Source organism: Sandarakinorhabdus cyanobacteriorum (assembly GCF_002251755.1).
Classification (GTDB): domain Bacteria; phylum Pseudomonadota; class Alphaproteobacteria; order Sphingomonadales; family Sphingomonadaceae; genus Sandarakinorhabdus; species Sandarakinorhabdus cyanobacteriorum.
Window position 1 is genome coordinate 1 of the sequence record NZ_NOXT01000103.1, and the last position, 55,071, is coordinate 55,071.

At 66.7% G+C, this 55,071-nt stretch carries 49 protein-coding genes, 1 tRNA gene and 1 pseudogene; 16 read left to right on the forward strand and 35 right to left on the reverse strand.

The features are described 5' to 3' along the window. Nucleotides 1-30: 30 nt before the first annotated feature. The 10 genes from CHU93_RS07225 to lgt form a co-directional block, all read right to left on the reverse strand. Complete coding sequence (locus tag CHU93_RS07225) at nt 31-360, reverse strand: hypothetical protein (RefSeq protein WP_094473430.1); 330 nt, start codon at nt 358-360, stop codon at nt 31-33. 82 nt (nt 361-442) lie between these two features. After that, nucleotides 443-1,957, reverse strand: coding sequence for a class I adenylate-forming enzyme family protein (locus CHU93_RS07230; protein WP_094473468.1), 1,515 nt, complete (start codon nt 1,955-1,957; stop codon nt 443-445). A gap of 45 nt (nt 1,958-2,002) precedes the next feature. Further along, complete coding sequence (locus tag CHU93_RS07235) at nt 2,003-2,311, reverse strand: hypothetical protein (protein WP_094473431.1); 309 nt, start codon at nt 2,309-2,311, stop codon at nt 2,003-2,005. A 198-nt stretch (nt 2,312-2,509) separates the two neighbouring features. Further along, entirely contained in the window at nt 2,510-3,322 is an 813-nt protein-coding gene (locus CHU93_RS18125) for a cold-shock protein (protein WP_094473432.1), read from the reverse strand. 140 nt (nt 3,323-3,462) lie between these two features. Beyond that, nucleotides 3,463-4,221, reverse strand: a complete 759-nt coding sequence (locus CHU93_RS07245; protein WP_243375372.1) for a TIGR02186 family protein — start codon at nt 4,219-4,221, stop codon at nt 3,463-3,465. Next, nucleotides 4,221-5,138, reverse strand: coding sequence for a sulfite exporter TauE/SafE family protein (locus tag CHU93_RS07250; RefSeq protein WP_094473434.1), 918 nt, complete (start codon nt 5,136-5,138; stop codon nt 4,221-4,223). Before CHU93_RS07250 ends, CHU93_RS07245 begins: the two co-directional genes overlap by 1 nt. Nucleotides 5,139-5,255: 117 nt before the next feature. Continuing rightward, nucleotides 5,256-6,023, reverse strand: a complete 768-nt coding sequence (pgeF, locus tag CHU93_RS07255) for a peptidoglycan editing factor PgeF (protein WP_094473435.1) — start codon at nt 6,021-6,023, stop codon at nt 5,256-5,258. Further along, nucleotides 6,005-6,523 (reverse strand): GNAT family N-acetyltransferase, encoded by a 519-nt coding sequence (locus CHU93_RS07260; protein ID WP_094473436.1) that lies wholly within the window; start codon nt 6,521-6,523, stop codon nt 6,005-6,007. Before CHU93_RS07260 ends, pgeF begins: the two co-directional genes overlap by 19 nt. Continuing rightward, nucleotides 6,520-7,533, reverse strand: a complete 1,014-nt coding sequence (locus tag CHU93_RS07265) for a class I SAM-dependent methyltransferase (protein ID WP_094473437.1) — start codon at nt 7,531-7,533, stop codon at nt 6,520-6,522. Before CHU93_RS07265 ends, CHU93_RS07260 begins: the two co-directional genes overlap by 4 nt. After that, a complete protein-coding gene (gene lgt / locus CHU93_RS07270; RefSeq protein WP_094473438.1) occupies nt 7,530-8,384 on the reverse strand; it encodes a prolipoprotein diacylglyceryl transferase in 855 nt (284 codons plus the stop codon). The genes CHU93_RS07265 and lgt overlap by 4 nt, the downstream gene beginning before the upstream one ends. 86 nt (nt 8,385-8,470) lie before the next feature. Here lgt and CHU93_RS07275 point away from each other — a divergent pair, with 86 nt between their 5' ends. From CHU93_RS07275 to CHU93_RS07290, 4 genes are all read left to right on the forward strand, one after another. Continuing rightward, entirely contained in the window at nt 8,471-9,658 is a 1,188-nt protein-coding gene (locus CHU93_RS07275) for an acyl-CoA dehydrogenase family protein (RefSeq protein ID WP_086115474.1), read from the forward strand. A 66-nt stretch (nt 9,659-9,724) separates the two neighbouring features. After that, nucleotides 9,725-10,861: an acyl-CoA dehydrogenase family protein gene (locus CHU93_RS07280; protein WP_094473439.1), complete on the forward strand. Its 1,137-nt coding sequence runs from the start codon at nt 9,725-9,727 to the stop codon at nt 10,859-10,861. Nucleotides 10,862-10,999: 138 nt separating this feature from the next. After that, complete coding sequence (locus CHU93_RS07285) at nt 11,000-12,730, forward strand: class I adenylate-forming enzyme family protein (protein WP_094473440.1); 1,731 nt, start codon at nt 11,000-11,002, stop codon at nt 12,728-12,730. Between the two features lie 116 nt (nt 12,731-12,846). Further along, the gene (locus tag CHU93_RS07290) at nt 12,847-13,392 is read left to right on the forward strand and encodes an HD domain-containing protein (RefSeq protein WP_094473441.1); all 546 of its coding nucleotides are present in this window, start codon (nt 12,847-12,849) and stop codon (nt 13,390-13,392) included. 252 nt (nt 13,393-13,644) lie between these two features. Here the strand turns inward: CHU93_RS07290 and CHU93_RS07295 are convergent, their stop codons facing one another. Together CHU93_RS07295 and CHU93_RS07300 are read right to left on the reverse strand one after the other, a co-directional pair. Beyond that, the gene (locus CHU93_RS07295) at nt 13,645-14,010 is read right to left on the reverse strand and encodes an endonuclease domain-containing protein (RefSeq protein WP_094473442.1); all 366 of its coding nucleotides are present in this window, start codon (nt 14,008-14,010) and stop codon (nt 13,645-13,647) included. A 246-nt stretch (nt 14,011-14,256) separates the two neighbouring features. After that, nucleotides 14,257-15,021, reverse strand: coding sequence for a hypothetical protein (locus CHU93_RS07300; protein WP_133064348.1), 765 nt, complete (start codon nt 15,019-15,021; stop codon nt 14,257-14,259). A gap of 123 nt (nt 15,022-15,144) precedes the next feature. On the opposite strand from CHU93_RS07300, the gene CHU93_RS07305 reads away from it, so the two are divergent. Then, nucleotides 15,145-15,435 carry a putative quinol monooxygenase gene (locus CHU93_RS07305; RefSeq protein ID WP_094473469.1) on the forward strand — a complete coding sequence of 97 codons (291 nt, stop codon included), beginning with the start codon at nt 15,145-15,147 and terminating at the stop codon, nt 15,433-15,435. A 370-nt stretch (nt 15,436-15,805) separates the two neighbouring features. Here CHU93_RS07305 and metK read toward each other — a convergent pair whose 3' ends face one another. Both metK and lnt read right to left on the reverse strand, forming a co-directional pair. Next, nucleotides 15,806-17,056, reverse strand: coding sequence for a methionine adenosyltransferase (metK, locus tag CHU93_RS07310; RefSeq protein WP_094473444.1), 1,251 nt, complete (start codon nt 17,054-17,056; stop codon nt 15,806-15,808). A 74-nt stretch (nt 17,057-17,130) separates the two neighbouring features. Beyond that, nucleotides 17,131-18,858, reverse strand: a complete 1,728-nt coding sequence (gene lnt / locus CHU93_RS07315) for an apolipoprotein N-acyltransferase (protein WP_165768645.1) — start codon at nt 18,856-18,858, stop codon at nt 17,131-17,133. Nucleotides 18,859-18,956: 98 nt separating this feature from the next. On the opposite strand from lnt, the gene CHU93_RS07320 reads away from it, so the two are divergent. The 4 genes from CHU93_RS07320 to CHU93_RS07335 are packed head-to-tail and all read left to right on the forward strand — an operon-like array spanning nt 18,957 to nt 23,694. Beyond that, nucleotides 18,957-19,721, forward strand: a complete 765-nt coding sequence (locus CHU93_RS07320; protein ID WP_243375375.1) for an ATP-binding cassette domain-containing protein — start codon at nt 18,957-18,959, stop codon at nt 19,719-19,721. Beyond that, nucleotides 19,718-21,244, forward strand: coding sequence for an ABC transporter permease/substrate-binding protein (locus tag CHU93_RS07325; RefSeq protein WP_094473446.1), 1,527 nt, complete (start codon nt 19,718-19,720; stop codon nt 21,242-21,244). Before CHU93_RS07320 ends, CHU93_RS07325 begins: the two co-directional genes overlap by 4 nt. Before the next feature lie 5 nt (nt 21,245-21,249). Beyond that, nucleotides 21,250-22,050 (forward strand): transporter, encoded by an 801-nt coding sequence (locus tag CHU93_RS07330; protein ID WP_207759247.1) that lies wholly within the window; start codon nt 21,250-21,252, stop codon nt 22,048-22,050. Nucleotides 22,051-22,065: 15 nt separating this feature from the next. Further along, nucleotides 22,066-23,694, forward strand: coding sequence for a DUF885 family protein (locus tag CHU93_RS07335; RefSeq protein WP_165768646.1), 1,629 nt, complete (start codon nt 22,066-22,068; stop codon nt 23,692-23,694). Here the strand turns inward: CHU93_RS07335 and CHU93_RS07340 are convergent. From CHU93_RS07340 to CHU93_RS07355, 4 genes are all read right to left on the reverse strand, one after another. Continuing rightward, nucleotides 23,672-25,009, reverse strand: a complete 1,338-nt coding sequence (locus CHU93_RS07340) for a M24 family metallopeptidase (protein WP_094473449.1) — start codon at nt 25,007-25,009, stop codon at nt 23,672-23,674. The two genes, CHU93_RS07335 and CHU93_RS07340, sit on opposite strands and share 23 nt — an antisense overlap. A gap of 27 nt (nt 25,010-25,036) precedes the next feature. Continuing rightward, a complete protein-coding gene (locus tag CHU93_RS07345; protein WP_094473450.1) occupies nt 25,037-25,480 on the reverse strand; it encodes a hypothetical protein in 444 nt (147 codons plus the stop codon). Then, nucleotides 25,480-25,935, reverse strand: a complete 456-nt coding sequence (locus CHU93_RS07350) for an Lrp/AsnC family transcriptional regulator (protein WP_086115461.1) — start codon at nt 25,933-25,935, stop codon at nt 25,480-25,482. The genes CHU93_RS07345 and CHU93_RS07350 overlap by 1 nt, the downstream gene beginning before the upstream one ends. A gap of 92 nt (nt 25,936-26,027) precedes the next feature. Then, nucleotides 26,028-26,102, reverse strand: a tRNA-Thr gene (locus tag CHU93_RS07355). A gap of 104 nt (nt 26,103-26,206) precedes the next feature. Between CHU93_RS07355 and CHU93_RS17520 the strand changes: the two genes are divergently transcribed. Next, the gene (locus CHU93_RS17520; protein WP_165768647.1) at nt 26,207-26,350 is read left to right on the forward strand and encodes a hypothetical protein; all 144 of its coding nucleotides are present in this window, start codon (nt 26,207-26,209) and stop codon (nt 26,348-26,350) included. On the opposite strand, the gene CHU93_RS07360 is transcribed toward CHU93_RS17520, so the two are convergent. Both CHU93_RS07360 and CHU93_RS07365 read right to left on the reverse strand, forming a co-directional pair. Continuing rightward, a complete protein-coding gene (locus CHU93_RS07360; protein ID WP_243375379.1) occupies nt 26,347-26,901 on the reverse strand; it encodes a glutathione peroxidase in 555 nt (184 codons plus the stop codon). The two genes, CHU93_RS17520 and CHU93_RS07360, sit on opposite strands and share 4 nt — an antisense overlap. Nucleotides 26,902-26,973: 72 nt before the next feature. Then, complete coding sequence (locus CHU93_RS07365) at nt 26,974-28,770, reverse strand: aminopeptidase P family protein (RefSeq protein WP_094473451.1); 1,797 nt, start codon at nt 28,768-28,770, stop codon at nt 26,974-26,976. Between the two features lie 130 nt (nt 28,771-28,900). Here CHU93_RS07365 and CHU93_RS07370 point away from each other — a divergent pair, with 130 nt between their 5' ends. Together CHU93_RS07370 and CHU93_RS07375 are read left to right on the forward strand one after the other, a co-directional pair. Further along, entirely contained in the window at nt 28,901-30,946 is a 2,046-nt protein-coding gene (locus CHU93_RS07370) for a S9 family peptidase (protein WP_094473452.1), read from the forward strand. Continuing rightward, the gene (locus tag CHU93_RS07375) at nt 30,946-31,365 is read left to right on the forward strand and encodes an acyl-CoA thioesterase (protein ID WP_094473453.1); all 420 of its coding nucleotides are present in this window, start codon (nt 30,946-30,948) and stop codon (nt 31,363-31,365) included. The genes CHU93_RS07370 and CHU93_RS07375 overlap by 1 nt, the downstream gene beginning before the upstream one ends. Here the strand turns inward: CHU93_RS07375 and CHU93_RS07380 are convergent. Further along, on the reverse strand, nt 31,343-31,540 hold the full coding sequence (locus CHU93_RS07380; RefSeq protein ID WP_086115458.1) for a hypothetical protein: 198 nt from the start codon (nt 31,538-31,540) through the stop codon (nt 31,343-31,345). The genes CHU93_RS07375 and CHU93_RS07380 overlap by 23 nt on opposite strands. A 103-nt stretch (nt 31,541-31,643) precedes the next feature. On the opposite strand from CHU93_RS07380, the gene CHU93_RS07385 reads away from it, so the two are divergent. Then, nucleotides 31,644-32,444, forward strand: a complete 801-nt coding sequence (locus tag CHU93_RS07385; protein WP_086115457.1) for a class I SAM-dependent methyltransferase — start codon at nt 31,644-31,646, stop codon at nt 32,442-32,444. Between the two features lie 153 nt (nt 32,445-32,597). Here the strand turns inward: CHU93_RS07385 and CHU93_RS07390 are convergent, their stop codons facing one another. The 6 genes from CHU93_RS07390 to serS form a co-directional block, all read right to left on the reverse strand. Beyond that, nucleotides 32,598-33,437 (reverse strand): C40 family peptidase, encoded by an 840-nt coding sequence (locus CHU93_RS07390; protein WP_094473454.1) that lies wholly within the window; start codon nt 33,435-33,437, stop codon nt 32,598-32,600. Further along, entirely contained in the window at nt 33,434-34,810 is a 1,377-nt protein-coding gene (locus CHU93_RS07395) for a leucyl aminopeptidase family protein (protein WP_423825896.1), read from the reverse strand. The genes CHU93_RS07390 and CHU93_RS07395 overlap by 4 nt, the downstream gene beginning before the upstream one ends. Next, nucleotides 34,807-36,135 (reverse strand): 30S ribosomal protein S12 methylthiotransferase RimO, encoded by a 1,329-nt coding sequence (gene rimO / locus CHU93_RS07400; protein WP_094473456.1) that lies wholly within the window; start codon nt 36,133-36,135, stop codon nt 34,807-34,809. The genes CHU93_RS07395 and rimO overlap by 4 nt, the downstream gene beginning before the upstream one ends. 217 nt (nt 36,136-36,352) lie before the next feature. Next, nucleotides 36,353-37,324, reverse strand: a complete 972-nt coding sequence (locus tag CHU93_RS07405; RefSeq protein ID WP_094473457.1) for a M23 family metallopeptidase — start codon at nt 37,322-37,324, stop codon at nt 36,353-36,355. Continuing rightward, on the reverse strand, nt 37,324-38,100 hold the full coding sequence (gene surE, locus CHU93_RS07410) for a 5'/3'-nucleotidase SurE (RefSeq protein WP_094473458.1): 777 nt from the start codon (nt 38,098-38,100) through the stop codon (nt 37,324-37,326). Before surE ends, CHU93_RS07405 begins: the two co-directional genes overlap by 1 nt. 144 nt (nt 38,101-38,244) lie before the next feature. Further along, nucleotides 38,245-39,525 (reverse strand): serine--tRNA ligase, encoded by a 1,281-nt coding sequence (gene serS / locus CHU93_RS07415; RefSeq protein WP_094473459.1) that lies wholly within the window; start codon nt 39,523-39,525, stop codon nt 38,245-38,247. Nucleotides 39,526-39,547: 22 nt separating this feature from the next. Here serS and CHU93_RS07420 point away from each other — a divergent pair, with 22 nt between their 5' ends. Further along, the gene (locus tag CHU93_RS07420; protein WP_165768648.1) at nt 39,548-40,270 is read left to right on the forward strand and encodes a zinc-ribbon domain-containing protein; all 723 of its coding nucleotides are present in this window, start codon (nt 39,548-39,550) and stop codon (nt 40,268-40,270) included. On the opposite strand, the gene CHU93_RS07425 is transcribed toward CHU93_RS07420, so the two are convergent. The 3 genes from CHU93_RS07425 to CHU93_RS07435 all read right to left on the reverse strand — a co-directional run bounded on the left by CHU93_RS07425 (nt 40,267) and on the right by CHU93_RS07435 (nt 43,149). Continuing rightward, complete coding sequence (locus CHU93_RS07425; RefSeq protein WP_094473461.1) at nt 40,267-41,133, reverse strand: MBL fold metallo-hydrolase; 867 nt, start codon at nt 41,131-41,133, stop codon at nt 40,267-40,269. The genes CHU93_RS07420 and CHU93_RS07425 overlap by 4 nt on opposite strands. A gap of 102 nt (nt 41,134-41,235) precedes the next feature. Continuing rightward, nucleotides 41,236-42,567: an MFS transporter gene (locus CHU93_RS07430; RefSeq protein ID WP_094473462.1), complete on the reverse strand. Its 1,332-nt coding sequence runs from the start codon at nt 42,565-42,567 to the stop codon at nt 41,236-41,238. A 39-nt stretch (nt 42,568-42,606) separates the two neighbouring features. Next, nucleotides 42,607-43,149: a TetR/AcrR family transcriptional regulator gene (locus tag CHU93_RS07435; protein ID WP_094473463.1), complete on the reverse strand. Its 543-nt coding sequence runs from the start codon at nt 43,147-43,149 to the stop codon at nt 42,607-42,609. A gap of 41 nt (nt 43,150-43,190) precedes the next feature. Between CHU93_RS07435 and CHU93_RS07440 the strand changes: the two genes are divergently transcribed. Further along, nucleotides 43,191-44,216, forward strand: coding sequence for an SDR family oxidoreductase (locus CHU93_RS07440; protein WP_094473464.1), 1,026 nt, complete (start codon nt 43,191-43,193; stop codon nt 44,214-44,216). 126 nt (nt 44,217-44,342) lie between these two features. On the opposite strand, the gene CHU93_RS07445 is transcribed toward CHU93_RS07440, so the two are convergent. The 5 genes and pseudogenes from CHU93_RS07445 to CHU93_RS07465 form a co-directional block, all read right to left on the reverse strand. Beyond that, nucleotides 44,343-46,151, reverse strand: a complete 1,809-nt coding sequence (locus CHU93_RS07445) for a DUF885 domain-containing protein (protein ID WP_094473465.1) — start codon at nt 46,149-46,151, stop codon at nt 44,343-44,345. 58 nt (nt 46,152-46,209) lie between these two features. Then, nucleotides 46,210-48,852 carry a M1 family metallopeptidase gene (locus CHU93_RS07450; RefSeq protein WP_133064349.1) on the reverse strand — a complete coding sequence of 881 codons (2,643 nt, stop codon included), beginning with the start codon at nt 48,850-48,852 and terminating at the stop codon, nt 46,210-46,212. Between the two features lie 38 nt (nt 48,853-48,890). Further along, a complete protein-coding gene (locus tag CHU93_RS07455; protein ID WP_094473471.1) occupies nt 48,891-50,366 on the reverse strand; it encodes a S10 family peptidase in 1,476 nt (491 codons plus the stop codon). 255 nt (nt 50,367-50,621) lie between these two features. Continuing rightward, nucleotides 50,622-50,837 (reverse strand): annotated as a pseudogene (locus CHU93_RS18260) (VOC family protein); the annotation flags it as partial. After that, a complete protein-coding gene (locus CHU93_RS07465; RefSeq protein WP_094473467.1) occupies nt 50,834-53,053 on the reverse strand; it encodes a ribonuclease R family protein in 2,220 nt (739 codons plus the stop codon). The gene CHU93_RS07465 and the pseudogene CHU93_RS18260, both read right to left, overlap by 4 nt. A 91-nt stretch (nt 53,054-53,144) precedes the next feature. On the opposite strand from CHU93_RS07465, the gene CHU93_RS07470 reads away from it, so the two are divergent. Continuing rightward, nucleotides 53,145-54,959, forward strand: coding sequence for an ABCB family ABC transporter ATP-binding protein/permease (locus CHU93_RS07470; protein ID WP_094473472.1), 1,815 nt, complete (start codon nt 53,145-53,147; stop codon nt 54,957-54,959). Nucleotides 54,960-55,071 lie beyond the last annotated feature (112 nt).

Sequence of the window (55,071 nt, forward strand, 5' to 3'; positions counted from 1 at the left end):
CCTGACAGGAAGGCTCATGAATAAGGCGGGCTAAACCCGCCGGCCGAACACCCCGCCAATCGCGCCCGTCACCACGCTGCTGCCGGTGCCCAGCGCCAGCAGGCTGGCCGGCACATCGCCCAGCGCCACCGACACCGCGATGCCGATGGCGGCGCAGATGCCGCCTGCCGCCGCGCCCTGCCCGGCGCCGGCGCCTAGGCCCAGGCTTGCCCCCCGCGTCGCCAGCCAGCCGGCCAGCGCCGAAAGCCCCATGCCGCCGATGGCGAAATTCTCGGCCACGGCCGGCACGCTGTGCCCGGCGACCACCATGGCGATCTGCGCGGCGCTGCCGATGATGGTGGCGGTTGCCAGTTGTTTCATGTGACCCCCCTGTTCGGGAGGGCCCCTCCACCGCCGTGCCGGCGGTCCCCCTCCCCAAACAAGTTTGGGGAGGAATGCGGCCTCAGGCAACCGTGCCGCGGAAACTGTCGCGCAATTCACGTTTCAGCACCTTGCCGATGTGGCTGCGCGGCAGCTCGTCGACCAGCACCAGCGCCGCCAGCCGCTGCGTCTTGCCCAGCTTCGCAGTGGCCGCCGTGCGCAAAGCCTCGGCGTCACCCCCCAAGGGACCTTCGCGCGCCACCACAAAGGCCACCGGCGTTTCGCCCCACGCCTCGCTGGCCACGCCCACCACGGCGGCTTCCACCACGCCCGGCAGGGTCAGCAGCACGGCCTCAATATCAGAGGGGTAGATGTTGAAGCCGCCCGAAATGATCATGTCCTTGGCGCGGTCCATCAGGGTGAGGAAGCCGTCTTCGTCCAGCCGGCCGATGTCGCCCGTGCGCAGCCATTCCTTGCCGGTTGGGTCGATCCAATAGGCTTTGGCGGTGAGATCCGGCCGGTTCCTGTAGCCATTCATGGTCGCCGGCGATCGGCCGACAATCTCGCCCGGCGTGCCCGGCGGCACGTCGTTGCCATCCTCATCGATGATGCGCACCTCGTGCCCCGGCTGCGGCTGGCCCACAGTGTGCAGCTTGTCGGGATGCTCGTGCGCCACCAGCATGAAGCCCACGCCGCCTTCGGTCATGCCGAAAAACTCGATCAGGCCGCCCGGCATGCGGCGCAGCACCTCGGCCTTCAACTCGGCGGCAAAGGGGGCGGAGGTGCAGAATTTCATCTGCAGCGATGAAAGATCGGTGGCATCGAACCCCGGATCGGCCAGCAGGCGGCGATACTGCACCGGCACCAGCATGGCATGGGTGACCCGATGGCGCTCGGCCAGCCGCAGCCATTTGGCGGTGTCAAACTTCGGCATCAGCACCACCGTGCCGCCCCAGGCCAGGGTGGGAATGAAGCTGACCAACGTGGTGTTGGAATAAAGCGGCGTCGAACACAGCGTCACGCAATCGGGGCCATAGCCGATGCGGCGGCCGCCGGTGATGTGCAGCGAGCGCATGGCGCAGCTTTGCACAATGCCCTTGGGCGTGCCGGTGGTGCCGCTGGAATAGATGATGTTGAAGCCGGCCTGGGGATCAAGCGGTGCCAGCTTCGGGGCCTGCGCGGTGGGATCGATGAAGCCGTCCAGCCGGTCCAGATCGACCAGCGTCTTGCCATCCAGCACGGCGCCGAATTCGGCCCGGTTGGGCGCATCCACAAACACGAAGCGCGCGCCGGAATCGGCGACCATCGCGGCAATCTGGTCGGGGGTGGAGGACGGGGCCAGCGGCGCCATCGTCGCCCGCAGCCGCAGCACGGCAGCCCACAACACGGCATAATCCACCGAGGACAGCGCGATGCTGGCCACCGAATCGCCGGGCTTCACGCCATGATCGGCCAGCGTGCCGGCCAGTTTCTCGGCACGGGCCACAAATTGCCGCCAGCTCAGCTTGTCCTCCCCGCAGATGACAGCGGGGTGATCGGGCCGGGCATCGGCGTTGGCCGCCAGCGCGGCGCGAAAATCAAAGGTCGCGTCGGTCATGGCCGGCAGGGTGCGCACACCCGGCCGGCCTGTCCACTGGTGAAATCAGGCAGCTTCGGCCAGCGGCGCGGTTTCCGCGGCCGGAGCCGGCGGCACGCCTGCGCCCAGCTGGGTCAGCGCGCGCACATGGGCGGCATATTGGGCCGAAAGGCGGGCCAGGTGCAGCGGGTCATGGCCATTGCGGGCGATGGCGATGGCCAGCGCTTCAGTGCCGGCGGTCAACTGCGCGATCTGGCGCTGCTTGCGGCCATCCAGCTGGCGCGGCACCAGAATGCCGGCCCAGGCGAGCACGCCCATCAGGGTGATCCAGGAAAACACGATCATCAGGATCGTGACGACATTGTTGGCAAGCATGTGGGGGCTCCGGGGCAGCGCCGGCAACAGGCGGGCGCGCGTGGCGGCGGGATGACAGGTTGGTAAGATTGGCAACAGCGGCGTCAGCGCCGCAGGCGCACATGCCGCAGTGCAGCATGCGCCAAAGCGCTGGACAGCAACGAAAAAGGGCGGCAGCCCTGCGGCCGCCGCCCTTCAATTCGTCAACCGGTCAGCCGATCAGATCGCCTGCAGGTTCACCGCAGCCTGCTTGCCGCGACGATCTTCTTCCAGCTCGAACGACACACGCTGGCCTTCGTTCAGGTTGGAGAAGCCGGCGCGTTCCACGGCCGAGATGTGGACAAAGGCATCCGGCGCGCCATCGTCGCGCTGGATGAAGCCAAAGCCCTTCTGGCCGTTGAAGAACTTCACCGTGCCATCCACGCGGGTGCCATCGGTCACCGGGGCGCGGTCACGGCCGGACGGGCGACGCTCAAAGCCGCCTTCGCGCGGGCCACGATCTTCGCGCGGGGCGCGTTCGGCGACCGGCAGCGGCTCGCCTTCGATCTTCAGCTCGGTCGCGGAAATGCGGCCGTTGCGTTCGACCAGGGTGAATTCCAGCGGCTGGCCATCGGCCAGGCCGGTCAGGCCGGCAGCTTCCACCGCCGAAATATGCACGAACACATCTTCGCCGCCGTCTTCACGCACAACGAAGCCGAAACCCTTCTGGGCGTTGAAGAACTTCACGGTGCCACGGCCGGTGCCCACGGTGATGCCGGGGGACATTTCACGGCGCGGGCCGCCGAAGCCGCCACCACCGCCAAAGCGACCACCGCCGCCACCGCCGCCGAACCGGTCACCGCCGCCGCCGAAGCCACCACGGCCGCCGCCGCCACCGCCGAAACGGTCGCCGCCGCCAAAGCCGCCGCCACCAAAGCGGTCACCACCGCCAAAGCTACGACCGCCACCAAAATCGTCGAAGCTGTCAAAGCCGCGCTCGCGCTTGTCATTCCCACCGCGCCCCGGACCACGTCCGCGTCGATCAAAGCTCATATCGTTCCAAATCTTCCTGTGTTTTCGTTCCTGGAGCTTGTTCGGGGATGCAGTTGAGGATGTTCAAGGCAGCCGGCCGACGATGCGCCGATGTTCACCATAGTCGAAAACGTCGCACCTTGCGAGTCGATTGTTGATAACTACCAGCGACGCTGCGTGACGGCCGCTGCCAGCACTCCGGCCAGCACCGCCGCGACGACGGCGGCAAGGCCATAGGCCAGGCTGTGTTCGCGCGCCATCAGATAGACCCAGCGTTCAAACCCGGATTTGCCAATGCTGAACGGCGCCGACGTGCTGGCCACCACCCGCCCCCGGTCAACCAGATGAATTTCGGCGGTATATTCGCCCACCGGCACCGCCGCCGGCAGCGCGATGCGGGCGGAATAGAGCACGCCGCGGGTGATCTGCACCCCGCCTGGCCGCTCGGCAAACAGGCCGGCGCGGCTGCGCGCCGCGATCAGGCCGGCTTCAAAGGCGCGGGTGGTGGCATCATCGGCGTTGCTGGCCGGGGACAATTGCAGGTTGCGCGTGCCGATCTCGTAAATCGCCGTCATGCGTTCATCTGCCAGCCGATCGACCGGGCGGGTGGCGGCCACCGCATAAAATCCCGGAACCGATTCGAAGCGTACCGCCTGGCCATTCACCCAGATTCCGGCCAGCCGTTCCCGCCGCCTGACCGTCACCGGCGCGGCCGGCCCGCGCACCACCACGGCGATATCGGGCGTGCGGCCAGGGGCGGCGCCGCCGGGATATTGGATGGCGCCAAACACCAGCAGCTCGGCGCCACGAAAGCTGGTGTTGATGTCGATGCGTGCCGTGCTCAACTGGGTGATCAGCCGCACCGGCGCGGCCCCGGCCAGCGCCAGCCACAGCAGCACGGGCAGGATCAACCGCGCCATCACGCGCCTTCAAACAGGGCAAAGGGTTCGGCCGGCGTCCAGGTCAGGCCGATGAACAGGCGCAGCGCCACGCCCAGCACGATCAGGGCCAGCGCCAGCCGCAGCCGGTCGGGCGACAATTTCTGCGCCGCCCGCACGCCCAGCTGCGCGCCCACCACCCCGCCCAGCAGCAGCAGCAGCGCCAGCACGATATCCACGGTTTTCGATGCGGTGGCGTGCAGCAGCGTGGTCGCCGCCGTGACAAAGATGATCTGGAACAGCGATGTGCCCACCACCGCCTGCGCGCGCATGCCCAGGATATAGACCATCGCCGGCACCATGATGAAGCCGCCACCAATGCCCATGATCTGGGTGAGCATGCCCACCAGCGCCCCCAGCAGCATCGGTGCCAGCGGCGAGATATAGAGGCCGGAACGGGCAAAGCGCATCTTGCCGGGCAGCGCCGCCACCCAGGGCAGATGCCGCGCCCGCCGCGCCGGCGCCGCCTGCCCGGCCCGCGCCGCCCGCAGCGCCCCCACCGCATCCTTCAGCATCAGGCCGCCGATGACCGACAGGAAAATCACATAGATGAGCGCGATGACGATATCGACCTGCCCCACCGTCTGCAGCGCCGAAAAGATGATCTGGCCAACGCCGGCGCCGATCACGCCGCCTGCCACCAGCACCAGCCCCATGCGGATATCCACCTGCCCGCGCTGCAGATAGGCAAGCGCGCCCGACACCGATGATCCGGTGATCTGCGTGGCCGACGATGCCACCGCCACCGCCGGCGGGATGCCATAGAAAATGAGCAGCGGCGTGGTGAGAAAGCCGCCACCCACACCGAACATGCCCGACAGAAACCCGACCCCACCGCCCAGCAGGATGATGAGCAGGCTGTTCACCGACATTTCGGCAATGGGCAGATAGATGTCCATGCAGGCGGCAGGTTACGGGCTGGGCGGGGAAAAGGGAATCCCGCACGTGACAGCGGTCATGGCCGGTGGTCATGGGCGCCAGCAAAATCAGAGCCTCGGACCTTTGGAGGCGTGCGCCTACAGCGCAATCACCGACAATTGCCGCCCATAATCCGGCTCCGCCCGGTGCGTGGTGCGGCGGAAGCTGAACCAGCGGTCTTCGTCCGCGTAGGTGTCCACCCCCATCGCCACCACCGTCTTCACCCCCGCCGCGGCCAGCCGCGCGGCGATGAAGCCTTCCAGATCGAACTGGGCATGGCCCGGCTTGCCGGCGGCAAAAAACGCCTCATTCTCCGGCGCGGCGGCGCAAAACCGCTCCACAAAGGCCAGGTCCACCTCATAACTCGCCCGCGCGATCGTCGGCCCGATGGCCGCCACGATGCGGCCCCGGCATGCCCCCAGCGCCTCCATCGCCGCCACCGTCGCCGGGCCAATATCGGCCAGCGCCCCCTTCCAGCCCGAATGCGCCGCGCCGATCACCCCGGCCGCGACATCGGCGAGCAGGATCGGCGCGCAATCGGCGGTGAGGATGCCCAGCGCCAGGCCCGGCGTCGCCGTCACCATGGCATCGGCGGGCGGGCGGGCATCATCGGGAAAGGCCGCCGTGACCGGCACCACCGTCGCCGAATGGACCTGGTGCAGCGTCACGAGGCGACCACCGGGGGCCACCGCGTCCATGGCGCGGCGGCGGTTTTCCAACACGGCGGCCCGGTCATCGCTGCTGCCCAGGCCAACATTCAGGCTGGCAAACAGCCCGGCCGACACGCCGCCCCGTCGCGTCACAAAGCCATGGCGCGTGCCAGCCAGCGCCGGAACGGTCAGAAACTCTACAGCGTCACCCGGCACAAGATATCCTCGTCAGCTTGGGTCCCGACCATGAAGTGATAGGGCGCCACCTCCACAAAGCCGTGCCGGGCATAAAAGCGCCGGGCGCGCGGGTTTTCGGTGAACACACTGAGCCACATCTCCGGCGCGCTACGGATGCGCGCCTGATCCTTGGCCCACTCGGTCAACACATCGGCAATCTTCAGGCCGTGCCAGGGCTTGTAGAGATAGAGCTGGCGCAGCTCCATGGCGCCCGGTGCCGGTTCGGGGGCCGGCAGCTTCAGGCGGCTCACCTTGCAAAAACCGATGGCGACATCGCCGATCATCGCCAGCCGCACCTTAATGTCGGGATCGGCCAGCTCGGCGCCATAGGCCGCCGCCGTATAGCCGGCGATGAAATTGTTGAGATCCTCCAGCTTGTAGAGCGTGCCAAAGGTTTCGACGAAGGTCGCCGCCGCCAGCCCGGCCAGCATGGCGGCATCGGCGGGCGTGCCATCACGATAGGCAACGGCAAGGCTCATGGCCGTTCCATGGCAAATCCGGCTGGCACTGGCCAGCCCGGCGCGGTCAGCCCCAGCGCCTGAAAGATCGCGCCCATCTGTTGCGGCGCCGTCAGCCGCAACAGCGCGGCGGTGATCGCGGCAGCATCGGCCGGGCCCTTGCCCTGTTTCAGCGCATCGGCCCGCGCCCCGATGCCCAGCGCGCCCAGAAACGCCCCCTGCGCCACCGGGCCATGGGCGGCCAGCCCGCGCGCACCCGCCACAGCGGCCAGCGCGGAAAAATCGACATGTGCGGTCAGATCATGCTCACCGGGGTTCAGCCATGGGCTGACATACTGGCCGCGGTGCACCGCCTGCAGCGTGTCCGGCCCGTTCAGGCCAGCGTGCGCATAACCATAATCGATGAACAGGGCGGCACCGCCCTGCCGCGCCAGCCGCCCGGCCAGGTGCCCGGCGATGGCCAGCGCATCGTCACACCATTCCGCATCCGCACCGTCAGCCGGCAGCCAGCACGGCCCGAACAGGCCATCGGCGAAATCGACATGCAGCTCGCAGCCCTGCCGGCGCTGGCGAATGGGCAGCGCATCGAAAAATTCGTTGGCGATGATGATCAGCGGCCGGTCATCGGGCAGCTGGTCCACCCGTTCGTGCCAGTGCGCATCCCGCCCGGCGAGCCGGCTGCGCTGCACGGCGCGCAGGGCCAGGCTGGTTTCCACCAGATGCAGCTGCAGCGCCGCCGCACAGCCCGGCAACCGGTCCAGCAGCCGCAGCGCATCGGCCAGCAGCGTGCCATGGCCGGGGCCCAGCTCCACCAGATGGCAGGCCGGCTTGCCGGCGCGCAGCCACAGATCGCCGATCCAGCCGCCGATCACCTCGCCAAACATCTGGCTGATTTCCGGCGCGGTGGTGAAATCGCGGCACAGCGGGTCTTCCCCGGCATAATAGGCGCTGTTGCAGGCCGCCATCCAGGCATCGAGGCGCAGCGGGCCATCGGCCGCGATGCGATCCCGCAGCTGCTCAGCCAGGCTCATGCCGCAACCGGCTTCCTCACCAGCGCCAGCACCAGCAGCAGCAGCGCCGCCAGGATCAACGGCAGGCTCAGCGTCTGCCCCATGGTCAGCCCGCTGTCCAAAATGCCGAGCTGGCGATCGGGTTCGCGATAATTTTCAACGATATAGCGCGAAAGCCCATAACCGATGCCGAACACGCCGGACAGCAGGCCCGGCCGCAGCCGCGCCGGCGTGAACCAGAACAAGAGGGTAAGGACAATCAGCAGCACGCCGCCCTCCAGCCCCGCCTCATACAATTGGCTCGGGTGGCGCGGCTCCGGCCCGGCATCGGGGAAGATGATACCCCAATCCGTGCCCGTCGGCCGGCCCCACAACTCGCCATTGACGAAATTGGCGATGCGCCCCACCCCCAGCCCCAACGGCGTGACGGTGGCGACATAATCGAGCAGGCGCAGGCCCGAATAGCGCGCCGCCCAGCCGTGCAGGAAACAGGCAGCGATCACCCCGAAACAGCCGCCATGGAAACTCATGCCGCCATCCCACAGCCGCAAGATCTCCACCGGATCGGCCAGATATTTCGCCGGGTTGTAAAACAGCACATAGCCGATGCGCCCGCCGCCGATCACGCCCAGCGTCACCCAGGTGATGAAATCATCCAGCTGCCGTTCCGTCACCGGCGCGCCCGGCCGGCGGATCATGCGGGTCAAAAGCCACCAGCCACCGGCAATGGCAACGATATAGGCCAGGCTGTACCAGCGCAGCGCAAACGGCCCCCATTCGCTGCCGCCCAGGCTGAATGCCGGGATGGTGAGGGCTTCGGGCCGCACCGGCAGGGTGGAAAAATCCACGGCAGCGAGAAAATCGGGGAGCATCGTGCCTCTACATCATCTGCCAGCTTTGCTGGACGGGCGGGCCGCACCATAAAGCGGGGTGAAGATTTTTCCAGTGGGAGTGGCTGATGTCTGACCTTGACGCTTTCCGGGCCGAAACCCGGGCCTGGCTGGAGGCCAATTGCCCGGCCGACATGCGCGAGCCGATCCGCGGTGACGATGATGTGTGCTGGGGCGGCCGCAACTGCCAGTTCAAGAGCGAGGGCCAGCGCCTGTGGCTGGAACGCATGGGCGCCAAGGGCTGGACGGTGCCGGAATGGCCGGCCGAATATGGCGGCGGCGGGCTCAGCCGGGCCGAAGCCAGGGTGCTGGCCGAGGAGATGAAGCGGATCAAGGCCCGCTCGCCGCTGTCGAGCTTCGGCATCTGGATGCTGGGCCCGGCGCTGCTGAAATATGGCAACGAAGCCCAGAAGAAGGAGCATCTGCCCCGCATCGCCCGCGGCGAGATCCGCTGGTGCCAGGGCTACTCCGAACCCGGCGCCGGCTCCGACCTCGCCAGCTTGCGCACCTCGGCCGAAGATATGGGCGACCATTATCTCGTCAACGGCTCCAAGGTGTGGACCAGCTACGCCGACAAGGCGGACTGGATCTTCTGCCTTGTCCGCACCGATCCGGCCGCGCCCAAGCATCTCGGCATCAGCTTCCTCTTGTTCGACATGGCCTCACCTGGCGTGTCGACCAGCCCGATCAAGCTGATTTCCGGCTCCTCGCCCTTCTGCCAGACCTTCTTCGACAATGTGAAGGTGCCCAAGGAAAACCTGATGGGCACTGCCGGCAAGGGCTGGGAGATCGCCAAATATCTCCTCACCCACGAGCGTGACATGATCGGCGGCAGCGATTCAACCGGCGGCGGCCAGCGCGATTCCGTGTCCAACATCGCCAAGCGGCTGATCGGCCTCGACGCCGCCATCCTCGCCGACACCGCGCTTCGCACCGACATCGCCCGCCACGAGATCAACGCGCTGGCGTTCAGCCTCACCATGGAACGCGTGATGGCCGAAACCAAGTCCGGGCAAGGGACGGGCGCCCTGTCCTCCATGCTGAAATATTACGGCACGGAGCTGAACAAGGAGCGCATGCAGCTCCTGATGTCGATCCGCGGCAGCGACGGCCTGACCTGGGAAGGCGAAGAGAAAGGCGACGGCGACCTCGCCCGCTCCTGGCTCCGCAGCCGCGCCAACTCGATCGAAGGCGGCACCTCCGAAGTGCAGCTGAACATCATCGCCAAGCGCGTGCTGGATTTGCCGGGGGCGTAACGTCTCCCTTCCCGCCATTCCCACCCCCGACCCCTCCCGCAAGCGGGAGGGGAGGAGACAGACGAAATGCCGCTCATCCTCACCGACGACCAACTGATGATCCGCGATTCGGCGGACGGCTTTTTCAACAGCGAAGCCCCCGTCGCCCAGCACCGCGCCCTGCGGGACGCCGCCGATCCGGTTGGCTTCAACCGCGATGTCTGGGCCAAGATGGCCGAAATGGGCTTCACCGGCGTGCTGGTGCCCGAAGCCCATGGCGGGGCCGACATGGGGCACGTGGCGGCCGGCATCATCATGGAGGCGATGGGCAAGAATCTCTCCGCCGCGCCCATGCTCTCCACCGCCGTGCTGGGGGCGACCGCGCTCAAACACGGCACGCCCGAACAACAGGCCAAATATCTGCCGCTGATCGCCCAGGGCGCGCACCTGTTGGCGCTCGCCGCCGATGAAGCCGCCCGCCACAAACCGGCGCACATCGCCACCACCGCCACCCCGTCGGGCAACGGCTTCAAGCTGAACGGCAGCAAGGGCTTCGTCCTCGATGGCGCTGCGGCCGACACGCTGATCGTCGCTGCCCGCACCAGCGGCGACACCAATGACAGCGCCGGCATCACCCTGTTCCTGGTCAACCCCAAGGCCGATGGCGTAAAGATCGACCGCCGCTCGATGGTGGACAGCCGCGGCACCGCCCGCGTCACCCTGAACGATGTGCAGGTCGATGGCGCCGATGTGCTCGGCAGCGTTGGCGAAGGCCATGCTATCCTCGAAAAGGTGCTGGATGCCGGCCGCGCCTGCCTTGCCGCCGAAATGCTTGGGCTTTCGGGCACCGCCTTCACCATGACGGTGGATTATCTCAAGCAGCGCGAACAGTTCGGCCAGAAGATCGGCAGCTTCCAGGCCCTGCAGCACCGCGCCGCCCATCTGTTCTGCGAAGTCGAACTCGCCCGCTCCGCCACGCTGAAGGCGCTGCAGGCATTGGACGAAGGCAGCGACCGCGCGCCGATGTATGTGTCGCTGGCCAAGGCCAAGGCCGGCGAGGTCGCCATCCTTGCCACCAACGAAGGCGTGCAGATGCACGGCGGCATCGGCATGACCGATGAATATGACATCGGCTTCTTCATGAAGCGCGCCCGCGCCGCCCAGGAAACCTTCGGCGACGCCGCCTTCCACAGCGACCGTATCGCGCGCACGCTGGGTTATTGAACCACGTCAGATCCTCCCCCTCTGGGGGAGGATCACCCCCCACAAATCCTTGCACTTGCAAGCATCCACCAGCGTGGCATGAATAAGCCGTAACAGAAGCCGCCACAGCGGCCGAATTCGCCCCTGGGAGGACCTATCGTGACGAAATCCGCGCTCGACGCTGCGCTTGATGATGTGATTGCCGGCATCACCGCCCCCGGTGGCCCACTGGGGGTTGGCGAAGCCAATGTCCACGGCGTCACCCTGCCGGTGTTCAGCGCCGCCCCTCCCACCATGCGCGAATATCTGGCGATGTTCTTCGCCGCACAGGGCCCGAAGGAATTCCTGGTCTTCGGCGACGAACGCATGACGTTCGCGCAAGTCTATCAGAAGAGCCTGCACTTCGCCGCCATGCTGCAGCACCGCCACGGCATCGCCAAGGGTGACCGGGTCGGCGTTGCCATGCGCAACTATCCGGAATGGATCATCGCCTATTGCGCCATCGTCCACATGGGCGCCGTCTGCATCCCGATGAACGCCTGGTGGACAGCCGAGGAAATGGACTACGGCATCCGCGATTCCGGCGCACGCCTGGTCATCGCCGACGAAGAACGCGCCCGCCGCCTCTCGACCCTTTCCTGCACCGCCAATGTGCTCACCGTGCGCACATCGGCCGATGTCGCCGCCGGGCTGGGCTTTGCCCGGGCCGAGGATGAGCTGGCGCAAAGCCCCGAGACCATGTGGTATCTGCCGGAACTGCTGCCGGAAGATGATTGCACCATCATGTACACCTCGGGCTCCACCGGCGCACCCAAGGGCGCCGTCTCCACCCACCGCGCCCAGGTTTCGGGCTCCATGAACTATCTGGTCATGGGCCTCGCCCTGCTCGATCTGTCGGCCAAGGCCGGCGTCGCCCCGGCCGAACAGCAGGTGATGCTCCTGAACGTGCCGCTGTTCCACATCACCGGGCTGGTGCCGGTGCTGCTCGTCTCCATCGCCATCGGCCGCAAGATGATCATCATGCACAAATGGGATGCGGGTGAGGCGCTGCGCCTGATCGAGAAGGAGCGTTGCACCTATTTCGTTGGCGTGCCGACCATGAGTCTCGAGCTGATGCAGCATCCGGACCGGCACAAATATGATCTGTCCACCCTCGTCGACATCGCCTCGGGCGGCGCGCCGCGCCCGCCCGAGCATGTCGACCGGCTGGCCAAGGAATTCGAAGGCAAGCACCCGGTGCAGGGCTATGGCCTCACCGAAACCAACGGTGTCGGCGCCGGCAACATCCGCGAGAATTATCGCAACAAGCCCGCCTCCACCGGCCGCGCCAGCCCGCCGCTGATGGAAATCCGCGTTGCGTCAGGCGACGGCCCGGTTGGCCCCGCGCTGGCCCCCGGCGAAGTTGGCGAGGTCTGCCTGCGCTCGGTCTGCAACTGCCGGGGATACTGGAACAAGCCCGAGGCAACGGCGGCCGCCTTCGTCGGCGATGGCTGGTTCCGCAGCGGCGACCTCGGCTATCTCGACGAGGAAGGCTATCTGTTCATCGTCGACCGCAAGAAGGACATCATCATCCGCGGCGGCGAGAATATCAGCTGTCAGGAAGTGGAATCCGCCATCTATGCCCACCCGGCGGTGGCCGAATGCAGCGTGTTCGGCCTGCCCGACGAGCGGCTGGGCGAAATCGTCGGCGCCGTCGTCTATGCCAAGCCCGGCGAAGTGGTGGAGCCTTCGGCCCTCACCGATTTCCTGAAGGCCAATCTCGCCGCCTACAAGATCCCCGCCAAGGTCTGGATCAGCAGCGATCAACTGCCCAAGCTCGGCTCCGCCAAGATCGACAAGGTCTCCTTGCGCAAGCATTATCGGGATGTCTGGGCCGCGAAGGCCGCCTGAGTCGTTTGTTGTTGGGGGCCGTGCCGGCCCGCGCCCCCGCCCGACCGCCCCCATGATGCCCGGACTGGCCGGGCGGGGGCACTGACCGGCCCTAGTGATGACGGGGAGGGAATCAGATGTTCACCACCATGCTGGAAGGCACCAAGGCCGACTGGATGCACATTGCCGCCGAGCATATGAAGCACCAGCAATCCACCGCCGCGACCCAGATCATCGATTCGCTGAAGCGGCTGGAGGCGATCGAGGTCGGCTTCGGCGCCAACCAGCTGGTCCACAGCCTGATGACCGCCACGCTGGCCCGCCGCGACGGCGCCAGCGACGAGGAAGTGGTCGCCGCGCTCTGCCATGATCTCGGCAAGCTGTTCAGCATCCCCAACCACGGCGCCATCGCCGGCGAAATGCTGAAACCCTATGTGTCGGACGAGATTTATCACGCCATCGTCCACCACCAGGATTTCCAGGGCCGCTATTATTACGAGCATCTGGGGAAAGACCCCAACGCCCGCGAAAAATTCCGCGGCCAGCCCTGGTTCGAAATGGCCGAAAAGATCGTCGACCGCTGGGACGCCCCGGCCTTTGATCCGGCCTTCGACATCGACCCCCTCGAAAGCTTCGAACCCGAAATCCGCCGCGTCTTCGCGGCGCCGAAGCGGGGGATCTGACCAAAAAGATCCTCCCCCCCTCTGGGGAAGGTGGCAGCCGCAGGCTGACGGAGGGGGCCCGGCAAGCCCCCAACCCACCCGCCCGACAGCCCCGACGACGCCACAAATCTGTGCCACACCACGACGGGCGCGCGCCCTCCGCCTCCCTACGGTCGGCACCTCCCCCAGAGGGGGAGGACCTCCAAATCCTCGCCCTCTGGGGGACGTGGCGCCGAAGGCGACGGAGGGGGCCCGGCCAACGAGCCCCCCGACTCACCCCCGCACCGGCAACCCACCCGCCATCGCCACCACCGCAGCGACCACCGCCACCACATCGGCCAGCACATCAGCGGCCGCCACCCGCATCACCGTCACCCCCTGCCCGGCCAGCCAGGCATCGCGGGCCCGGTCACGCTCGGCCTGCCCGGCAAAATTGTGGAACGCGCCATCCACCTCCACCGCCAGCCCCCGGCTGCTGCAATGGAAATCGAGGACATAAGGCCCCAGTGGATGCTGCCGTCGAAAGCTCAGACCGGCAGGCGAACGGCGCAGATGCTGCCACAACAGCACCTCCGGCAGGCTCATCGCGCGGCGCAAGGATCGGGCGCGGTCGCGGGTGGGGCGGGGGACATTGGGCACGCGGACAGCCTGCTCCCTGTTGACGGGCCTGCGCAAGCAGCAAAGGCGCGCCCCCTCCGCCTCGCTGCGCTCGGCACCTCCCCCAGAGGGGGAGGACCTCCAAATCCTCCCCCTCTGGGGGAGGTGGCGCCGAAGGCGACGGAGGGGGCCAGCAAGCCCCGCCGCAGGGGGCAAAACCCAAAAATCCTCCCCCTCTGGGGGAGGTGCCGGGCGCAGCGAGGCGGAGGGGGCCGGCCAGCGCCCGCCCTACAGCCCCGGCGGCGGCGCCCCGAACTGGTCGCCCGGCACCGCAGCGCCCGGCGTGCCGGCCACCACGGCGGCATAAATCTCCGCCCCCACCGGCGTCGCCGCGATCAGCCAGCCGGCCGCCAGGCCCACCAGCGGCGCGGTGAGGCCGATGGTCCGGGCCTTGTGCCAGCCTTCGCCAGCACGCACTTCGCGGATTGCCAGATAGAGCGGGAACAGCAGGCCCGGCAGGGTGGTGATTTCCATCGCCCAGGGGATCAGGAAGGGCGACGGCATCAGCCGGCCGAACGCCGGGCCCATGATGCTGGCCAGCGCGCAGATGTGCAGGCGGCGATGCCATCCGGTGTCGCGGCGCAGGGCAATGGCACCCAGGGCCAGGCCGGCAAACACCAGCAGGCCCAGCGGGTTCTGCATCATGAACCACTGCGGCCGGAAGAAGAACGGCGTGCGCCCGGCCTGGGCCACCGCCACCGTGATGGCCAGCCCGGCGCCGACCATGGCGATGATCCACACCAGCCCCAGCCAGCCAAGACGGCGGTGCCATGCCAGCCGGCCGCTGGCGGCAAGGCCGGCCTGCAACAGGCTCAACGCCACCCAGCCAAAAAAGATGATGCCATGGATGTGCCAGACCGCCGGCATGGCAAAGGTGGAGCGGCCCATGGCCAGGTGAAAGCTGAAGGCCGCGGCCAAGATCAGGGCCATCACGCCCGTCACCCGTGCCTGTGATGCCAGCCAGTCGTGGCCCGTTGCCGCCCGTGTCGCCATGTCCGTTCCCCCCCGAAAACTGGCGCGATGCTATGGCCAAAGCCGGCCCACGTCCATCTTTTCGTCAGCTAGGCGGCGCGGCGCGGCTGGGCCAGCCTGCCCCGGCAAACACGGGAGATGAACATGATCGGCGTTGTCGCAACCATCCGCATCCAGGACGGCAAGGCAGAGGAATTCGAAGCGGTGTTCCGCACCCTCACGGCCGCGGTGCGTGCGAACGAGCCGGGCAACATCTGCTACCAACTGACCAAGTCGAAGACCGAGGCCAACACCTACAAGGTGCTCGAACTTTATGCCGACGCCGATGCGCTGAAGGCCCATGGCGGGTCGGACCATTTCAAGGCCGCCGGCCACGGCATCGGCGCCTGCCTCGCCGGCCGGCCGGAGATCGAGTATCTCGACGGCGTGGCCTGACACTCGGCCACCCGCTTCAGGGGCGCGGCCTCAGCCAGCGCCGTTTGCCCAAGCCCGCTCATGCCGAGCTTTTCGAGGCACGCACCTCACGCTGCATTTGGTGGAACGGGCGCAGTCACCCGCTTCAGGGGCGCGGGCACTGGCGGCCGGGCTGCGGTCACAGCGCGCCTGAACGCGGTCACCGCGCAGGCAATCGCGGCCACGTTTTTGGCCGCTTTTGCCACGCCATTCCGGCAGCGAATCCCACAAACCACGGCCCATCACCGGCAGCAGCAGACATTATCGCTTAAGTTTCAGAGACTTGATTGCCGCCCTGTCCTACAAGGCGGCAAATCGGCAAAATGGCGCCGTTCCTTGAAAATCTGCAGTCTCAGGCCAGCGCCGCCTTCAGCGCAGCGGCCAGATCGGTGCGTTCCCAGCTGAAGCCGCCATCCGCATCCGGCGTGCGGCCGAAATGGCCATAGGCCGCCGAACGCTGATAGATCGGCCGGTTCAGGCCCAGGTGGGTGCGGATGCCGCGCGGGGTGAGGGCAAAGCCAAGGCGGGCCGGATCGGCGAGCACAGCTTCCACCGCGCTTTCCGCCACCGTGCCGGTGCCGTGCAGATCGACATGGATCGACAGCGGGGCGGCCACGCCAATCGCATAGGAAAGCTGGATGGTGCAGCGCCGGGCCAGGCCGGCCGCAACGATATTCTTGGCCAGATAGCGGCAGACATAGGCGGCCGAGCGGTCAACCTTGGTCGGGTCCTTGCCGCTGAAGGCGCCGCCGCCGTGGGGGGCCGCGCCGCCATAGGTATCAACGATGATCTTGCGCCCGGTCACGCCGGCATCGCCATCGGGGCCGCCTATCTCGAACTTGCCGGTGGGATTGAGGTGGATGACCGTGTCAGCCGTGACAAAGCCGGCCGGCAGCACCTCGTTCAGCACGCCAAGCACATAGGCGCGCAGCTGGGCATATTTGGCCGCGTCGCCGCCCTTCTGGCCATTCTTTTCCCAGGGCAGGCAATAATCGGGCTTGTGCTGGGTCGAAACCACGATGGCGGTGGCCGCCACCGGCACCTCGTTCTCATAGGCCAGGGTCACCTGGCTCTTGGCATCGGGTTCCAGGAACGGCGCCGCGCCGCTGTGCCGATCGGCCGCCATGCGGGCCAGGATGCGATGGGAATAATAAAGGGTGGCCGGCATGAAATCGGGCGTTTCATCGGTGGCATAGCCAAACATGATGCCCTGATCGCCGGCGCCTTCATCCTTGTTGCCGCTGGCGTCCACGCCCTGCGCGATGTCGGATGACTGCGGGTGAAGATAATTTTCGAACGTGAGGTTCTGCCAGTGGAAACCGGCCTGCTCATAACCGATGCGCTTCACCGTCTCGCGCACGGTGCGCTGGATTTCCTCCTGCGCACCCGGTTCCCAATTGCCGTTCAGATCGATCATGCCACGGCCGCGCACCTCGCCAGCCAGCACGACCCGGTTGGTGGTGGTCAGGGTCTCGCAGGCCACCCGGGCTTCCGGGTCCTTGGCCAGGAACAGATCGACGATGGCATCGGAAATCTGGTCGGCCACCTTGTCGGGATGGCCTTCCGACACGCTTTCGGAGGTGAACAGATAATGGGAACGCATGCTCGTCTCTCAACCGGCGGATGCGCCCGCCTTACCGGCAGCCACCGGAGCGCGCAAGCGGTATAAGGAAAGCTTTATATCTGATCCGCGTTGATGCCGATGTGGCGGAACCGCTGCAAAAAGGCCGCCACCGCCCCCAGGAAGATGGCGAACAGCATGGTGACCAGCGCGCCGCCGCGTGGGAAGGCCGGCTGCGGCAACGGCGGCGGCAGGGTGACCACCAGCGTCTCAGGCCCATTGCCAAGCGAACGCGCCAGCAGGCGGCCATAACCATCGATCACCGCCGAGGTGCCATTGGTGGTGGCGCGAATGACCGGCAGACCTTCCTCGATGGCGCGCAGACGGGCTTGCGCCAGATGCTGGGGCGGGCCCCAGGCGCCAAACCAGGCGTCGTTGGAAATATTGGCGATCCAGGCCGGGCGGTTGGCTTCGTCCACCACCGCGCCGGGGAAGGCGATTTCATAACAGATGACCGGCGACATGCCGAGGAAGCGGCCAGGCATCACCAGGGTGCGCGGCCCGGGGCCAGCGGCAAAATCGCTGCCGCCCGGCACCAACCGGGCCACACCCAGCGGCTCCAGCAGGCTGCGTGCCGGCACATATTCGCCCAGAGGCACCAGGTGCGCCTTGTCATAACGGCTCAGGATACGTCCTTGATTATCCAGCACAAACAGGCTGTTGGAATAGGGCGTGGCCGGCGTTTTGGGGTTGTAACCGGCACCGCCGGTCACCAGCACGTCGCCGGGGCGCAGCACCGCCGCCAGCCGGGCACGCAGGGCCGAATCCTGTTCCAGCAGATCATCGATCGCCCCTTCCGGCCACAACACCAGAGCCGGCACGGTTTCGCCCGCACGGCGGCCGGTGACCGGGTTATTCTGCTGCTGCTGAGTCTGGATGGCGTTGGAATCGCCCAGGCCGGCCGCCAGCGTGTTCTCGATCTGGCCGGTCACCTTGCTGGTGCTGGGGCGCAGCGGCGAATCAATCTCGGGCGCCCGTTCGATATTGGCTTCCTTGATGGTCACATCGGGCAGTTCGGCGCGCTGGGTCTCGTCAGCCCGCTTCAAGGCATCCCGCGTCAGGTTCAGATAGGTTGTCAGGTGACGCGCGGCAGCGGCCGGGTCATAGCGTTCGTCCTGGCCGATCCCGGGCTGGATCACCAGGATGGGCGGGCCCAGAAAGCCGCTCTGCACCACCCGGCTGTCCCCCACCCAGCCGGCCACGGCCACCGCCGCCACCACGCCGCCACCCAGCAGGCGGTGCAGCATCGCAGGGCCAATGGCCATCCAGACCAGGCCGCTGGCTGCCAGCAACAGCACGGCGGACAAGCCGATGCCGCCGATTTCGGCGGCCCATTGGTGCACGCCCGGTGCGCCCAGCCACACGATGCCCAGCGGATTCCAGGCAAAACCGGTGAACAACACACCGCGCAGCCATTCCGCCGGCAGCCACAAGGCAATGAACAGCAGCATCCGCGACACCGGCCGCGTCGCCAGTGCGGCAAGCCCGGCCGGGATGGCGACATAGAGCGCCAGGAACAACGCCAGACCCGCCACCGTGACCCAGCCCAGCACCGCCGGCATCTTGGCCTGATAGGCAAAGCTCTGCGCGATCCAGTTCAGGGATATCAACGACATGCTGGTGCCAAAGGCCAGGCCCGACAAGGCCGCCGTGCCCCAGCCCGCACTTGCCATCACGATCCAGATCAGACCCGCCACCGCCACCAGCGTGGCCGGCCACAGATCCAGCGGCGCAAACCCCAGCGCGGCAAGCGCGCCCAGGCCCAGGGCAAGCATCGGCAGCATTCGGTTCGGCATGGCGCATGGGTTAGCCTGTGCACCGATGATGCGCCAGTGGGGATTTGCAGGCTGGCAATTGTGTCGGCCTGTGCCACAACATCCCGGTGAACGGGGCGCCCTTTCTCGAATGTCGCGGCCTCCGCCTGATACTGGGCGGGCAACCGGTGCTGGGCGGGATCGATCTGGCCGTGCCGGCTGGCGCACTGGTGGCCCTGGTTGGCGCATCCGGCGCGGGCAAGACCAGCCTGCTGCGGTTGATCAACCGGCTGCTGGCCCCCGACGCCGGGCAGATCCTGATCCAGGGCCAGGATATCATGGCGCAGGACGCGGTGGCGGTGCGGCGCGGCATCGGGCACGCTGTGCAGGGCGGCGGCCTGTTCCCGCATTGGACCGTGGCCGACAATATCGGCGCCGTGCCCTGGCTGCTGGGCTGGGATCGGCAGCGTCGGCAGGCCCGCGCGCTGGAACTGATGGCCATGCTGGAACTGCCAGCCCATCTCGCCAGCCGCTTTCCCGGCGAATTGTCGGGCGGGCAGGCCAGCCGGGTTGGCCTCGCCCGGGCGCTGGCGGCATCGCCGCGCCTGCTGCTGCTGGATGAACCCTTCGGCGCGTTGGATCCCGAAACGCGCGATGCGCTGGCCGATCGGCTGCACGCCCTGCACCGGGCCCAGGGTCTCACCACCCTGATCGTCACCCATGATCTGGCCGATGCCCTGCTCCGCGCCGATCTGATGCTGGTGCTGGATCAGGGGCGCATCATCGCCAGCGGCCCGCCCACCGCCATCGCGGCCAATCCCCACCCGGCGGTGCAGGCGCTGCTGGCCGCGCCGCTGGCCCAGGCGCGGGCGCTGGCGGGCCTGACGCCATGACAGCGGCGCAAGGCCTGCCCGGCGCGCTCGCCGCGCATCTGGCGATCAGCGCGGCGGCCCTGCTGCTGGCGGTGCTGGTGGCGGCACCCCTGGTGCTGCTGATGCCCGGCCGGCCGTGGCTGCAGCGCAGTGTGATGGGCATAGCCAGCGTGGTGCAAACCGTGCCGGCGCTGGCGCTGCTGGCGCTGTTCTTCCCGCTGCTGGTGCTGGTGCGTAACCTCACCGGCCTGCCGGTGCCGTCACTGGGCCTGTTGCCGTCATTGCTGGCGCTGGCACTTTATGCCCTGCTGCCCCTGCTGCGCGGCGGTGCCGGCGGGCTGGCCGCCATCCCCGAAAGCGTGCGCGACGCGGCCCGTGCCATCGGGATGACACGGTGGCAACGCCTGTTCCACGTGGAGCTGTCACTGGCCGCGCCCGTGGTGTTCGGCGGCCTGCGCACCGCGGCGGTGTGGACGATCGGGGCTGCGACGCTCGCCACCATGGTGGGCCAGGAAAGCCTGGGCGATCTGATCTTTGCCGGGCTGCAGCTGCAGGATTGGCGGCAGGTGCTGTTGGGCTGCGCCGCGGCGGCCGGGCTGGCGATGATCGTCGATGCCGGACTGGGGCTGGTGGAAAGTGGCATCGCCCGCCGGCGGCGCGGGCCCGCGCTCATAGGCCTGATGGTGCTGGCACTGCTGGCGGCAGCCGTGAGCGGCTGGTGGTGGCACAGCCGGCCGGCGAGCCAGGCGGCACCGGTGGTGATCGGCACCAAGACCTTTTCCGAACAATATATACTGGCCGAACTGATCGCTGCCGATCTGCGCCGCAGCGGCCAGCCAGTGGCGGTGCGATCCGGCCTCGGGTCGGGCATCGCCTTTCAGAGCGTCAAGGCCGGCGGCATCGATATCGGCATTGATTACAGCGGCACGCTGTGGACGCAGGCGCTGGGGCGCAGCGATGTGGTGCCGCGCGGGGAGATGTTGGCCATCCTGCGCCGCGAATTGCAGGCGCGGCACGGCGTGACGGTTGCGGCCAGCCTGGGTTTTGAAAATGCCTATGCGCTGGCCATGAAACGCGATGCAGCCCAACGGCTTGGCGTGAAGACGATTTCAGATCTGGTGCGGGTGGCCCCGCAGTTGCGGCTGGCCACCGATCTGGAATTCCAGTCCCGCGCCGAATGGGCGGGCCTGCAACGGGCCTATGGCCTGCGCTTTGCCGCCATCCGGGCCTATACGCCGGTGCTGATGATGGCGGCGCTGGGCGACAACAGCGCCGATGTCATCACCGCCTACAGCAGCGATGGCGCGCTCAGCACCACCGATGTCGTGCTGCTGGTTGATGACCGCGGTGCGTTGCCCGCCTATGATGCGCTGCTGGTGGTGGCGCCGGGCCGCGACGCGCTGGCGAAGCGGTTGGCCCGGTACGAAGGGCGCATCCCGGTGGCGGTGATGCGCGCGGCGAACTGGCAGGCGGATCGACCAAGTGACAAGCGCAGCCCGGCAGACGCCGCACGCTGGCTGGCGACACAGACGGGGTTGAAGTGATGCGGATGGCTGCGGCAGCCGCCGCCGGATTGCTGGCCACAAGCGCAGTCGCGCAAACGGTCCCTACCAATTCGGCGGCCGACGCCCCGATCTGCACCGACCGACCGACCAAATCCAACTTCGCCTGCACCGTGCCAAAGGGGCTGGTGCAGATCGAGGCGGATGGCTTCAACTGGCTGAGCAGCCATGCCAGGGGCAGCCGGACCGATCAGCTGCTGTTTTCCAACCCAACCATCAAATACGGCCTGTCGGGCAGCAGCGACATTCAGCTGAACTGGGTGCCGTTCACCCGCGTTCGCACCCGCAATGCCGCCGGACAGATCACCACATTGTCAGGCATCGGCGATCTCACCATGCGCTTCAAGCAGCGGCTCACCAACACGGACGGCGCGTTTCAGCTGGCGCTGCTACCGTTCGTGAAACTGCCAACGGCGCCTGCCGGGATCGGCAATCGTAAGCTGGAAGCTGGGCTGGCCGTGCCGATCAACATCAGCGCACCCGGCGGCTGGACAGTGACGCTCGGGCCGCAACTGGATGTGCTGGCCGATTTCGATGGCCGCGGCCGGCATCTTGGCGTCACCGGCCTCGTCAACATTGCCAAGCAGCTGGGTCCCTTCACCGTCTACAACGAGATCTGGACCAGTCAGAATTTCGATCCGTCAGGCAGCGTGCGGCAATATAGTTATGACGTTTCGCTGGCCTGGCTGCCCGATGCGCGCTGGCAATTCGACATTGGCGCCAATATCGGCCTCAATCGCGACACGCCCGATCTGGTGGGCTATATCGGCCTTTCCACACGGTTTTGAAGGATGGTCCTGATCATGCGGCGATTGTTGCTGGCTCTGGCCTTGCTGATGGTGGCGGTTCCGACACTGGCCAGCATACCGGCGGACCTGCACGCCCTGTTCGCCGATTGGCGGCGCTTCCATGATGCCCGGCCGGCCAGCGGCGTGCCGGATTATACGGATGCGGCAAATGCGGCGCGGGCCGAAGGGCTGAAGCGCTTCCAGGCGCGGCTGGCCGCGATCGATACCAGTGGCTGGTCAACGGCCGACCAGGTGGATTGGCAACTGGTGCAGGCCGAAATGAACGGCCTGAAATTCGATCTTGAAGTGGCGCGCCCCTGGGCGCGCGATCCAGCCTGGTATGTGAGCCTTTGGGCAGCGCAGAGCGACACGCCCGCCCACGAAGGCCCGGCGCACATCGCGCCGGTGGAGTTGTGGCAATATCACTTCCCGCTCACCAAGGCCGATGCGGCAGAGCTGGCTGGGGAACTGGCGCACATCCCGGCGCTGCTGGCCCAGGCGCGCGGCAATCTCACCGGCAATGCCGCCGATTTGTGGAATGCCAGCCTCGTGCCGCTGGGCGAGCAGGCTGACGCGCTGCGCGAGCTGCAAGCCAGGGTGAAGGGCCACAAGGCCGCCGAACAGGCGACGGCTGCTGCCCTGGCTGCCACCCTCGATTTCATCGCCTGGGTGAAGACCGAGGCGCCCACGAAAACCGGGCCGTCGGGCGTGGGGATCGAGGCCTACAACTGGTATCTGAAGCATGTGCAACTGTCACCCTACACATGGTCGGACGAAGTGGCGATCCTGAGCCGCGAACTGGCCCGCGCCCACGCCGGCCTGCGGCTTGAGGAGAATCACCACAAGGCGCTGCCGCCGCTGACCAGCCCGGCCAACCAGACCGAATGGGACGCCAGGAGCCTGGCTGCCATCAACCATTTCATCGCCTTCATGGCCAAGACGGGGGTGGCGACCATCCAGCACTACATGCACCCCGAACTGGCAACACGGATCGGCAAATGGGTGCCGCCCGAGCAGCAGAATTTCTTCGCCATCGCCCAGGGCCGCGCCCCCAACAGCCTGTTCGCCCACTTCTATCACTGGTGGGATCTGGCCGAGATGCACGACCGCCCGCACCCGTCGCCGATCCGCCGTGGCCCCTTGCTCTACAATATCTGGGTGAGCCGGGCGGAGGGCAATGCCACTGCGATGGAAGCGATGATGCTGGATGCCGGGCTGTTCGATCACAATCCACGCGAACGCGAAGTGGTGTGGATCATGCAGGCCCAGCGCGCCGCACGCGGGCTGGCTGCGCTCTATGCCACCGCCAATCAGATCGATCTCAAGACCGCAATGGCCATGCAGGTGGCCCGAACCCCAAATGGCTGGATTAGCCCCGATCTGCCGCTGCTCGGCTTTGAACAGTCACTCTATCTGCGCCAGCCCGGCTATGGCCCCAGCTATATCACCGGCAAGGCCCAGATCGAACAGCTCTTCGCTGAACTGGCCGAGCAGGAGCGCGCCGGCCTGCCCGGTGACCGCTTCACCGTGAAGGGTTTTTATGACCGGTTGGGCAGCTTTGGCCTCATCCCGGTCAGCCTGATCCGCCAGCAATGGCTGGGGCTGAAGCCGGGCGAGCCAATCATTTCGGTCCGCGCGGAATGAGCATCAGCTGCGTCTGCCGGCCATCAATCCAGCGGAAACTGCTGCCGTTCCAATAGCCGTCCACCTCCAGCGGAAAGCGCACTTCGGCGCCACCCCACTCCGGCACCTTGTGCAAGGCCGCAAGCTCGATCGACCAGGCCGTGTCGGGATAGATGCGATATTCGCCGCGGCCGGCAATCGGGTTCTGGTTTTCCCAGCTGCCGATCCACGGCCCGGCGCCATGGCCATGCAGGCCGATCGAGTGAGTATAGATGATCGGATTGGTGCCGGCGGCAATTGCTTGTCTGCGGGCGGCCATCAGCACCTCGTTGCCGGTCAGCCCGGTCTTGAAGCTGGCGACCAGCGCATCCTGCACCTTGTTGGCTGCCGCCATCCCGGCCTTCAGGCCGGCCGGTGCGTCGGTTTCCCCCGGCTTCAGCACATAGGCCAGCTGCTGCGTGTCGGTCTTCAGGCCCAGCATGCCGGCGCAGAAATCAACATGGAGCAAATCGCCCGGCATGATCACCACATTGTCGGGCAGGGTCTGGCGTCCCGGCACGATGCCGGGACCACTGGCGCGCTGCACCGTCACTGATGGCTGGCACCAGGCATCCTGGCGCAGATCGGCCAGCCGCTCGCGATACCACCACACCACATCCTGCGTGGTGGTCACCCCAGGCGTGATCACCTTTTCCGACAGGCCTTCGGGGATCAGACTATGGGCCACCCGCATGATGCCCTGGTACACGTCCATATCCTCAGGCGTGCGGGTTTCCAGCACCCCCAGCGCCAGCCGGTCATGGCTTTCCAGCCGGCTCGCCATCGGCCCGAGTGCGGTGACGAGTTGGCGATACTCGCCGGTGGCCAGCCCATCGGCGAGGGCGAAATCACGGCTGATGTTGGCCGCGATGCGCTTTGGATTGCGCTCCGCAATCACCTGGGCGACGCGGGCCCATTGTTCGGGCTGCTGTTCCGGGTTCCACAGCGACGGGAACAGATCGCCAACCGGATAGCGGGCGATGGCCAACCGCTCCACACCCTGTTCCGGCCCACGATCAAAGAAGATCAGCACCATGCGCCGCCGTGCCGATGCCCAGGTGGCCGGCAGCATCGCCTTCACCACCGGATCCTCGTTATATTCGGATGCCACCAGCACCCACATGTCGACACCCACCTCGCGCATGATGCGCGGCACCACCCGGTCCAGCCGGGCCTTCACCAGCCGGTCGTGCGCGGCAACCCGGTCGCGCAGAGAGGGCACGGCCGGGCGCTGATAATCTTGCGCGGCGGCCACGCTGGCGCCGGCCAGCAGCAGCGATGCGATGAACGTCTTCATGTCCCTCTCCCCTTTGCGGGAACGGGTCTAGGCCATGCCGGCCCGCACGGTAAAGGGCAGCGATGCCTTGTCGGGCGCGACCCAGCCGCGCCGGGCGGCCACCGAAAACAGCAGTTCGCGCGTCCAGAAACGCTCCGGCCAATATTTGTCGCCCAAAAGGCCGGTGAGCAGCTCGTTGACTCGGCGACCAATCGGTCCATCGGGTGCCAGCGCGAGGCCGGCGCGCACGGCCGCCAGCGAAGCGAGGGTGATGCTGTGGTGATAGCCGGCCGTGTCGCTGTTCACCCCGCCGGTGGCCAGATTGTAGCGGCGGATGATCCCCGGCATGTCCGCCTCCGCGTCCAGATCGGTGCGGGCAGAAAGGATATAGGCCGCCGCCGCGACATGGGCCGCATGGGTCCATTCCGGCTTGGGCAGGGTACAGTTGATCAGCCCTTCGCCAATGCGGGCGATATCGGCATCGGTGAACATCAGGCGGCTCCGGTGGGCAGGATGGTGCTGTCCTTTGCGCTTTCCAGTGCGATCAGGGTTTCGGTGCGAATGACGCCGGGCAGCGGCTTCAGCGTCTCGGCCAGAAAGCGTTGCAGGGCGGCGGTGTCGGCGACACGCAGCTTGATCAGCCAGTTGTGCGGCCCGGTGATGTGATGGGCTTCCAGCACATCGGGCGCTGCAGCCATGGCGGCAGCGAATCCGGCCTCATCACTGCGCGGTTCCAGATCGACGAACAGAAACGCCAACAGGTTGCGGCCCAACGCCGCCGGGGCGAGGATGGCGCGGTTGGCAGCAATCACGCCACTGGCATTCAGCCGCCGCAGCCGATCATTGGCCGCCGACGTGGACAGGCCGACCGCTGCGCCAAGTTCGGCCGCGGTGATGCGGTTGTCCTGCTGAAGCAGCCGCAAAATTTCCGAATCAATTCCGTTCATGCCGGTATTTTACCGGCACAACCGATCCATCAAAGTGAAAAAAGCGAAACCCCCGGGGATGAGCCGGGGGTTCTGCTGTTTCTGCGGGGCGGTGGTGCTGCCGGGGAGGATTGAACTCCCGACCTCAGCCTTACCAAGGATGCGCTCTACCACTGAGCTACGGCAGCACGCCCCGGATTGGCCCGCACGCATGCGGGAAGCGGCCCTATGGCCAAGGCCCGATGGCCTGTCAAGCACTGACGCGCCGGCCGTGATGCGCTATGGCAGGGCCATGACCGACAAATCAGCCAAGAATGCGCGGGCGGAGCGGTTGGCCGCGGCGCTGCGTGCGAACCTCAGGAAGCGCAAGGGCCTGGGCGATACCGGGGACCCGGCGCGCAGCCAGCACCCTGATCACGCCCAGAAGCCTGATTAGCCCTTCGCGGCCAGCGCCTTCTGCACCGCCGCCGTCACTTCCGGCGAGGTCGGCGTCGTCTTGGTGCCGAAGGCGGCAATCAGCTTGCCATCCTTGCCGATCAGATATTTGTGGAAATTCCACTGCGGGGTATTGGCTTCGCCCAGCGTGGCTGCCGCCCACTTGTAGACCGGAATGGCCTTGGGGCCCTTCACGACCGCCTTTTCGGCCATCGGGAACTTGATGCCGAACTTGCTTTCGCAGAACTGCTTCACTTCGCCGTTGCTGGCGAATTCCTGGTCGCCAAAATCGCCCGACGGCACACCAACGACGGTGAAGCCCTTGGCCTTGTAGCTGTCGTGCAGGGCCTGCAGGCCTTCATATTGCGGGGTGAAGCCGCACATGGACGCGGTGTTGACCAACAGCACCACCTTGCCCTTGTACTGCGCCATCGGCATCGGCTTGCCATCGATAGTCTTCAGATTGAACTGGTGCAGGCTCTGCGGCGCCGGGGCTGCAGCCACCAGCGCACCAAGGGCGGCGGCAGCAAGGGTCAGGTGCTTCAACATCATGCGTCTCCCATCATTATGCCGGGATGCGATACCACGGCTGCCGTTCGCTGCGAAGGTGAAGGGTGACGCACCTCAAAGTGGTGCACAGGCTTCGGCGAGCCAGGCCTGATCGGCCGCATCCGTGATCAACGGACCAATCTCAGCCGCCACGCGGGCGTGATAGTCATTCCACCAGGCGCGCTCGGCAGGGGTGAGCAGGTCCAGATCCACCAGCCGCTTGTCGATCGGCGCCAGCGTCAGCTCGCGGAAGCCAAGCAACTCGCGCTCCGCCCCTTCTGCCTGCCGCGGTTCGACCAGCACCAGATTCTCGATGCGGATGCCATATTCACCGGTCTTGTAATAGCCGGGCTCGTTCGAAAGGATCATGCCCGGCTGCAGCGGCTCGTCGCCGCCTGGCTGTGCCGACCAAGCTGCCGCGATGCGCTGCGGCCCTTCGTGAACCGAAAGATAGCTGCCAACGCCATGCCCGGTGCCGTGGTTGTAATCCAGCCCCGCCGCCCACAGATGCTGGCGCGCCAGCGCATCAAGCTGCACGCCCTTGGTCCCGGCCGGGAACAGGGCAGAAGCCAGTGCAATATGGCCCTTGAGCACACGCGTGAAACGGTCCTTCATTTCGGCCGTTGGCGTGCCCACCACCATGGTGCGGGTCACATCGGTGGTGCCATCGCGATACTGGCCGCCCGAATCGACCAGATAAATGCTGTCCATGGTGATCGGCAGATTGGTTTCAGCGCTGACCCGGTAGTGCGGCAGCGCCGCATTGGGGCCGGCGGCCGAGATCGTGTCGAACGACAGATCCTCCAGGCTGTTGGTTTCATTGCGGAACTGGCGCAGCCGTTCGGCCGCTGACAGTTCATCAAGCCCACCCTTGGGCGCCTCCCGGTCAAACCAGGCCAGGAAGCGGGTGAGCGCGGCACCATCACGCACATGCGCTGCCACCGTGCCGGCCATCTCCACCTTGTTCTTGATCGCGCGTGGCAGCACGCATGGGTCACGCGCTTCGACGATGGTGGCGCCACCGGCATCCAGCGCATCAAAGATCGCCGCGACGCAGCTCTGCGGATCAGCCGACACGCGCCGGCCGGCAAAGCCCTTGAGCGCGGCCTCGAACCCGTCCCGCGGGTGGCAGCGCACGTCAGGCCCCAGATGGGCGCTGAGCGCCGGGGTGATCTTGGCCGGCGCGGTGAACAGATCAACGCTGGCATCGGCATGCACAATCGCAAAGGCCAGCGCGACCGGGGTGCGCGGCACATCGCGGCCGCGCACATTGAGCAGCCAGGCCACCGAATCGAGCGCGGCGATCACCACGGCGTCGCAGCCACTTGTCCCCAGCCAGGCCGCAACCTGAGCGCGCTTTTCGGCGTGGGACTGGCCGGCAAATTCATCGCCATGCACCTCGATCGGCGCCAGCGAGGGCGCCGGGCGATCGGCCCACACCGCATCGATGGGATTGTCGGCCACCGCCACCAGTTCGGCGCCCTTGGCCTTCAGCAAGGCCGTCGTTCCAGCCGCCCAGGCGCGGGTGTGCAGCCAGGGATCATGGCCAAAGCGCTGGCCAGCCTGCGCCTGTTCCGCCAGCCACTGCGCGGCGCTGGTCTTGGGCACATCCTGATAGCTGAACAGATCAGCCGGCACCTGTTGCCGCACCTGCACGGTATAGCGGCCATCGGTGAACATGGCGGCCTGGTCGGCCAGCACCACTGCACTACCGGCCGAACCGCCAAAGCCGGTCAGCCAGGCCAACCGCTGGGCATAATCACCGACATATTCGCTCATATGCTCATCGGTGAGCGGCACGACAAAGCCATCGAGGCCATTGGCGGCCAGCCTGGTGCGCAACGCCGCAAGCCGGGCAGAGGTGGTGGACATGACACGCTGATCCCCTATTGATGCCGCTCCAGATAGGCGCAGGCGCGCGCCGCCTCAAGCGCAGGATTTCACCATAAAGGCGCTGATTGCCCTCACCATGCTTGCAACCGCTTCCGGAGCACTGGCCCAGATGCAGCCCCCGATTGCCGCCACCCGTCCGCACAGCTTCACCCACCACGGCATCACCGTCGAAGACCCGTATCACTGGCTGAAGGACCAGAGCTATCCAACCGTCGATGATCCCGACGTGCTGGCCTATCTGAAAGCTGAGAAGGCCTATTTCGAGGCGCAGATGGCGCCCACCGCCGCCCTGAAGGACCGGATTTATGAGGAACTGAAGGGCCGGGTGAAGCAGGATGATGCCTCGGTGCCAGTAGCCGACGGCGCCTTCGAATATTGGTGGCAGTTCAAGCCGGACGACCAGTATCGCACCTGGATGCGGCGGCCGAAGGGAGGCGGGCCGGAGCAGATGGTGCTGTCGGAACCCGAACTGGCCAAGGGGCTGAATTATTTCCGGCTTGGTGCCCAGGCGATCAGCCCCGATGGCAAGCTCGTCGCCTATGCGACCGACAGTGATGGCAGTGAGCGCTTCACCATCCGCATCCGCGACATCGCCACCGGCAAGGACATCGAGACCGTCACCAAGGTGAGTGTGGGCGCGGTGGCCTGGAGCGCCGATTCCCGCGCGCTGATGTGGACCGAGGTCAACGAGAACTGGCGGCGCATCAAAGCGCGGCTCCACCTGCTGGGCCAGACCAGCGAGGACCGGGTGGTTTATGAGGAGACTGAGGACAAGGGCTTTGGCGTCTCGGTCGGTCACAGCCAGGATGGCCGCTGGTTCATCATCACCACATCCGATCATGCCACCAGCGAGGTGCGGCTGTTGCCCACGGCCACTCCGGCTGCTGACCCGATCCTCGTCAAGCGGCGACAGGCCGGCGTCACCTATGATGTCGATGTGCGCGGGCAAAGCCTGTTCATCCGCAGCAACGACACCCACGTGAACTTCCGGGTTGCCACCGCCAGTCTGGCCACGCCGGGCGAATGGACCACGCTGATCGCCGAGTCGGACCGCGATTATATCACGGGAATCGCAGCCTTTTCCTCCTATCTCGCCGTGCAGGGCCGCAGAGACGGGCTGGATCGGATCGTGCTGCGCCGCGATGATGGCCGCGAAACCGAAATTCCCTTCAGCGAGGCCGCCTACACCGCCAGCATCGGCAGCAATCTGGAACCCGATGCTCCGCTGCTGCGGCTGAGCTATGCCTCCATGGTCACCCCGGCCACCGTCTATGATTATGATGTGAAAACCGGCCAGCTGATCACCCGCAAGGTGCAGCAGGTGCCGTCGGGCTACGACGCCAGCCAGTATGAAAGCCAGCGGTTGTGGATCAACGCGCGTGATGGCGTGAAGGTGCCGGTGGCCATTGTTTACAGGAAGGGCTTCAAACCGGATGGCAGCGGCCGGCTGCATCTTTATGCTTATGGCGCCTATGGCATCCCGACCATGCCGAGTTTTTCGGCCAACCGATTGAGTTTGCTGGATCGCGGCGTCGCTTTTGCCATTGCCCAGATCCGTGGCGGAGATGATCTGGGCTATCAATGGTATCTGGATGGCAAGCTCAAGAAGCGGACCAACACGTTCAACGATTTCGTCGATGCTGCCCGCGGGCTGGTGCAGGCGGGCTGGGCGGCACCGGGGCAAATTTCGGCCAGTGGCGGGTCGGCCGGTGGCGAATTGATGGGCGCGGTGGTCAACCAGGCGCCCGAATTGTTCCGCGCCGTGGTCGCGCACGTGCCGTTCGTGGACGTTTTGAACACCATGCTTGATGAAAGCCTGCCGTTGACGCCGGGCGAATGGCCGGAATGGGGCAACCCCATCACCTCCAGGGCGGATTTCGAATATATCCGTTCCTATTCGCCCTATGACCAGGTGCGCCCCCAGGCCTATCCGCCCTTGATGGTGACGGCCGGGCTCAATGATCCGCGCGTCACCTATTGGGAGCCGGCGAAGTGGGTGGCCAAGCTGAGGGCCACCAAGACCGACAGCAACCCCCTGATCTTCAAGACCAACATGGGGGCTGGCCATGGCGGCAAATCCGGGCGCTTTGCGGCGCTGGAGGAGCTGGCAGAGGAATATGCCTTCATCCTGAACCAGTTCGGCATCGCCAACTGATGCCGGCGCCGGCTGATCGCCGCAGCTTTTCTATGCCGGTCAGCGTGCAGCCGGCCGACATTGATGAGCTGGGGCATGTCAACAATATCAGTTACTTGAAGTGGGTTCAGGATGTTGCCACGGCGCATTGGCGTGCCGTGGCGGCGCCCGAACATATCGCGGCCTATATCTGGGTCGTGACCAGGCACGAGATTGATTATGTGAAGCAGACCCTGCTGGGCGAGACGCTGACCGTCACCACCTGGGTCGGCACGCCCAAGGGTGCCCGCTTTGACCGGTTTGTTGAAATCTGCGGCAGCACTGGCGATGTGCGTGCCCGCGCGGTGACCACCTGGGCCCTGCTGGAGTCCGCAACCGGGCGGCTGGTGCGCGTTCGGGCCGATATCGCGGCGCCCTTCATTGCGGCCGAACCAGATTGAACAGATGCACTGCGGCAAACAGCGCCGTGGTCATGCCGACAAAGGCCAGCCCGTTCCACGGCAGATGCGCGTGCCAGGCCAGCGGCGCGCGCCGCCGCGCCCAATCGCCGGCAGCGCCCAGCGCCGCCAGCGCCAGGCCGATCACAAAGCCGATCAGGGTGGTATCTGCATCCATGGCCGGCCCTTGGCAGCCGGTTCAGCCTGAGGCAATGTCCTGACTTGCACTGGGCAGCACTGCACAATAGCGATTTGCAACACCCCCAACGGAGACTGACCCGATGATCCGCACCCTTGCTGTTGTTTCGGCGCTGGCCGTGGCCACCATTGCCGCCCCCGCCATCGCCGCCGGCCCGTTCGATGCCGCTCTCGCCGGCCCGTGGCGCAGCGACGCCAACAAGGCCCGCGACCAGTATCGCCACCCGGCCGAAACGCTGAAATTCTTTGGCATCAAGCCCACGGACACGGTGGTGGAAATCTGGCCGTCAGGCGGCTGGTACACCGAAGTCATCGCCCCGGCGCTGAAGGGCAAGGGCCAATATATCGCCGCCCACAACAACCCGCTTGCCTCCATGGGCGCCGCCAAGAGCGTGGAGACGTTCAAGACCAAGTTTGCCGACAAAACCGTGTTTGGCGACATCAAGGTGACGCCATTCGGCAAGGACGCCTATGACATTGCCGCCCCGGGCAGTGCCGATGTCGTGGTGAGCTTCCGCAATGTCCACAACTGGCACATGGGCGGCTTTGACCAGGCCGCCTTCGATGCCTTCTTCAAGGCGCTGAAGCCGGGCGGCACGCTGGGCATCGTTGAACACCGCCTGCCGGAAGACCGGCCGGATGCCGCGATGAAGACGAGCGGTTACATGAAGGTGTCTTACGTGAAGATGCTGGCGGAAAAGGCCGGGTTCAAGTTTGTCGGCGCGTCCGAAGTGAATGCCAATGCCAAGGACACCAAGGATTATCCCAAGGGCGTCTGGACCCTGCCGCCCAACTATGCGGAAGGGGACACCGACCGGGCGAAATATGCCGCCATCGGCGAGAGCGACCGCATGACGCTGAAGTTCGTGAAGCCGAAGCAGTGAGCCGCCCTGGCACAGCAGGTTGATTGATCCTCCCCCTCCGGGGGAGGTGCCGACCGAAGGGCGGCGGAGGGGGCGCGACGAAGCAAATGGTGCACGTCGGCCCCCTCCGTCACGCGTGCCGCGTGCCACCTCCCCCAAAGGGGGAGGATCTGTTCAGCGATAGCGCCGCACCACGGGTTCATCGGCGCCGGCCCGTTCCATCACGTCGGCCAGCGGTTCGGTCACCACCGCCATCCAGTGGGCATTGGCGTGGCACAGCCGGTCGCCATCCAGCAGCAGGCCGACATGGCCGGGCCAGAAGATCAGATCGCCCGCCTCGCGCGCGGCGAACTTGACCGCTTCGCCCTGTTCGCGCTGCAGATCGGTGTCGCGGCGCAGGGCGATGCCTTCAACGCTCAAGGCCTGCTGCACCAGGCCGGAGCAATCGACACCATCCGGGCTGCGCCCGCCCCAGAGATAGGGCGCGCCGGCGAAGAGCGCGGCGGCGGCGAAGCGGTCAACCGGCATGGCTTCGACATGGCGGCGATGGACGAAACCGTTGCCGGCGAGAGCGAGGAAATTGCCGTCCAGCTCTCCCGCCACGCGGGCGCCAAAGGGCAGTTCCTGTTGCACCGCCGCCTTGATGCTGGCGGCGGAAAAGACGGGCGCGCGGCGGGCGGTGATGCGATGGCTGGGTTCAGCCGCCGGCAGCGCCAGCGCAGCGAAATCCACCCAGCCGATGTAGCGATCGTGGCAAGACCGGCCGAGCGCGAAACCGGCCTTCACCTCGGCAATCTCGAACCGTTCGCCAAACAGCAGCTCGCTCACCGCTTCGGCTGCCGCATCGGGGGCAGAGCGCACGGTCACGCGCGGCGCGGTGCAGGTGAGCGGCCTCGGATCAACATAGCGCACGGCGCCGACATCGCCGGCCAGCGCCAGTTCCACCACCTCTGGCCCGGCGAACCATTCGCGCGGTTCAAAGCGTTGCGCGGGGCCCTTCAAAACCCAGCTCATCCGAAACGGCTCCGCAGCATGGCCCAGGTGGCGCGCAGGCCCAGCGCCTCGCCGCCCTTGGGGCGGCCGGGGCGCGGCGCGGCGTTCCAGGCGAAGGTGTCGAAATGCAGCCAGGGCGTGCCCTGCGCCACGAATTTTTCCAGGTAGAGCGCCGCCGTGATCGCCCCGGCAAAGGCGCCTTCGGCACTGTTGACCATATCGGCAACGCTGGATTTCAGCATGTCGTGATAGGGTGCCCACAGCGGCAGCCGCCAGGCCGGATCGCCAACGGCCATGCCGGCGGCCAGCACTTCGCTGGCCAGCGCATCATCATTGGCAAACAGCGCCGGCAATTGCGGGCCCAATGCCACCCGCGCCGCGCCGGTGAGGGTGGCGAAATCGATCATCAACACCGGGTTGTGCTCGGCCGCCAGGGCAATGGCATCGCACAGCACCAGCCGGCCTTCGGCATCCGTGTTGGTGATTTCCACCGTCTTGCCGGCGCGCGTCGCAATCACGTCACCGGGGCGCAAGGCATTGCCGGAAATGGCGTTCTCGGCCGCCGGGATAATCAGGTGCAGCCGCACCGGCAGATTGGCCGCCATCACCAGCCGGGCCAGCGCCAGCGCGTGCGCCGCGCCGCCCATGTCCTTCTTCATCAAGGCCATGCCGCTGCCCGGCTTGATGTTGAGGCCGCCCGAATCAAAGGTGATGCCCTTGCCGATGATGGCAAGGCGCGGGTGGGCAGGGTCGCCCCATTCCGCCTCGATCAGGCGCGGCTGCGCCGCCGCCGCCCGGCCCACCGCGTGGATGGCCGGGAAATTCTGCGCCAGCAGCGCCTCGCCGGCCACCACGCGCACATCGGCGCCAAAGGGGCGAACCACGTCGATCACTGCCTGCGCCAGTTCGGCCGGGCCGAGATCGCTGGCCGGCGTGTCGACGAGATCGCGCACCAGCGCCACCGCCTGGGCTTCGGCCACCGCGCCAGACATGGCGCTGAGGCTGGTGGTGGCCAGCACGCGCGGCCCTTCGGGCTTGGCGCGGCGATAGCGGGTGAAGCGATGCTGGGCCAGGCACCAGCCCAGCCCGGCCTGGCCAAGTTCACCCTGCAACAGATAACGGCCGGCCGGGAGCTTGGCGGCCGCAGCCGCCAGTGCCCACGGACCGAGCGGGCCAGGCGCCACGCCCACGGCGGCAAACCAGTCGGCGGGGCCATCGCCGGGGATGATGGCGATGCTGTCAGCCGCAGCGGTGAAGGCTTGCGCGGCGACGGCCGTGCGGGTGCGCTCGCCCTGCGCCTTCAGCCATTCGTCCAGCCCCGCCGCCGTGACCGGCACCAGCGGCACCGCGCCTTGCGCATCGGCAGGCACCAGCAGGCTGGCCAAATCCATCAGACAGGCACCCCGAACAGATCGGCCTCGTCCGAATCCTCGATTCTTGCCGGCACGATGTCGCCCGGCTTCACCCCGCCGGCATCGCGCAGATGCACCATGCCGTCGATTTCGGGCGCATCATATTTGCTGCGCCCCGACGCGCCGCCCTCGTCATCCACCTCGTCGATCAGCACGTCCAGCGTGCGGCCGACCTTGGCGGCAAGCCGCTGTTCGGAAATGCGCGACTGCAGCGCCATGAAGCGGTGCCAGCGGTCTTCCTTCACCTCTTCCGGCACGGCGCCGGGCAGGGCATTGGCCTGGGCGCCTTCCACCGCTTCATATTTGAAGCAGCCGGCGCGATCGATCTGCGCCTGTTCCAGCCAATCGAGCAGATATTGGAAATCGGCTTCCGTCTCGCCGGGGAAGCCGACGATGAAGGTGGAACGGATCGCCATGTCGGGCACAAGCCCGCGCCATTTCTGGATGCGTTCCAGCACCTTGGCCTCGTTGGCCGGGCGCTTCATCGCCTTCAGCACGGATGGCGAGGCGTGCTGGAACGGAATGTCGAGATAGGGCAGCAGCAGGCCATCGGCCATCAGCGGGATCAGATCATCGACATGCGGGTAGGGATAGACATAGTGGAGCCGCACCCAGGCGCCCAACCCGCCCAGTTCGCGCGCCAGATCCTGGATATGGGCGCGGCGCTCCACCCCGCCCAGCGTCGAGCGTTCGTGGCGCAGATCAACGCCATAGGCCGATGTGTCCTGGCTGATGACCAGCAATTCCTTCGCACCGGCCTTTACCAGCGCTTCGGCCTCGCGGGTGATGGCGGCCGGCGGGCGGCTGGCGAGACGGCCGCGCAACGACGGGATGATGCAGAAGGCGCATGTGTGGTTGCAGCCTTCGGAAATCTTCAGATAGGCATAATGGCGCGGCGTGAGTTTCAGGCCGGCATCGGGCACCAGATCGATGAAGGCGGAGCGGACCGGCGGCGCTGCCTCATGCACCGCGCTCACCACCGCTTCATATTGCTGCGGCCCGGTGACGGCGAGCACATCCGGGAAGCGGGCGCGGATGGCGTCGGCCTCGTGCCCCATGCAGCCGGTGACGATCACCTTGCCGTTTTCGGCTATCGCCTCGCCGATGGCCTCCAGGCTTTCGGCCTTGGCCGAATCGAGGAAGCCGCAGGTGTTGACGATCACCACATCGGCGCCGTCATAATCGCCGGACAGCGCATAGCCATCGGCGCGCAGCTGGGTGAGAATGCGTTCGGAATCGACCAGCGCCTTGGGGCAACCCAGCGACACCATGCCGACCCGCGGGGCCGAAGCGGGAGAAACGGTCATCGGCGGGGGCAGTGCGCTGTTCGGGCCAAAAGTGCAAGTGGGAAGCATGCGGCACGGTCGCTGCCCCTCCGTCAGCCTGCGGCTGCCACCTCCCCAATCAGAGATTGGGGAGGACCATGTCGATCCTCCCCAAACTTGTTTGGGGAGGTGCGCGCGAAGCGAGCCTGCCCCGGCGACGGCCGGGGGAGGGGCAAAAGTGGCCCCTAGCGCCCGCCGATCAGCGTCCCCCGATCACCCGGGCCGGATCCTGCGGGGCGCGGCCCTTGCGCAGTTCGAAATGCAGCTGGGGTTCGGCGACCGCCCCGGTCTGCCCGGCGCGGGCGATGACTTCGCCGGCCTTCACGCGGGCGCCGCGCGCCACCAGCAGCGCCTCGTTGTGGGCATAGGCCGAGACCCAGCCGCCGGCGTGTTTCACCAGCACGAGATTGCCGAAGCCCGGAATGGCATCGCCGGCATAGGCAACAACACCATCACCGGCAGCGCGCACTGGCTCGCCCGGATTGGCCTTGAGGTTGACGCCATCGTTGAACCGGCCGCCGGGCTTGGCGCCAAAGCCCGAGATGATGCGGCCGGGCAGCGGCCAGCGGAAGCGCGGGGCATTGCCGGTGACGGCGGGCAGCGGCGCCGGCGGCTCGGCGGCGGGTTCGGCGGCCGCCGGCCGGGCAACACTGGGCGTGACCGGGGCCGCCGGCTGGCCACCGGTGACGACATCATCGATGGACAGGCTGAAGGCGCGGGCGCGCTCCTCCAGGCTCATGGCGGCGACCTTGGCGGCGGCGATCTGGGCATCGGGCAGGCGCAGCCGCTGGCCGACGGCGAGGACATAGGGTTCCTTGAGGCCATTCAGCGCGATGAGGTCGCGCCACGGCACGCCATAGGCACGCGCGATGGCGATGCCGGTCTCGCCGGAGCGCACAAGGTGGAAACGGCCCTGCGGGGTGGCGACCGCGTTGGGGGTGACCGGGCGGGCGACCCAATCGGTGCGGGGCGGGGCAGTGCGAACAGGGGCGGGGCGGGCGGGCGCTGGCCGTGGCGCCGGCGGCGTCTGGCGGGTGGGGGCCGGCTTGGGCGGCGGCACCCGGGTGGGCACCGGGCGCGGGGTTGGCCGGCGCGCCGGTTCCGGGCGGCCGATCATGTTGGCGCAGCCCGACAGCGCCAGCAGCAGCAACAGGGCTGCCGCGCGCCGCATCAGCCCTCCGCCAGATCGGACAGCGCCGCCTTCAGCGTGGCGATGGACTGATAATGCGTCATGTCGAGATGCAGCGGCGTCACCGAGATGCAGGCTTCGTGCATCGCCTTCAGATCGGTTTCATGGCCGGGCGCCGGCTTTTCCTTGCCAAAGCCGTGCCAATAATAGGGGAAGCCGCGCGGATCGATGCGCTTCACCAGGTGGATATTGCCATAATCGCGGAAGCCCTGTTCCGTGACGCGCACGCCCTTCACGTCGCCGGCCAGCACCGGCGGGAAGTTGATGTTGATCAGCACGCCTTCGGGCCAGTCCTGGCCGATGATGCGGCGGATGATGGCGGCGCCGTGGGATTGCGCGCAGGAAAAATCCTCGTTGCCGGCCGTATAGTCCATCATCACCTGGGACAACGCGATGGAGCGGATGCCGGCGAGGCAGCCTTCCATGGCGGCCGAAACCGTGCCGCTGTAGGTCACATCCTCAGCCAGGTTGCCGCCACGGTTGACGCCGGACAGGATCAGATCGGGCTTCCTGTCTTCCAGCACCGCGCCCAGCGCCAGCATCACGCAATCGGTGGGCGTGCCCTTCACGGCAAAGCGGCGCGGGCTTATTTCGCGCAGCCGCACCGGCTGGCTGAGCGTGAGGCTGTGGCCGGCGCCTGATTGCTCCTCGGCCGGGGCAACGACCCAGACATCATCTGACAGTTCGGCGGCAATCGCCTCCAGCGCGACCAGGCCGGGGGCGTTGATGCCGTCGTCATTGGTGACAAGAATGCGCATGGGATCCTTTCAGCTACAGATCCTCCCCCTTTGGGGGAGGTGCCGACCGCAGGGAGGCGGAGGGGGCAGCAAGGACCGCGTTTGGCAAGCCCCCTCCGCCCTTCGGGCACCTCCCCCAGAGGGGGAGGATCGTCACGGCCGTCATCATGCCGGTATCAGCCGGTCAATGCCGGCCATGTAGGGCCTGAGCACATCGGGAATGATGACACTGCCATCGGCCTGTTGGTAATTTTCGATCACCGCCACCAGCGTGCGGCCGACAGCGAGGCCGGAACCATTGAGCGTGTTGACGGCAGGCAATGGGCCCTTGTGGTTGCGTGGTCTGTACGTCGCCTTCATGCGACGGCCTTGAAATTGTCCGCAGTCGGAAACCGAGCTGATTTCGCGATAGGCGTTCTGGCCGGGCAGCCAGACCTCGAGGTCATAGGTTTTCCGGGCCGAGAAGCCCATGTCGCCGGCGCAGAGCAGCATCCGGCGATAGGGCAGATTCAGCGCCTGCAGGATGGCTTCGGCGCTGGCCAGCATATGCGCATGCTCGGCCTCGGCCTGCTCGGGGGTGCAGATCGCCACCAGCTCGCACTTCTCGAACTGGTGCTGGCGGATCAGGCCGCGCGTGTCGCGCCCGGCGCTGCCGGCCTCGCTGCGGAAACAGGGGGTGAGCGCGGTCATGCGGATCGGCAGGGCGGCCACGTCGAGGATCTCGCCGGCAACAAGGTTGGTCAGGCTCATCTCGGCCGTGGGGATCAAATAGCGGCCGTCGGTGGTCTTGAAGACATCCTCTTCCATCTTCGGCAGCTGGCCGGTGCCAAAGGCCGCCTCGGCCCGCACCAGCAACGGGCCATAGACTTCGGTGTAGCCGCGCGCACCGGTCTGCGCGTCGATCATATATTGGCCCAGGGCGCGCTGCAGCCGGGCCAGCGGGCCCTTCAGCACGGCGAAGCGTGCGCCAGCGATGCGGGCGGCGGCCTCGGGATCATAGCCCAGGCGGGCGGCGATGATGTCGTGCTCTTGCGCGGGGAAATCGAAGGCACGCGGGGTCCCCCAGCGCATTTCCTCGACATTGCCATGCTCGTCCAGGCCATCGGGCACCTCGGCGGCCGGCAGGTTGGGCAGGCGGGTCAGCAGCGATTCGGCAGCCTCCCCGGCCTCACGCGCGGCGGCTTCCAGCGCGGCAATCTCGTCCTTCAGGCCGGCGACTTCGGCCTTCAGCGCCTCGGCCCTGGCATGATCCTTGGCGGCCATGGCGGCGCCAATCTCTTTCGAGGCGGCATTGCGGCGGGCAAGCGCTTCCTGCGCCCTGGTTTCGGCGGCGCGGCGGGCTGCATCGGCGGCCAGCAGCGAGGCGGCGGCATCGGTCACGCCGCGCCGGGCAAGCGCTGCGGCAAAGGCATCCGGATCGGCGCGAAGGGCTTTCAGATCATGCATGGTCCAGCCTTTGCCTTGGCTGATGCCCACGTGCAAGCGCCCCCTTTCGCGCACGCCCCGGCCTGCTTATGGTGGCCTGGTGATCGTCACTTGTCCCAATTGCAGCACCGCCTATCGGCTGGATGTGGCCACCGTCCTGCGCCGGCCCAAGCTGAAATGCGCCAAGTGCCAGCATCGCTGGGTGCCGGCCGAAGAGGTGGACGAGGACGAGGCCGTGGCCGCCGTGCAGGAAGAGCTGCGCGCCGCCCGGATGCCGCCGCCCCCGCCGCCCGAGCCGGAGCCCGAACCGGAACCCGCACCCGAAGCCCCGGCCGAACCCGAAGAGCCCCGCGTGCCGGTGCTGAAATGGCTGCTGGCGGTCGCGCTGGGCGCCGCCTTCACCACCGCGTCGGTTGGCCTGTGGATCGGCCGCATCGATCCGGCCGCCATCCCCGGCGTGGCCGATGCGCTGGCCCAGGTGGCACCGCCGCCGCCGCGGCTGGACGTGGCAATGCAGGGCAGCGTCAACCGGCTTGGCGGCGCCAGCCTGCTGGAGGTGACGGGCGTGATCAGCAACCCCGGCAAGGCCAGCGTGGTGGTGCCGCCGCTGAACGCCCGGCTGATGGTCGGCGGCGAGCGGCTGCGCGACTGGACGATCCCGCCGCCGGCCGCAATGATCAAGCCCGGCCAGCGCCTGGCCTTTGCCTCCACCATCACCGATGTGCCGGCCGGACCGATTTCGGTGCAGATCCGCTTTGGGCGTTAGCCGGCCAGCGTCAGGGGCAAGCGCAGGAAGCGGCGGCCTTGGGCATCGGGCGGTGGGAGTTCGCCGGCGGCGATGTTCACCTGGAGGCTGGGCAGGATCAGCGCTGGCGGGGCCAGCGTGGCATCGCGGGCGCGCCGCATGGCGATGAAGCTGGCGGCATCGATGCCGTCGTGCACATGGACATTCCCGGCCTTTTGGGCGGCCACACTGGTTTCGCAGGCATATTCGCTGCGGCCCGCCGGCAGATAATCATGGCCCAAGAAGATCCGGGTTTCGGGCGGCAGCGCCAGGATCGTCTGGATCGAGGCATGGAGTGTGGCGGCATCGCCACCGGGGAAATCGCAGCGCGCCGTGCCGTAATCGGGCATGAACAATGTGTCGCCCACAAAGGCGGCATCGCCGATGACATATGTGAGGCAGGCCGGCGTGTGGCCCGGTGTGTGCATCACGCGGATGGTCAGGCGGCCCAGCGGCAGCGTTGCGCCATCATCGACCAGCACATCAAACTGGCTGCCATCGGTGGCCAGATCATCAAGGCCAAAGCGCGGGGCAAATTCCCGCTGCACATCGGTGATGTGGGAACCGATGACCAGCGGTGCGCCGGTGCGGTCGCGCAGCCAGTGGCCGCCGGCCAGATGATCGGCGTGGGCGTGGGTTTCCAGCACCCAGCGCAAGTGCAGCTGCCGCTGTTCAACCTGGTCCAGCAAGGCGGCGAGGCCGGCATGCGAGACACGCGCGCTGCGCGGATCATAATCCAGAACGGCATCGATGATCACGGCATCACCGGTATCAGGATCGGCCACCAGATAGGTCCAGCTGTTGGTGGCGGCGTCGAAGAACGGGGTCACATCCGGGCGGCTCATGCCAATCTCCTTTCCCCGTATATTAGGCACTGCTAAATTTTATGCAAGGGCGCGATTGCAGCCTGCCTGTGCCCCTGCGGTGCCATCTCAACCCGATGCGGCCTATTCCGGCCGCTCGCCCGGTTCCCGCCCCAGCTCGGGCTTGGTGAAGGCATAGACGGCGAGGCAGGCCAGCGCCGCGGCGCCCAGCCAGTAGGTGAGGGTGTGGCCAAGCTGATACAGGCCGATCCCCACCGCCGGGGCAAAGATGAAACAGCTGCCGTTGACCGAGGTGACAGCGCCGGCCACGCCGCCCTGCTCCGCGCGGGTCACCGCGAGGCTGGCCCCGGCCGTGAAGCCGGGGCGCGCCAGACCATAGCCCAGGCTCATCAAGGCGAAGGCAATCACCAGGCCGTGCAGATCATGGGCCAGCGCGATGCCGGCGGTGCCGACGGCCGCGATCAATGTGCCCCAGCGCATCAGTGAAGGCGGCGTGAGGCGCAGCTGCGGGATCAGGCCCCATTGTGCCAGCAAGGTGGAAAAGGCGCCGGCCATGAAGATGACGGCGATTTCCTGCTGGGATTCCAGCGCATTGCCGCCCAGCGTGTCGATCACCAGAAAGCCCAGCGCCTGGCCGGTGGCCGCCTGGATCGATCCTGAGACAAAGCCGAAGATCATGAAGGGCAGGATGCGGCTGTCCTTGATGCTGAGCCGCTTTGGCCGGCCGGCCGCCGCCGCGCTGACACTGGCACCGGTGCTGCTGCCCGCCACACTGGGTTCCGATGACGGCGCGCCGCTGCCGCCCTGGGCAGCGAAGTGGGTGGGATCATCATCGGGCAGCACCCGCGCCACGGCCAGCGTGACCAGGGCGGCAATGGCGGCAAAGGCAAACATCGGCCCGGCAAGTCCAAAGGGTGCCAGGATGAACAGCGGCGCCACCGCCGGCCCGATGATGGTGCCAAGGCCGAAGGCGGAGGCCAGGCTGGACAGCGCGGCGGTGCGATCCTGTTCATCGGTGCGGGCCGCGACATAGGCCTGGGCCGCCGGGTTGGAGGCCGAACCGAAAATGCCGAACAGGCTGCGCAGCGTGGCGAACAGCGCGAAGGTGGCGATCGGCACCAGCCAGCCCTGCAGCCCGGCATAGATGGCGATGCCGCAGCCCGCCATGGAAACCATGAAGCCCAGCGTGCCAACCAGCATCAGCCGCCGCCGCCCCCGCATGTCGGACTGGCGGGCCCAATAGGGGGCACTGAACGTCCAGAGCAGCGCGGAGAAGGAGAAGATGATCGCCACCAGCATGTCGGGGATGTGGATCACTCGGGCGATGGCGGGCAGCACGGTCTGCAAGGCGGTGTTGCCAGCGGCCACGGTGAGCAGCGCCACGAACAGCACGGCAAATTCTCCGCGCGGCAGCGACGAAGCCTTCAGGCCGGCAAAAGGATTGGGCGTCTGCACCTCGCCCTTTTGGGCCGGCGGCGCGGCAATGCCAACCCGTTACTTTTCCCCCACCAGCGACGCGAGGCGGTGGACATCGGCGACATAGTCCGCCTCCGACAGGCCGGCATGTTTCAGGCCCGTGGCGGCGTTGGTGATCATGCGGGCCAGGCCGGCATCGCCCAGCCGCCGGGTGAGCAGCGCGATGAAGCGGGCGGCGCTGGCCTCGTGCAGGTCGGCGGTCAGGCTGGCGGCGACCGCCAATATCTCATCGGCATGCGGGCTGGCTGCGCACAGGCGCTGGATCGGCAGATCCTTGGCCAGGATGGCGGCGGCCAGGCCAGTGGCGAGCGCAATCCCTTCGGGCCAGGCCAGTTCGGCAGCGATGGCGGCATCGGCCAGCAGGGTTTCGGCAACGGCGCGGAACAGCTCCTCCTTGCCGCAGAACATCAGATAGAGGGCCGGGCGCGACATGCCGGCGGCGGCCGCCACATCGCCCATCGTGCAGCGGCGATAACCGTGACGCGAAAAGGCCTGGATCGCCGCCTGCACCACACGGGCGCGTCGGTCTTCGCTGGCAGTGTTTGACAAAACAGACGACATTTGTCAGTTTGTATCACGTCGCAGGGCAGGGAGACAAGCTGATGGGCGGCGAATCGCAAAAGGGCAAGGTGCTGGTCACCGGCGCCTCGGGCTATATTGCCGGCTTCGTGATCAAGGCACTGGTCGCCGATGGCTGGCAGGTGCGCGGCACCATTCGGAACCTCGCGCGGGCCGCCGAAGTGCGCGCCACCCTGGGCCTGCCCAATCTGGAGCTGGTCGCCTGTGACTTGATGAGCGATGCCGGCTGGGCCGAGGCCATGGCCGGGGTGGACTATGTCCAGCACATCGCCTCCCCGATTCCGGCCGGCGAGCCCAAGGACCCGAACGAGTTGATCGTGCCGGCCCGCGAAGGCGCCCTGCGTGCCTTGCGCTTTGCCCAGGCCGCCGGTGTGAAGCGCGTGGTGATGACCAGCAGCATGGCCGCCATCGCCTATGGCCACCCCGATGGCAGCCCGCCGTTCACGGAGGCCAACTGGTCCAACATCGATTCGATGGATGCCTATGCCTATATCAAGTCCAAGACCCTGGCCGAGCGTGCCGCGCGGGACTGGATGGCGGCCCATGGCGGGGCGATGGAATATGTCTCGATCAATCCGGCCGCCGTGCTGGGTCCGGTGCTGGGGGCGGATTTCTCGACCAGCCTCGAAGTGGTGAAGAAGCTGCTCGATGGCGCCCTGCCCGGCCTGCCCAACCTGGGCTTTGGCGTGGTTGATGTGCGCGATGTCGCCGCCCTGCATGTGCAGGCGATGGTGACAGCGGGGCTGAACGGTGAGCGTTTCATCGCCCAGGGCCGCTTCATCTGGATGCGCGAGGTGGCCGAAGTGCTGAAGGCCGGCCTGGGCGCGAAGGCAAAGCGCGTGCCGACGCGTGGCCTGCCCAACTGGCTGCTGAAACTGCTCGCCAATTTCGATGCCACGTTGAAGATGGTGGTGCCCGAACTCGGCCGCCGCCGCGACGCCAGCGCCGTCCATGCGCTGCAGCTTCTGGGCTGGAAAACGCGGGACGAGGCGACGACCATCCTCGATTGCGCCAACAGCCTGATCGAAAAGGGACTGGTGAAGGGGTGACAAGGGTCCTCCCCATGCTTGCATGGGGAGGTGGCAGCCGCAGGCTGACGGAGGGGCGGTGCGGCACCAATGCCCCTCCACCGTCCTGCGGACGGTCCCCCTCCCCAAACAAGTTTGGGGAGGAGCTTACTTGCCGCCGTTCGCCACCCAGCGATCGATCTTGGCCTCCAGCACCGCCATCGGCAGCGCGCCGGTCATCAGCACCTGGGCGTGGAAGCCCTTGATGTTGAACTTGGGTCCCAGCGCGGCCTCCGCCTTGGCCCGCAGCCGGCTGATGGTGAGCTGGCCGATCTTGTAGGCCAAAGCCTGCGACGGGATGGCGATGTAGCGCTCCACCTCGGCCACGGCATCGGTGCGGCTCATGCTGCTGTTGACCAGCATGTAATCGATGGCCTGATCGCGGCCCCAGCCCTTGGAATGGATGCCGGTATCCACCACCAGCCGCATGGCGCGCAGCATCTCGTCCTCATACCGGCCCTGCAGCTGATACGGATCCTTGAACATGCCCAGTTCCGGGCCCAGGCTTTCGGCATAGAGGCCCCAGCCTTCGGCAAAGGCAGTGTTGCCGCCAAAGCGCTGGAAGGCCGGCAGCTTGTCATTCTCCTGCGCCAGGCTGATCTGGAAATGATGGCCCGGCACGGCTTCATGGAGATAGAGGGTTTCGACGCCATAATTGCTGCGCGACGGCAGGTCATATGCATTGTAATAGAAGATGCCCGGCCGGCTGCCATCGGGCGTGCCGCCATTGTAACTGCCGGCGGCGTCGGTCTTTTCGCGGTGCGGCGGCACCGGTTTGATCTCCAGCGGCGACTTGGGGATGGTGTCAAACAAATTGCCCACCACCGCATCGACCCGCTTGCCGGTGGCGCGGAAGGCATCGCCCATGGCCTCAGCCGTGGCGAACTTGAACTGCTTGTCGGTGCGCAGAAATTCGAAGAAGGCCTTGCGGTCACCCTGGAACCCCACCCGGGCCTTCACCTCGTCCATCCCCTTCAGGATGCGGGCCACTTCGCTCAGGCCAATGTTGTGGATCTCGTCCGGGGTCAGCGCCGTGGTCGTGCTGCTGGCGACCAGATAACGATAAAGCTCCGGCCCGCCCGGCATGGCGCCCAGGCCGGGTGCCTCGCGCGCCACCGGCAGATATTCGGTTTTCAGGAAATCGCGCATCCGGATCAGCGCCGGGTTGACCCGTTCGCCCACCATCCAGGCATAAGCCGCCTTCAACCGCGCCTGATCGGCCGCGCTGATGCCGTCGGGGAATTTCTGCACCGGCTTCATCATGATGGAGCCTTCGGTGCCGCCCGCCGTGAGGTTGTTCAGCTGATCGATGATGTTGTTCACCACCAGCTTCGGCTGCACCACGCCGGTCTGCATGCCCTGGCGGAAGCGCAGGATGGCGAGATCGAGGAGCAGCACGAACTGTTCATGCCGCTTCAGCGCGTCCTCATAATCCTTCACCGTCTTGAACGGCGCCGCACTCTCCCCCGATTGCAGCTCGGCGACGAAATTGTGGAAGCCAAAGAAATGATCGATCGGCCGCGGCGCCGTGGCGGCGATCAGCGCCGGCGACAGGCCGGCCAGATCCGTCTCCCGCTGCCACTTGAACGTGTCATAACTCACCTGTTCGTCCGGCGTCAGCGCCGCGCGGTCAATCGCGGCCAGCGCCTTCAGCTCGTTCTCCGCCGCCCGCTTCTCGGCGGCATAGGCCGCATCGGTGATCAGTTCGCCCATCTGATCCGCCGCCGACGTGTCGCCCCGGAACAGGCGATAAAGCGGGTTGCGCTTCAGATTGTCGGCATCACTCTTCGCAAACAACGCCGCCAACCGGGCCGACGGGCTCTCCGCCGCCTGGGCCGGCGCCGGGGCCGCAGTCTGGGCCAGCGCCGGGGTGACGGCAAACAGGCTGACCGCAATCAGCAGGGCAGAAGCGCGCATCGGGATACTCCATTGGGACGAGAGGCATATTGCTCCCATAAGACGCCGGGCGACACAGTCAATGATGTTGCGCGCCGCCCTTGGCGCCGTTCAGCGCCGCGCTGATGTCTGCACCCCTGGCGGCCTTCAGCGCCGCGCACTGGCCGATGCGTTCCCTGGTTTGCGCCAGTTCCAGATCGCCGCCGCCCAGGGTGGCAAGGTTGGGCCGGATCAGGGCTTCAACGCGGGTGACGGCATCGGGGCTGCAATAGCCGCTGAAGAAGCCGATGATGCCGGTGCGGGCAAAGCCGGGGAAGCTTTCGACCACGCGGGTGAAATTGGCCGAGACGAAGGCCGTGGTGGCATCGCGGCTGGCGCGGTTGGCGGCCAGATTGCCCAGCACGGTGGTGCGTTCCAGGCTGAGCAGGCCATCCTGCATGGCAAGGCGCTGGACATGGGCGACACTGGCATCCCCCTCCACCCGGCCGAGCGCGGTGGCCGCCTGGCTGCGGAACAGCGGATCGTCAGAGGCCTTCAGCGCGGCATAAAGCTGGTCCGCCGCCGCCATGCCGCCATCCTGCACAAACACCGACAGGGCGGTGCGGCGGAAATTGGCGGCCAGGGCGCCGCTGTTGCCGGCAAGATACTGGCTGGCAGCGGCCTTCAGCCGAGCGCGCACATCGGCATCACGCGCCTCCAGCGCCACGATCGGCACCAGGGATTCGCGCAACGAGGTGGTGGCGGCCGTTTCACCGGGCTGCGCGCCCACGGCCGGATCAAGACCCAGCGCGGCGAGGCGCGGGGTGAAAAGCCGGCCCATCAGCGCGCGATAGGCGGCCTGATCGCCCTGTTCGAGCAGGCTGTTGGCCAGATCAGCCAGTTTCACCGCCAGTTGCAGCGCCGGCAGGCGGCCGCTGTGCCCGGCCAGCGCTTCGGCGGCCCGCGCCACCCGGGCGAAATCCAGCCGGCCCGCGGCGAAATCGGCCCAGATGGAATCGGCGGCCACCATGGCTTCGCGTTCGGGCAGGGCGGCAAGGCCGGCGATCAATGCATCCCAACCGGCCGGATCAAGCGTGAAGCGATAATAGCCGGCACCATCGGCATTGGGCACGATCGGGCCGGCGCCAGCCAGGGCGGGCACGGCCATCTGTTCATCGGCCAGCAGATGGCAGGCGGTGCTGCCGCTGCGCGCCAGGCACACCGGCACCTGCCAGCGCCGGGCCAAGCGATCAGCGGCAACGCCCAGCGGCAGATAGCGCGACTGTGACAGGGAAAGACCGCTGCCCTGGCTGCCCACAGTCACCAGCGGCACGCCGGTCTGATCGGTGAAGCTGCGCAGCGCCGGCACCAGCGCGGCATTGCCGCTGGCCTCGCCCACACTGGCAAAGAAATCCTCCGCCGTGGCGTTGCGATAGGCATAGCGGTTGAGGTGCAGCTGCACGCCCTTGCGGAAGGCTTCGGCACCCACGAATTTCTCGAACATCGAGACGGTTTGCGCGCCCTTGAGATAGGTGATGGAATCAAAGGCGCTGATCACCTGGTCATTGCGGGTGATGGGCTGGCGGATCGGCCGGCCACGGCCCAGCGAATCCGTGTCCATGGCATAGAAGGCATCGGCGACTTCGCCGGCGGCAATGCCCAGATCGGGCCGCCAGCGGTTGGCGGCCTTGTTGCCCATCCATTCGGCAAAGCTCTCGTTCAGCCAGATGTCGGTCCACCAGGACGGGGTGACCAGATCGCCAAACCACTGGTGCGCGACCTCATGCGCCACCACGGTGCCAAAGCTGCGCAGTTGGCTGGGCGGAGCCGCCTTGTCCAGCAGAATCAGCGTGTCCTGATAGACGATCAGGCCGGCATTCTCCATGGCACCGCCCATCACCGGGGAGGCGATGAAATCCAGCTTTTCATAGGGATAGGGGATGCCGAAATAATTCTCGAGGATGGTGACGATCTTCGGCGCTTCGGTCAGCGTCGTGTCCATGCGGCTGGCCTGGCCCTTGGTGGCAATCACCCGGAACGCCAGCGGCGTCTTGCGCACCTCATTTGCCGGGATGCTGGTCTCGCGGACATCGAAATCGCCGACCCCCACGGCCACCAGATAGGTGGGCAGCGGTTTGGATGGCGCAAAGCGATGCGTGGTCCAGCCGGCTCTCGTCTCCGCCGCCACCTCCGGCGTGTTGGCAAAGGCCTTCAGCCGTTCCGGCACCGTCAGGCTGATGGTGAAGGGCAGCTTGAAGCCGGGCTCGTCAAAGCCGGGGAACATGCGGCGCGCATCGAGCGGTTCCATCTGGGTCCAGGCATACTGCTGCCCGCCCACCTTGGCGCGGAACAGACCTTCGGCGCCGTCGCGAAAGCCGGTGCTGTAATCAAAGCGCAGCGTGACCTTGCCGGCGGCCAGCGGGCCATCCAGATCAAGCCGCGCCACCCCCGATGCGTCCACCTCGGCATAGCGGGCCGGCAGGGTCTTGCCGCCGGCCACCACATCGGCCCTGGCCATCTTCAGGCCAAGGCCATGCAGGAAGATGCTTCTGGTCGCCGTGGTCACCTCGGCGTCGATCTCGACATGGCCGCTGTATTCTGCCTGCTCGGGATCAACCTTGAGGTCGATGCGATAGGCGGTTGGCTTCACCGTATCGGGCAGGCGGCCCAGCGGCACATCCTGCGCCAGGGCCGGCGCGGCCAGGGCACTGGCGGCAAGCGCCAGGCGACGGAGATGGTTCATGATCACTCTTTCGAGGGGTGCGCGGTGGCGGGCCGGGCCTATTTCAGCGCCTCGTCATACCAGGCCGCCACATCGTCCTTCATCTTCGCCAGTTCGGATTCGGCCAGATAGATCATGTGCCCCGACTGGTAATAGGTGAACTTGATGTTCCGGTTCAGCTCCGCCGGCAACAGCATGTGGGCGGCATCAAACTCGGCGCCATAGAAGGGCGTCGCCATGTCGTAATAGCCGTTGAGGAACAACAGCTTGAGCTTGGGATTGGCCCGCATCGTATAGGCCAGATCAACTGCGGTGTTGGGCGTCGTCTGCACGCCGCCGCGCGGCGGCCGGTGCGACCAGTCCCAATTCCAGCCCGGCTCGCGGGCCGAAAGCTTGTAGGGCAGGTCGGTCTTCACCCCCAGCGTCTTCACCGCATAATCATGGAAGGCGGCGACATAGGCGCCGGTGATGGCGGTGGAGGCCGGATCCTCATCCGGGCTGGCGGCGTTCAGATCCGTGGGCGGCAGCGTGTAGCGCGCGTCGAGCCGGCCAACCGACAGGCCGCGCGGGCGCAGCAGTTCGGTCATGAAGTGGGGCAATTCCACCCGCAGCTGGGCGCGCTTGAGGAAATCGACCGGCAGGCCGGTATAGGCGTGCATCTGCCTCGCCACCGCGTCCATTTCGGCGGCCGAAATCGCGCTGCCCTTGGCGAGGGCGGCGGCATAGGGCCCGCTCACCCAGCCGCGCACCTCGTTCACGAAGGCATCAAGGTCAGCCGGCTTCTGGCCGGGCAGCGTGCTATGATACCAGGCGGTGGCGGCATAGCCGGGGAAGAGCGTCAGATAATTCTGGTCATAGCCGGCCTGGCGCACGCCATGGTTCATGATGGTCGACAGCAGCGCGACGCCGTGGAGCGACACCCCGCGCTCCTCCAGCAGGCGCGCCACCACGCCAGACCGCAGCGTGCCATAGCTTTCGCCGAACAGGAATTTCGGCGATCTCCAGCGGTTGTTCCGGGCGACATAGCGGGTGATGGCGCGGGCGAAGGCATCGCCATCCTGATCCACCCCGTTGAAATCCTTGCCCGTCTTGTCTCCCAGCGGGCGCGACCAGCCGGCACCCGGCGCATCGATGAACACGATGTCGGTCTTGTCGAGCAGGGTCCAAGGGTTGGGCGTCACCGCATATTGATCGGGCGTCACATAGACCGGCTTGTCGGTCTTCACCCGCACCGGGCCGAAGCTGCCCATGTGCAGCCACACTGTCGCCGAGCCCGGACCGCCATTGTAGAAGAAGGTCACGGGCCGGTTGGCACCATCGGCGGTGTAGGCGGTGTAGAAGATGCTGCCGGTCGGGCGGCCATTGTCATCGCGGATGGTCAACGTGCCGGCGGTGGCGGTGTAGGCAATCGCCTTGCCCTTCACCGTCACGCTGCCCTTGGAAACAGCCGCCTGCTCCTCCACTGGTGCCCGCGCAGTTGCGGCATCGGCATCGGCGATCATGACGTCCTTCGGGCTCTTGGCCGCCTGGGCCATAGCCGGATGGGCAACAGCCAGCAGCAGGCCGGCGATCAGCAGTTTGTTCACCTGATACTCCCCTCAAAACAGCGATGTCGTGATGGCATGGCCGCGCCCTGCCCTCAAGTCATGCGGTCATTTCGCCCAGCCCGCGCAGCAAGCTGCCATCGGGATCAACCAGCGCAAACATGAACAGGTCATCAACGATTGGGCGAATGGGTTCCAGCCGCGGGATGCCATGGCCGGGTAGGCCGGCAATGCTGAAATTGTCAAAAAGCTCGGCCAGATCATCCACCCGGATGCAGGCGGAAAAGCTGCTGCTGGCCGGATCAAGATCGGGATAGGGGAAGATTCCAGCTCCAGCGGCCCGCGCTCCAGGATCAGCCAGTGGGCATCGCGATAGGCCGGCACAAAGCCGAGCCGGCCATAAAAGGCGATGGTGGCATCAAAATCGCGGCTCGGCAGATTGGCAGTAATGCGGTCGCTCATTTGCGCCCCCGCCGCACCCCCGGCGGCACCCGCGATTTGCCCGGTCGCGGCGTGAAGCCCTTCGGCCGCGTGCGGTCACGGCGCTGGGCGGGCGGGCTGCCGCCGTCGGGCAATTCATAGCGCAGCGCGCCGGTGATCGGATTGGCTTCGGCCAGCCGCAGTTCCAGCCGCTGGCCAACCTCGTATCGGGTTCCGGTCGAGACACCTTCCAGAATGCGCGCGTCCTCATCAAACACGAAGCGTTCGGCGCCGAGGGTGGAGACGGGGACAAGGCCATCGCCGCCCAGGCCATCGACGGTGGCAAAGAAGCCGAACTTGGCCACCCCGGTAATGCGGGTCTTCACCACCTCGCCGACCATGGTGGAAAGATAGGCCGCCACATAGCGATCGATGGTGTCGCGTTCGGCCTCCATGGCGCGGCGTTCGGTCATGCTGATATGGTCGGCGGTCTTGGCGAGGCCCTTTTCCTCTTCCTTGTGCAGCCCACCCTCGCCCAGCCGGTAGGCGGCGGCGAGGCTGCGGTGCACGACGAGATCGGCGTAGCGGCGGATGGGCGAGGTGAAGTGGGCATAAGAGCCCAGCGCCAGGCCGAAGTGGCCGACATTTTCGGGCGTGTAATAGGCCTGGGTCTGGGTGCGCAGCACCTGTTCGGAGACCTGCTCATAATTCTCGCCATCCTTGGCGCGGGCGAGGATGCGGTTGAAGATGGCCGGGCGCGCCACCTGACCCATGGCGAAATTCTGGCCGAGGGTTTCGAGATAATCCCTGAGCGCCACCAGCTTCTCGCGGCTGGGCGCCTCGTGGCAGCGGAAGATGCAGGCGCTCTTCTTCTTCTCCAGCGCCTTGGCCGCCGCCACGTTGGCAGCGATCATATAATCCTCGATCAACTGGTGGGCGGGCAGATGCTGGCGGATGGAGATGCCGGCGATGCGGCCAGCTTCATCGAGGACGACGCGTTTTTCGGGGAGTTCGAGGGCCAGCGGCTCGCGGGCGTCGCGGGCGGTCTTGAGGGCGGCCCAGCAGGCCCAGAGCGGCTGGAGGATGGGGAGATATTGGCCTTCGCCGCTGTCCATCGTGGCCTGGGCCTGTTCATAGGCGATGTTGGCGACGCAGCGGATGACGGCGCGGGTGAAGCGCCAGCTGAGCAGCTTGCCATCGGGCGCGATGTGGAGGTGGCAGGCCATGACGGCGCGGTCTTGCCCTTCGACCAGGCTGCAGGCATCGGCCGACAGGATTTCGGGCAGCATGGGGACGACGCGGTCGGGAAAATAGACGCTGTTGCCGCGGCTGCGGGCGGAACGGTCGAGCGCGGAGCCGGGGCGGACATAGAAGGACACATCGGCGATGGCGACGACGGCGCGGAAATGGCCTTCGTTGTCAGGGTCGGGGGCGGCCCAGACGGCATCATCATGATCGCGGGCGTCGGCGGGATCGATGGTGAGGAAGGGCAGGCTGCGCAGATCCTCCCGGTCGCCCAGTGGCTGGCGGGCCATGCGTTCGGCCTCTTCGAGCACGGAGTCGTCAAAGCGGTGGGGGATGCCCTTGGCGTGGATGGCGATCAGGCTGAAAGCGCGGGGCTGGAAGGGATCGCCGAGCACCTCGACGACGCGGCCGGACACACGCGGCGGGCGGCCGCTGGGTTCGGCCAGGACGAGATCGCCGGGCTGGCCGTCGCCGGGGTCGCTGATGGCGAGATCGGTCCGGGCCTTCTTGTCCACGGGCACCAGGCGCCAGCCCAGGGGTTCCTTGCGCAGGATGCCGAGGACGAATTCGGCGGATTTGGCCAGCGCCTTCATGGGGAAGGCGAGGTAGCCGCTGCCCTGTTCCTCGATGCGGGCGAGCACGCGGTCTCCCAGGGCGAAGGCGGCGCGTTTGCGGCTTTCGATGACGCGGATGCGGGGCGGCGGCGTGGCATGGTCCCAGCGGTCGGGCACGGCGATGGCAACGCCGTCGGCCACATCGGCGATGCGCAGCACGGTCACCTTGGGCAGGCCGCCGCCCTTGTGGACGGTGCGGCCGGGGCCAAGCTCCAGCTCGCCAGCCTCCATCATCTCTTTCAGGAGGGATTTCAGGGCGATCTTGTCTTGTGCGTGGAGGCCAAAGGCCTTGGCGATCTCGCGCTTGCCGACGCTCGATTTCTGGGTGGCGATGAAATCGAGGATGGCCTGGCGATCGGGGAGGCCAGGCTGCGGGCGGTTGCGGGGGATGCGGGGCATGATTGGCACCATGGGCCTTTGGCGGCAAGCGGGCAAGTGTGAGGCGAAACTGCCCATTGTCGGGCGGGCGCGTGCGGCCCATATGGCTGGCATGCAATCGCTCGCCACCGCGCCGCCCAAGGGCGATGCCGATCTGAAGACGCTGAAGCGCTTTTTGCCCTATCTGTGGCCGGCGGGGCGCGGCGATCTGAAATTGCGGGTGATCACGGCGCTGGTGCTGGTGCTGCTGGCCAAGGGGGTGGCGCTGGGCATGCCCTATGCCCTGAAGCTGGCGCTGGACCGGATGGCGGCCGGCCTGCCCGACGGGCTGGGCGTGGCGATCGCGCTGGTCAGTTCCTATGCGCTGGCGCGTTTTGCCGGGGTGTTGTTCGACAATTTGCGCAACGCCGCCTTTGAACGGGTGGGGCAGGAGGCGGCGCGGCGACTGAGCCTGGATGTGTTCAGCCATATCCACCGGCTGTCGTTGCGCTATCACCTCGAACGGCGCACCGGCGCGCTGACCCGGCTGATCGAGCGCGGGACGAAGAGCATCGACACCATGCTCTATTTCCTGCTGTTCAACATCTTCCCGACCGTGATCGAGCTGACGGCGGTGTGCATATTGTTCGGGCGCGGCTTTGGCTGGGAACTGGTGGTGGCGACGCTGGGGACGGTGGGCGCCTATATCCTCTACACCCAGCGCATCACCGATTGGCGCGCCGGTTTGCGCCGGCAGATGGTGGAAAGCGACCAGAAGGCGACGGCGCGGGCGGTGGACAGTTTGCTGAATTACGAAACGGTCAAATATTTCAATGCGGAAGCGCATGAGAATGCCAATTATGGCCGGGCCATCAAGCGCTACACTGATGCCGCGACCAAATCCGAAGTCAGCCTGGCCTGGCTGAACATCGGGCAGAGTTTCATCACCAACCTTTTGATGGGTGGGGCGCTGGCCTATGTGGTGTGGGGCTGGAGCCGCGGGCAGTTCAGCATTGGCGATATCGCCTTTGTGAACGGCCTGTTGATGCAGTTGTTCCGGCCGCTCGATCTGCTCGGCATGGTCTATCGCGAGATCCGCCAGGGCCTGATCGACATGGAGGCGATGTTCCGCCTGATCGACACGCCGCCGGAAATCGCCGATGCGCCGGGCGCGCCTGATCTGCAGGTGACCGGTGCCGCCATCCGCTTTGACGCGGTGGATTTTGGCTATGACCCGCGCCGGCAGATTTTGCACGGCGTGTCGTTCCATGTGCCGCCGGGCGCCAAGCTGGCCGTGGTCGGCCATTCGGGCGCCGGCAAATCGACGCTGAGCCGCATCCTCTATCGCTTCTATGACATCCAGGGCGGGCGGGTGACCATCGATGGCCAGGATATTGCCGGCGTCACCCAAAGCTCGCTGCGCCGCGCCATCGGGATCGTGCCGCAGGATACGGTGCTGTTCAACGACACGATCCGATACAATATCGCCTATGGCCGGCCCGACGCCAGCGAGGCGGAGATCGTTGCGGCGGCGCGCGGGGCGGCCATCCATGATTTCATCCTGGGCCTGCCCGATGGCTATGACACGCAGGTGGGCGAGCGCGGGCTGAAATTGTCGGGCGGGGAAAAGCAGCGTGTGGCGATTGCGCGCACGATCCTGAAGAACCCGGCCATCCTGATCCTCGACGAGGCCACCAGCGCGCTCGATTCCGCCACCGAAGCCAGCATCCAGGAGGCGCTGGGCGGGGTTTCGGCCGGGCGCACCACCATCGTGATTGCCCACCGGCTTTCCACCATCACCGATGCCGACGAGATCATCGTGATGGACGCCGGGCGCATCATCGAATGCGGCCGGCACGAGGTGCTGCTGGCGCGCGGCGGTGCCTATGCCGACATGTGGGCGCTGCAACAGGCCGAAGAGGCGGAAAACGGCACGCTGGTTGCCTGATGTATTTTCTGTCCTGCGCGCCTGAGCCGCAGGCATGTTTACGATTTGGCTACACTTGCCATGGTAGGCTAAACTTAACCCGGATTATTCACCGGCCGGGTGATTTCGGGTT

Excerpts from the sequence above, each read along its gene's own strand:
- CHU93_RS17520 (WP_165768647.1), top strand. The coding sequence starts at position 26,207 with ATGACCGACAAATCAGCCAAGAATGCGCGGGCGGAGCGGTTGGCCGCG.
- CHU93_RS07260 (WP_094473436.1), bottom strand. The coding sequence starts at position 6,523 with ATGAGCCTTGCCGTTGCCTATCGTGATGGCACGCCCGCCGATGCCGCC.
- CHU93_RS07405 (WP_094473457.1), bottom strand. The coding sequence starts at position 37,324 with ATGCGGCGCGCGGCAGCCCTGTTGCTGCTGCTGGCGCTGTCGGGCTGC.
- CHU93_RS07420 (WP_165768648.1), top strand. The coding sequence starts at position 39,548 with ATGCCCACGTGCAAGCGCCCCCTTTCGCGCACGCCCCGGCCTGCTTAT.
- CHU93_RS07385 (WP_086115457.1), top strand. The coding sequence starts at position 31,644 with ATGATCCGCACCCTTGCTGTTGTTTCGGCGCTGGCCGTGGCCACCATT.
- CHU93_RS07455 (WP_094473471.1), bottom strand. The coding sequence starts at position 50,366 with ATGGCCCAGGCGGCCAAGAGCCCGAAGGACGTCATGATCGCCGATGCC.
- CHU93_RS18125 (WP_094473432.1), bottom strand. The coding sequence starts at position 3,322 with ATGAGCTTTGATCGACGCGGACGTGGTCCGGGGCGCGGTGGGAATGAC.
- CHU93_RS07390 (WP_094473454.1), bottom strand. The coding sequence starts at position 33,437 with ATGAGCTGGGTTTTGAAGGGCCCCGCGCAACGCTTTGAACCGCGCGAA.
- CHU93_RS07305 (WP_094473469.1), top strand. The coding sequence starts at position 15,145 with ATGATCGGCGTTGTCGCAACCATCCGCATCCAGGACGGCAAGGCAGAG.
- CHU93_RS07375 (WP_094473453.1), top strand. The coding sequence starts at position 30,946 with ATGCCGGCGCCGGCTGATCGCCGCAGCTTTTCTATGCCGGTCAGCGTG.
- rimO (WP_094473456.1), bottom strand. The coding sequence starts at position 36,135 with ATGACCGTTTCTCCCGCTTCGGCCCCGCGGGTCGGCATGGTGTCGCTG.
- CHU93_RS07380 (WP_086115458.1), bottom strand. The coding sequence starts at position 31,540 with ATGGATGCAGATACCACCCTGATCGGCTTTGTGATCGGCCTGGCGCTG.
- CHU93_RS07330 (WP_207759247.1), top strand. The coding sequence starts at position 21,250 with ATGGCTGCGGCAGCCGCCGCCGGATTGCTGGCCACAAGCGCAGTCGCG.
- CHU93_RS07435 (WP_094473463.1), bottom strand. The coding sequence starts at position 43,149 with ATGTCGTCTGTTTTGTCAAACACTGCCAGCGAAGACCGACGCGCCCGT.
- CHU93_RS07290 (WP_094473441.1), top strand. The coding sequence starts at position 12,847 with ATGTTCACCACCATGCTGGAAGGCACCAAGGCCGACTGGATGCACATT.
- CHU93_RS07365 (WP_094473451.1), bottom strand. The coding sequence starts at position 28,770 with ATGTCCACCACCTCTGCCCGGCTTGCGGCGTTGCGCACCAGGCTGGCC.
- CHU93_RS07425 (WP_094473461.1), bottom strand. The coding sequence starts at position 41,133 with ATGAGCCGCCCGGATGTGACCCCGTTCTTCGACGCCGCCACCAACAGC.
- CHU93_RS07360 (WP_243375379.1), bottom strand. The coding sequence starts at position 26,901 with ATGATGTTGAAGCACCTGACCCTTGCTGCCGCCGCCCTTGGTGCGCTG.
- lgt (WP_094473438.1), bottom strand. The coding sequence starts at position 8,384 with ATGCTCCCCGATTTTCTCGCTGCCGTGGATTTTTCCACCCTGCCGGTG.
- CHU93_RS07445 (WP_094473465.1), bottom strand. The coding sequence starts at position 46,151 with ATGCGCGCTTCTGCCCTGCTGATTGCGGTCAGCCTGTTTGCCGTCACC.
- lnt (WP_165768645.1), bottom strand. The coding sequence starts at position 18,858 with ATGCTGCCGATGCTTGCCCTGGGCCTGGGCGCGCTTGCCGCGCTGGGG.
- CHU93_RS07235 (WP_094473431.1), bottom strand. The coding sequence starts at position 2,311 with ATGCTTGCCAACAATGTCGTCACGATCCTGATGATCGTGTTTTCCTGG.
- CHU93_RS07325 (WP_094473446.1), top strand. The coding sequence starts at position 19,718 with ATGACAGCGGCGCAAGGCCTGCCCGGCGCGCTCGCCGCGCATCTGGCG.
- CHU93_RS07280 (WP_094473439.1), top strand. The coding sequence starts at position 9,725 with ATGCCGCTCATCCTCACCGACGACCAACTGATGATCCGCGATTCGGCG.
- CHU93_RS07275 (WP_086115474.1), top strand. The coding sequence starts at position 8,471 with ATGTCTGACCTTGACGCTTTCCGGGCCGAAACCCGGGCCTGGCTGGAG.
- CHU93_RS07440 (WP_094473464.1), top strand. The coding sequence starts at position 43,191 with ATGGGCGGCGAATCGCAAAAGGGCAAGGTGCTGGTCACCGGCGCCTCG.
- CHU93_RS07450 (WP_133064349.1), bottom strand. The coding sequence starts at position 48,852 with ATGAACCATCTCCGTCGCCTGGCGCTTGCCGCCAGTGCCCTGGCCGCG.
- metK (WP_094473444.1), bottom strand. The coding sequence starts at position 17,056 with ATGCGTTCCCATTATCTGTTCACCTCCGAAAGCGTGTCGGAAGGCCAT.
- CHU93_RS07345 (WP_094473450.1), bottom strand. The coding sequence starts at position 25,480 with ATGTTCACCGATGCCGATATCGCCCGCATTGGCGAAGGGCTGATCAAC.
- CHU93_RS07465 (WP_094473467.1), bottom strand. The coding sequence starts at position 53,053 with ATGCCCCGCATCCCCCGCAACCGCCCGCAGCCTGGCCTCCCCGATCGC.
- CHU93_RS07225 (WP_094473430.1), bottom strand. The coding sequence starts at position 360 with ATGAAACAACTGGCAACCGCCACCATCATCGGCAGCGCCGCGCAGATC.
- CHU93_RS07340 (WP_094473449.1), bottom strand. The coding sequence starts at position 25,009 with ATGAAGACGTTCATCGCATCGCTGCTGCTGGCCGGCGCCAGCGTGGCC.
- surE (WP_094473458.1), bottom strand. The coding sequence starts at position 38,100 with ATGCGCATTCTTGTCACCAATGACGACGGCATCAACGCCCCCGGCCTG.
- CHU93_RS07370 (WP_094473452.1), top strand. The coding sequence starts at position 28,901 with ATGCAGCCCCCGATTGCCGCCACCCGTCCGCACAGCTTCACCCACCAC.
- CHU93_RS07230 (WP_094473468.1), bottom strand. The coding sequence starts at position 1,957 with ATGACCGACGCGACCTTTGATTTTCGCGCCGCGCTGGCGGCCAACGCC.
- serS (WP_094473459.1), bottom strand. The coding sequence starts at position 39,525 with ATGCATGATCTGAAAGCCCTTCGCGCCGATCCGGATGCCTTTGCCGCA.
- CHU93_RS07470 (WP_094473472.1), top strand. The coding sequence starts at position 53,145 with ATGCAATCGCTCGCCACCGCGCCGCCCAAGGGCGATGCCGATCTGAAG.
- CHU93_RS07250 (WP_094473434.1), bottom strand. The coding sequence starts at position 5,138 with ATGGACATCTATCTGCCCATTGCCGAAATGTCGGTGAACAGCCTGCTC.
- CHU93_RS07335 (WP_165768646.1), top strand. The coding sequence starts at position 22,066 with ATGCGGCGATTGTTGCTGGCTCTGGCCTTGCTGATGGTGGCGGTTCCG.
- CHU93_RS07245 (WP_243375372.1), bottom strand. The coding sequence starts at position 4,221 with ATGGCGCGGTTGATCCTGCCCGTGCTGCTGTGGCTGGCGCTGGCCGGG.
- CHU93_RS07265 (WP_094473437.1), bottom strand. The coding sequence starts at position 7,533 with ATGAGCCTGGCTGAGCAGCTGCGGGATCGCATCGCGGCCGATGGCCCG.
- CHU93_RS07350 (WP_086115461.1), bottom strand. The coding sequence starts at position 25,935 with ATGAACGGAATTGATTCGGAAATTTTGCGGCTGCTTCAGCAGGACAAC.
- CHU93_RS07300 (WP_133064348.1), bottom strand. The coding sequence starts at position 15,021 with ATGGCGACACGGGCGGCAACGGGCCACGACTGGCTGGCATCACAGGCA.